This window comes from Stenotrophomonas sp. 3(2025), assembly GCF_052665395.1.
Genome location: NZ_JBQOIF010000024.1, coordinates 1 through 56,768, shown reverse-complemented (window position 1 = coordinate 56,768; position 56,768 = coordinate 1). Strand labels below are relative to the sequence as shown.

General features: G+C 66.1%; 48 protein-coding genes and 9 tRNA genes (1 of these 57 running past the window's edge). 38 read left to right on the top strand and 19 right to left on the bottom strand.

Going from position 1 to position 56,768, the window contains the following annotated elements; all coding sequences use genetic code 11:
- From prpE to ACUXVE_RS16610, 3 genes are all read left to right on the top strand, one after another.
- On the top strand, positions 1-925 hold the 3' end of the coding sequence (gene prpE, locus ACUXVE_RS16620) for a propionate--CoA ligase (protein ID WP_093817445.1). The gene continues 956 nt to the left of window position 1, outside the view; only the last 925 of its 1,881 coding nucleotides appear in the window; its start codon lies beyond the left edge, outside the window; the stop codon is at positions 923-925.
- A 228-nt stretch (positions 926-1,153) separates the two neighbouring features.
- Positions 1,154-1,657 (top strand): hypothetical protein, encoded by a 504-nt coding sequence (locus ACUXVE_RS16615; RefSeq protein ID WP_093817446.1) that lies wholly within the window; start codon positions 1,154-1,156, stop codon positions 1,655-1,657.
- Positions 1,658-1,703: 46 nt separating this feature from the next.
- A complete protein-coding gene (locus ACUXVE_RS16610) occupies positions 1,704-2,747 on the top strand; it encodes a suppressor of fused domain protein (protein ID WP_445514826.1) in 1,044 nt (347 codons plus the stop codon).
- Between the two features lie 65 nt (positions 2,748-2,812).
- Here ACUXVE_RS16610 and ACUXVE_RS16605 read toward each other — a convergent pair whose 3' ends face one another.
- From ACUXVE_RS16605 to ACUXVE_RS16585, 5 genes are all read right to left on the bottom strand, one after another.
- On the bottom strand, positions 2,813-3,424 hold the full coding sequence (locus ACUXVE_RS16605; RefSeq protein ID WP_025878086.1) for a glutathione S-transferase N-terminal domain-containing protein: 612 nt from the start codon (positions 3,422-3,424) through the stop codon (positions 2,813-2,815).
- A gap of 86 nt (positions 3,425-3,510) precedes the next feature.
- Complete coding sequence (locus ACUXVE_RS16600; RefSeq protein WP_025878087.1) at positions 3,511-3,969, bottom strand: cell wall hydrolase; 459 nt, start codon at positions 3,967-3,969, stop codon at positions 3,511-3,513.
- Positions 3,970-4,268: 299 nt separating this feature from the next.
- Complete coding sequence (locus ACUXVE_RS16595) at positions 4,269-6,299, bottom strand: FAD-dependent oxidoreductase (RefSeq protein WP_445514825.1); 2,031 nt, start codon at positions 6,297-6,299, stop codon at positions 4,269-4,271.
- A 101-nt stretch (positions 6,300-6,400) separates the two neighbouring features.
- Entirely contained in the window at positions 6,401-7,042 is a 642-nt protein-coding gene (gene yczE / locus ACUXVE_RS16590) for a membrane protein YczE (RefSeq protein ID WP_445514824.1), read from the bottom strand.
- A 106-nt stretch (positions 7,043-7,148) separates the two neighbouring features.
- Entirely contained in the window at positions 7,149-8,168 is a 1,020-nt protein-coding gene (locus ACUXVE_RS16585; protein ID WP_445514823.1) for a zinc-binding alcohol dehydrogenase family protein, read from the bottom strand.
- Positions 8,169-8,526: 358 nt separating this feature from the next.
- Here ACUXVE_RS16585 and ACUXVE_RS16580 point away from each other — a divergent pair, with 358 nt between their 5' ends.
- From ACUXVE_RS16580 to ACUXVE_RS16565, 4 genes are all read left to right on the top strand, one after another.
- Entirely contained in the window at positions 8,527-9,618 is a 1,092-nt protein-coding gene (locus ACUXVE_RS16580; protein ID WP_093817452.1) for an OmpA family protein, read from the top strand.
- A gap of 217 nt (positions 9,619-9,835) precedes the next feature.
- Positions 9,836-10,342: a hypothetical protein gene (locus tag ACUXVE_RS16575; protein ID WP_049467667.1), complete on the top strand. Its 507-nt coding sequence runs from the start codon at positions 9,836-9,838 to the stop codon at positions 10,340-10,342.
- Between the two features lie 20 nt (positions 10,343-10,362).
- Complete coding sequence (locus ACUXVE_RS16570; RefSeq protein WP_025878094.1) at positions 10,363-11,172, top strand: pseudouridine synthase; 810 nt, start codon at positions 10,363-10,365, stop codon at positions 11,170-11,172.
- Between the two features lie 84 nt (positions 11,173-11,256).
- On the top strand, positions 11,257-11,595 hold the full coding sequence (locus ACUXVE_RS16565; protein WP_025878095.1) for a hypothetical protein: 339 nt from the start codon (positions 11,257-11,259) through the stop codon (positions 11,593-11,595).
- Between the two features lie 122 nt (positions 11,596-11,717).
- On the opposite strand, the gene kbl is transcribed toward ACUXVE_RS16565, so the two are convergent.
- Positions 11,718-12,923 carry a glycine C-acetyltransferase gene (gene kbl, locus ACUXVE_RS16560; protein ID WP_093817454.1) on the bottom strand — a complete coding sequence of 402 codons (1,206 nt, stop codon included), beginning with the start codon at positions 12,921-12,923 and terminating at the stop codon, positions 11,718-11,720.
- A gap of 210 nt (positions 12,924-13,133) precedes the next feature.
- Between kbl and ACUXVE_RS16555 the strand changes: the two genes are divergently transcribed.
- On the top strand, positions 13,134-13,826 hold the full coding sequence (locus ACUXVE_RS16555) for a TorF family putative porin (RefSeq protein ID WP_032977413.1): 693 nt from the start codon (positions 13,134-13,136) through the stop codon (positions 13,824-13,826).
- 185 nt (positions 13,827-14,011) lie between these two features.
- Here ACUXVE_RS16555 and tdh read toward each other — a convergent pair whose 3' ends face one another.
- The gene (gene tdh / locus ACUXVE_RS16550) at positions 14,012-15,034 is read right to left on the bottom strand and encodes an L-threonine 3-dehydrogenase (protein ID WP_117309640.1); all 1,023 of its coding nucleotides are present in this window, start codon (positions 15,032-15,034) and stop codon (positions 14,012-14,014) included.
- Between the two features lie 288 nt (positions 15,035-15,322).
- Here tdh and ACUXVE_RS16545 point away from each other — a divergent pair, with 288 nt between their 5' ends.
- The 7 genes from ACUXVE_RS16545 to ACUXVE_RS16515 all read left to right on the top strand — a co-directional run bounded on the left by ACUXVE_RS16545 (position 15,323) and on the right by ACUXVE_RS16515 (position 23,940).
- Positions 15,323-17,485: a S46 family peptidase gene (locus ACUXVE_RS16545; RefSeq protein ID WP_445514822.1), complete on the top strand. Its 2,163-nt coding sequence runs from the start codon at positions 15,323-15,325 to the stop codon at positions 17,483-17,485.
- Between the two features lie 222 nt (positions 17,486-17,707).
- Positions 17,708-18,352, top strand: a complete 645-nt coding sequence (locus tag ACUXVE_RS16540; RefSeq protein WP_445514821.1) for a histidine phosphatase family protein — start codon at positions 17,708-17,710, stop codon at positions 18,350-18,352.
- Positions 18,353-18,394: 42 nt separating this feature from the next.
- Positions 18,395-19,666, top strand: a complete 1,272-nt coding sequence (gene folC / locus ACUXVE_RS16535; RefSeq protein WP_445514820.1) for a bifunctional tetrahydrofolate synthase/dihydrofolate synthase — start codon at positions 18,395-18,397, stop codon at positions 19,664-19,666.
- An 81-nt stretch (positions 19,667-19,747) separates the two neighbouring features.
- Positions 19,748-20,782, top strand: coding sequence for an SPOR domain-containing protein (locus ACUXVE_RS16530; RefSeq protein WP_093817458.1), 1,035 nt, complete (start codon positions 19,748-19,750; stop codon positions 20,780-20,782).
- A 46-nt stretch (positions 20,783-20,828) separates the two neighbouring features.
- Positions 20,829-21,608, top strand: coding sequence for a CvpA family protein (locus ACUXVE_RS16525; RefSeq protein WP_033830450.1), 780 nt, complete (start codon positions 20,829-20,831; stop codon positions 21,606-21,608).
- A 30-nt stretch (positions 21,609-21,638) separates the two neighbouring features.
- Positions 21,639-23,105: an amidophosphoribosyltransferase gene (purF, locus tag ACUXVE_RS16520; protein WP_025878104.1), complete on the top strand. Its 1,467-nt coding sequence runs from the start codon at positions 21,639-21,641 to the stop codon at positions 23,103-23,105.
- 10 nt (positions 23,106-23,115) lie between these two features.
- Complete coding sequence (locus ACUXVE_RS16515) at positions 23,116-23,940, top strand: ferritin-like domain-containing protein (protein WP_445514819.1); 825 nt, start codon at positions 23,116-23,118, stop codon at positions 23,938-23,940.
- 74 nt (positions 23,941-24,014) lie between these two features.
- Here ACUXVE_RS16515 and ACUXVE_RS16510 read toward each other — a convergent pair whose 3' ends face one another.
- The gene (locus ACUXVE_RS16510) at positions 24,015-25,481 is read right to left on the bottom strand and encodes a DUF2235 domain-containing protein (RefSeq protein WP_445514818.1); all 1,467 of its coding nucleotides are present in this window, start codon (positions 25,479-25,481) and stop codon (positions 24,015-24,017) included.
- A 226-nt stretch (positions 25,482-25,707) separates the two neighbouring features.
- Between ACUXVE_RS16510 and ACUXVE_RS16505 the strand changes: the two genes are divergently transcribed.
- Complete coding sequence (locus tag ACUXVE_RS16505) at positions 25,708-26,961, top strand: zinc-dependent metalloprotease (protein ID WP_222390567.1); 1,254 nt, start codon at positions 25,708-25,710, stop codon at positions 26,959-26,961.
- Positions 26,962-27,048: 87 nt separating this feature from the next.
- On the opposite strand, the gene lpxH is transcribed toward ACUXVE_RS16505, so the two are convergent.
- The 9 genes from lpxH to ACUXVE_RS16460 form a co-directional block, all read right to left on the bottom strand.
- Entirely contained in the window at positions 27,049-27,795 is a 747-nt protein-coding gene (gene lpxH / locus ACUXVE_RS16500) for a UDP-2,3-diacylglucosamine diphosphatase (protein ID WP_445514817.1), read from the bottom strand.
- Positions 27,796-27,812: 17 nt separating this feature from the next.
- Entirely contained in the window at positions 27,813-28,352 is a 540-nt protein-coding gene (locus tag ACUXVE_RS16495; RefSeq protein ID WP_099782979.1) for a phosphatase PAP2 family protein, read from the bottom strand.
- Complete coding sequence (locus ACUXVE_RS16490; protein ID WP_445514816.1) at positions 28,333-29,478, bottom strand: glycosyltransferase family 4 protein; 1,146 nt, start codon at positions 29,476-29,478, stop codon at positions 28,333-28,335. The genes ACUXVE_RS16495 and ACUXVE_RS16490 overlap by 20 nt, the downstream gene beginning before the upstream one ends.
- Before the next feature lie 166 nt (positions 29,479-29,644).
- On the bottom strand, positions 29,645-32,614 hold the full coding sequence (locus ACUXVE_RS16485) for a TonB-dependent receptor domain-containing protein (protein WP_222390564.1): 2,970 nt from the start codon (positions 32,612-32,614) through the stop codon (positions 29,645-29,647).
- Between the two features lie 312 nt (positions 32,615-32,926).
- On the bottom strand, positions 32,927-34,453 hold the full coding sequence (gene ppx, locus ACUXVE_RS16480; protein WP_025878116.1) for an exopolyphosphatase: 1,527 nt from the start codon (positions 34,451-34,453) through the stop codon (positions 32,927-32,929).
- A gap of 634 nt (positions 34,454-35,087) precedes the next feature.
- The gene (gene ppk1 / locus ACUXVE_RS16475; protein ID WP_025878118.1) at positions 35,088-37,175 is read right to left on the bottom strand and encodes a polyphosphate kinase 1; all 2,088 of its coding nucleotides are present in this window, start codon (positions 37,173-37,175) and stop codon (positions 35,088-35,090) included.
- Positions 37,176-37,179: 4 nt separating this feature from the next.
- On the bottom strand, positions 37,180-38,511 hold the full coding sequence (gene phoR / locus ACUXVE_RS16470) for a phosphate regulon sensor histidine kinase PhoR (RefSeq protein WP_025878120.1): 1,332 nt from the start codon (positions 38,509-38,511) through the stop codon (positions 37,180-37,182).
- A 105-nt stretch (positions 38,512-38,616) separates the two neighbouring features.
- Positions 38,617-39,306: a phosphate regulon transcriptional regulator PhoB gene (gene phoB / locus ACUXVE_RS16465; RefSeq protein WP_025878121.1), complete on the bottom strand. Its 690-nt coding sequence runs from the start codon at positions 39,304-39,306 to the stop codon at positions 38,617-38,619.
- A gap of 116 nt (positions 39,307-39,422) precedes the next feature.
- Positions 39,423-41,123, bottom strand: a complete 1,701-nt coding sequence (locus tag ACUXVE_RS16460; protein WP_445514815.1) for a M48 family metalloprotease — start codon at positions 41,121-41,123, stop codon at positions 39,423-39,425.
- Between the two features lie 92 nt (positions 41,124-41,215).
- Between ACUXVE_RS16460 and grxC the strand changes: the two genes are divergently transcribed.
- From grxC to ACUXVE_RS16425, 7 genes are all read left to right on the top strand, one after another.
- The gene (grxC, locus tag ACUXVE_RS16455; RefSeq protein ID WP_117311846.1) at positions 41,216-41,506 is read left to right on the top strand and encodes a glutaredoxin 3; all 291 of its coding nucleotides are present in this window, start codon (positions 41,216-41,218) and stop codon (positions 41,504-41,506) included.
- Positions 41,503-41,895, top strand: coding sequence for a carboxymuconolactone decarboxylase family protein (locus tag ACUXVE_RS16450; RefSeq protein WP_005408260.1), 393 nt, complete (start codon positions 41,503-41,505; stop codon positions 41,893-41,895). The genes grxC and ACUXVE_RS16450 overlap by 4 nt, the downstream gene beginning before the upstream one ends.
- A gap of 357 nt (positions 41,896-42,252) precedes the next feature.
- Positions 42,253-43,257, top strand: a complete 1,005-nt coding sequence (locus ACUXVE_RS16445; RefSeq protein WP_222390561.1) for an isocitrate dehydrogenase — start codon at positions 42,253-42,255, stop codon at positions 43,255-43,257.
- A 128-nt stretch (positions 43,258-43,385) separates the two neighbouring features.
- Positions 43,386-43,826, top strand: a complete 441-nt coding sequence (locus ACUXVE_RS16440) for a hypothetical protein (protein WP_445514814.1) — start codon at positions 43,386-43,388, stop codon at positions 43,824-43,826.
- Positions 43,827-43,929: 103 nt separating this feature from the next.
- A complete protein-coding gene (locus ACUXVE_RS16435; RefSeq protein ID WP_445514813.1) occupies positions 43,930-44,673 on the top strand; it encodes a cysteine hydrolase family protein in 744 nt (247 codons plus the stop codon).
- A gap of 53 nt (positions 44,674-44,726) precedes the next feature.
- Positions 44,727-45,635, top strand: a complete 909-nt coding sequence (locus tag ACUXVE_RS16430) for a LysR family transcriptional regulator (protein WP_445514812.1) — start codon at positions 44,727-44,729, stop codon at positions 45,633-45,635.
- Between the two features lie 27 nt (positions 45,636-45,662).
- Positions 45,663-46,424, top strand: a complete 762-nt coding sequence (locus tag ACUXVE_RS16425) for a sulfite exporter TauE/SafE family protein (protein WP_032977393.1) — start codon at positions 45,663-45,665, stop codon at positions 46,422-46,424.
- 4 nt (positions 46,425-46,428) lie between these two features.
- On the opposite strand, the gene ACUXVE_RS16420 is transcribed toward ACUXVE_RS16425, so the two are convergent.
- Positions 46,429-47,061, bottom strand: a complete 633-nt coding sequence (locus tag ACUXVE_RS16420; protein ID WP_445514811.1) for a flavin reductase family protein — start codon at positions 47,059-47,061, stop codon at positions 46,429-46,431.
- Positions 47,062-47,157: 96 nt separating this feature from the next.
- Positions 47,158-47,916 carry a Bax inhibitor-1/YccA family protein gene (locus ACUXVE_RS16415; protein WP_025878135.1) on the bottom strand — a complete coding sequence of 253 codons (759 nt, stop codon included), beginning with the start codon at positions 47,914-47,916 and terminating at the stop codon, positions 47,158-47,160.
- Positions 47,917-48,097: 181 nt separating this feature from the next.
- Here ACUXVE_RS16415 and ACUXVE_RS16410 point away from each other — a divergent pair.
- The 15 genes from ACUXVE_RS16410 (at position 48,098) to ACUXVE_RS16340 (ending at position 56,766) form a co-directional block, all read left to right on the top strand.
- A tRNA-Pro gene (locus ACUXVE_RS16410) sits at positions 48,098-48,174 on the top strand.
- A gap of 39 nt (positions 48,175-48,213) precedes the next feature.
- Positions 48,214-48,290 (top strand) — tRNA-Arg (locus ACUXVE_RS16405).
- Positions 48,291-48,463: 173 nt separating this feature from the next.
- Positions 48,464-48,540: transfer RNA gene (locus ACUXVE_RS16400), tRNA-His, on the top strand.
- Between the two features lie 79 nt (positions 48,541-48,619).
- Positions 48,620-48,695: transfer RNA gene (locus tag ACUXVE_RS16395), tRNA-Lys, on the top strand.
- Between the two features lie 161 nt (positions 48,696-48,856).
- Positions 48,857-48,932 (top strand) — tRNA-Lys (locus tag ACUXVE_RS16390).
- 255 nt (positions 48,933-49,187) lie between these two features.
- Positions 49,188-49,514 (top strand): hypothetical protein, encoded by a 327-nt coding sequence (locus tag ACUXVE_RS16385; RefSeq protein WP_445514810.1) that lies wholly within the window; start codon positions 49,188-49,190, stop codon positions 49,512-49,514.
- Between the two features lie 123 nt (positions 49,515-49,637).
- Positions 49,638-49,722: transfer RNA gene (locus ACUXVE_RS16380), tRNA-Leu, on the top strand.
- Between the two features lie 191 nt (positions 49,723-49,913).
- Positions 49,914-51,209, top strand: coding sequence for a trigger factor (tig, locus tag ACUXVE_RS16375; protein WP_025878140.1), 1,296 nt, complete (start codon positions 49,914-49,916; stop codon positions 51,207-51,209).
- Between the two features lie 76 nt (positions 51,210-51,285).
- On the top strand, positions 51,286-51,912 hold the full coding sequence (gene clpP, locus ACUXVE_RS16370; protein WP_025878142.1) for an ATP-dependent Clp endopeptidase proteolytic subunit ClpP: 627 nt from the start codon (positions 51,286-51,288) through the stop codon (positions 51,910-51,912).
- Between the two features lie 126 nt (positions 51,913-52,038).
- Complete coding sequence (gene clpX, locus ACUXVE_RS16365) at positions 52,039-53,328, top strand: ATP-dependent Clp protease ATP-binding subunit ClpX (RefSeq protein WP_025878143.1); 1,290 nt, start codon at positions 52,039-52,041, stop codon at positions 53,326-53,328.
- A gap of 142 nt (positions 53,329-53,470) precedes the next feature.
- Entirely contained in the window at positions 53,471-55,924 is a 2,454-nt protein-coding gene (gene lon, locus ACUXVE_RS16360; RefSeq protein WP_445514809.1) for an endopeptidase La, read from the top strand.
- A 218-nt stretch (positions 55,925-56,142) separates the two neighbouring features.
- Positions 56,143-56,415: an HU family DNA-binding protein gene (locus ACUXVE_RS16355; protein WP_004146343.1), complete on the top strand. Its 273-nt coding sequence runs from the start codon at positions 56,143-56,145 to the stop codon at positions 56,413-56,415.
- An 11-nt stretch (positions 56,416-56,426) separates the two neighbouring features.
- Positions 56,427-56,501: transfer RNA gene (locus ACUXVE_RS16350), tRNA-Val, on the top strand.
- A 25-nt stretch (positions 56,502-56,526) separates the two neighbouring features.
- Positions 56,527-56,603 (top strand) — tRNA-Asp (locus ACUXVE_RS16345).
- A gap of 89 nt (positions 56,604-56,692) precedes the next feature.
- A tRNA-Asp gene (locus tag ACUXVE_RS16340) sits at positions 56,693-56,766 on the top strand.
- Positions 56,767-56,768 lie beyond the last annotated feature (2 nt).

Genomic DNA, 56,768 nt, shown 5'->3' with positions numbered 1-56,768 from the left:
GTGGGCGCTGTGCGAGCAGTACAGCGTGCGCACGATGTTCTCTTCGCCGACGGCGATCCGCGTGCTGAAGAAGCACGATGCCGATTTCATCCACCGCCACGACCTGGATGCCTTGAAGTATCTGTTCCTGGCCGGTGAGCCGCTGGACGAGCCGACCGCGCACTGGATCAGCGACGCACTGGGCAAGCCGATCATCGATAATTACTGGCAGACCGAAACCGGTTGGCCGGCATTGACCCTGCTGCCTGGGCTGGACATGAAGCCGGTGCGGTTCGGCTCACCCGGGTTCCCCAATCTCGGCTACCGGATGAAGGTGATCGACGAGAACACCGGCGAAGAGGTGGCTGCCGGGCAGAAGGGCGTGCTGGTGATGACGCCGCCGTTGCCGCCGGGCTGCATGAGCACGGTCTGGAATGACGACAGCCGCTTCCTGCAGAGCTACTTCAGCCACTTCAAGGAACTGCTGTACAGCTCGCTGGACTGGGCCATCCGCGATGACGATGGCTATACCTTCATCCTCGGCCGCACCGACGATGTGATCAACGTGGCCGGGCACCGTCTGGGCACGCGTGAGATCGAAGAGGCCATCTCCAGTCACCCTCGCGTGGCCGAGGCTGCGGTGATCGGGGTGAAGGACGAATTGAAGGGACAGGTGCCGCTGGTGTTCGTCACCCTCAAGCAGGGGCTCGATGGCGAAGACCCGGCTGCAGTGGTGGCCGAGATGATGGCCACGGTGACCGCCTCGCTGGGTGCGGTGGCGCGACCGGCGCACATCCACGTGGTCAACGCGCTTCCCAAGACCCGTTCGGGCAAGCTGCTGCGTCGCTCGCTGCAGGCATTGGCCGAGCAGCGCGACCCCGGCGACCTGTCGACGCTGGACGACCCGGGGGCGCTGGAAGAGATCCGCCGCGCGCTGGGACGCTGATCGGGGTGGTAGCGCCGGGCCATGCCCGGCGAGCGCAAAGCGCGGAAAAGCCGCCAGGCATGGCCTGGCGCTACCCAAGCCTGCCAGGACATGCGCTAAGCTCCGCCTGTCATCGACCTGCAACACGAGGCACGCGCCGGGGAACGCACGTGCCACCCGGGGATGACGAACAGGGGGGGCGTGCCCGCAAGGGCGCGCATGCGTATCGCATCGAAGGGAGGGGGAGCTATGGCACTGCTGCATGCCAAGACGGCCGCTGGCCGCCAGGAAATCGAGGATCGTGCCCGGCGCCTGCCAGCGGCACTGCGTTCGATCCTGTTGATGGTTGACGGACAGCGCGATGAAAGCGAACTGCGCGGTTTGTTCGAAGGACTGCGCGCGCCGCCGGATGCGCTGCAGCAGCTGGCTGCACTTGGCCTGATCGAAGTGGTCGGCGGCAAGGCCGAACCTGTGCCGCAGCGCGGGCTGTGCAGCGGCCGCGAGCAGGATCCGGCGCTGTACCAGCAGTTGTACGACGCGATGAGCGATGCCGTGCGCCGCCATCTCGGCCTGAAAGGCTACTTCATGCAGTTGAAGATCGAGCGCTGTACCGACGCGGTCACCCTGGAAAAGCTGTGCCCGGAAATGATCGCCGCGATCGGCAAGGCACGCAGCCCGGCGCTGGCCCAGCGCTGGTGGCAGGAGATCCAGGTGTCGCTGGCGCCGGTCGCTGCCGAGGTCGTGCCAGGCTGACGCGCGGGGTAAAGTGGTCCGCTCTTTTTCCGCCCAGGAGCCCTGCATGCAGGACGACACCGATACCCCCGGTTGGAATGCGATCAATGCCGCGCTGACACCGCTGTACGCCGGCCAGGAGCCGCGTCACTTCGGTACCGCGCTGCCGTACACGCTGGGTGGCCAGGATCCGCTCGACGGCATCAGCGTGTACTGGGCCGAATCATCGGTTCCGCATTGGCACTACGTCACCTACGGCCTGTCAGAACTGTATGCGAAAGAGAGCAGTGATGCGGCCACCAGTGGCTATGGTTTCGAGCTGACGTTCCGCCTGGCTGCGGACAAGGGGGAGGATGCAGGCAGCACGCCGCCTGCGTGGCCGATGAACCTGCTGCAGAATCTGGCGCGCTATGTGTTCAGCAGCGGCAATGTGTTCGAGGATGGCCACCACCTCAACGCCAATGGCCCGATCGCGCTGGAGACCGACACCCGTCTTTGCCATCTGGCGTTCGTTGCCGATCCGCAGTTGCCGCCGCGCGATACCGCCAATGGACATTTGCAGTTCCTGCAGGTGGTGGGGCTGGCCGACGAGGAAATGGACGCGATCAAGCGCTGGTCCACGCGCGGTGTACTACAGGCGCTTGAGGAAGCGATGCCGCTGTGGATCACCGATCTGCATCGCGGCAATCTGCTGGACGATCCGGCGCTGGCCGCGCGGGTGCAGGCCAGCAGCGAGCGTGAGGGATCCAGTACCGGCATGTTGTTCATCGAGACGCTGGACTGGCGGCAGACGGCGGGTATCACCACGCTGGTGCTGGGGGCCGGGCAGGTCGGCAGTGTGGGTGAGCTGCTGCCACTGCGCCTGCGCCACGGCAAGGCACTGACGCTGGTCAGCCGCGAACGGCAATGGGAGTTCATGCCGGCCACCGATGGCGCGGTCGCGGTCGAGGACGACAACGTGCGCTGGATACTGGATGAGGCGGCGTTGCAGGCCTGGCATGACGTGCGGCCGCAACGCGGAACCTACCCGGTGTCGAATACGTTGCAGGTTGAAGTGGTGCTGACGTTCCTGCGCGATGCGAAGGGCGAAGTGATCCGCGAAATCGGCTGACCGCGCCGATGGCACCAATGGGGTCGGAGCCGCCTGCTGCGCAGACGGATCCGACCCCGGTTCCATCAGGCCAGGCCTTCGGCCTTCAGCACCGCCTGCACGCCCGGATCGGCGTCCATCCGCGCCTTGTAGGCGGCCAGGTTGTCCAGGCCCGACAGGTCGACCTTGGCGCCGGCCGCCCAGCGCAGGGTGATGTAGAAGTAGGGATCGGCGAAGCTGCGGAAGCCGGCCAGCCACGGCTTGTCGGCCAGCTGCCTGTCGGCGGTCTCGAACAGGGCGCGCAGGCGCTTGTGCGCGGCAGCGCGGATCGCGTCGTACTGGCCTTCATCGGCGATGAACTTGCCCGGCGCGAACAGCGGCGAGAACGCCGGGTGCACGTCGGAGTTGACGAAGGCCAGCCAGCGGGTGGCTTCAGCGCGCTGGCGCGGGCTGCCATCGCCGCCGAGACCGGCCTGCGGGTAGCTGTCGGCGATGTAGCCCATGATCGCCGCGTTCTGCACCAGCACGAAGTCGCCATCGACGATCGCCGGTACCGCGCCGGCCGGATTGATCTTGAGGAATTCCGGACCCTTCAGGGTGTCCTTGTTCAGCAGTTCGACCTCGAACGGCTGGCCGGTCCACTGCAGGGCGATGTGGTCGGCGGTGGAACAGGCACCGGGCTTGCTGTACAGCTTCATGGGAACTCCAGGCGGGGTGTGGCGGGAAACCGCCACTATCCCAGAGCCCAGCGGCACGCGGCAACGCTGCCACCGGCAACGGATCGTTACGACTGCCGGGGCTTGAGGTTCTGCACCTTGTAGAAGGTGTGATCGCCGATGGTGGCCACCTGGTAGGCGTTGCGCCAGTTCGGGCTGGCAATGGCCAGCGCAGCGAAGTGGCTGGCGCCAGGCACGATCTCGCGGCGCTCGCCGGCTGGCAGCGCCCAGTTGCGCTCGGCGTCGAAGGCCACGTCCATCGCCTCACTCCACGCCGCATCGTTGCCCAGCTGGGTGCCGGGGGAGACGATGGTGGGGGCGAACTGCTTGCGCGCGGTCACCACCTGGCACATCGAGTCGCCCCACAGGCCACTGTCGAGGCGACGCAGGGCGACCTCGGCCACGGCCTGCTGGCCACGCAGGGTCTGGTCGCGGGCTTCCAGGTAAACGGTGGTGCTCAAACACAATGAATCAGCGGCCGGCTGCGGCAGCAACTGCGACAGCCAGAGAATCCAGGCCAGTTTCATATAACTCCTTGCTCCGTGTGGGACGCACCTGGCGGTTCCGGCAGCGCAGGCTGCTGGAGGCGGGGTACGACTTGGCGTCATGGGGAGGCGGCCATCGGGGCTGCCCCGTGGGCGGCCCCAAGAACACGATCGTGGATCGATCGGCGGGGTCCGCACCGGCTCACCGGAAACTGGCTGGTGAGCAGAAAGTCGGCGCAAGGTAGGGGGGTATTGCCGAACGCATCCTGAATCGTCCGGCTTGACATTCAGCTTGGGGGGCGGTGACGGAAATCACATTCCGGCCCCCATTCAGGTGTTCATCAGAGCGCGGCGGCGAGCCGGCTGCCCTGATCGATCGCACGTTTTGCATCGAGTTCGGCGGCCACGTCTGCACCACCGATCAGGTGTGCGGTGACGCCCGCGGCCTGCAGTTCGGCCTGCAGCGCGCGCTGCGGTTCCTGGCCGGCACAGATCACCACGTGGTCGACCGGCAGCAGCTGTTCGCTGCCGTCCACGCGGATGCGCAGGCCCGCATCGTCCACGCCCAGGTACTCGACACCACCCAGCATGCGCACGCCCTTGGCCTTCAGCGTGGCGCGGTGGATCCAGCCGGTGGTCTTGCCCAGGCGTGCACCGGGCTTGCCGGCACTGCGCTGCAGCAGCCACAGCCTGCGCGGCGACGCCTCCACGGCCGGGCGGGCCAGTGCACCGCGGGCCTCGAAGGTGGCATCCACGCCCCATTCGGCCATCCAGCGTTGCGGGTCCAGCGATGGCGAGGGGCCGTCATGGGCAAGGAACTCGCCGACATCGAAGCCGATGCCACCGGCGCCGATGATGGCGGCGCTGGCACCCACCTCGACCCGGCCCAGCAGCACGTCCAGGTAGTTGACCACCTTGGCGTGGTCGGCACCGGGGAAGTCGACCTTGCGCGGCACGATGCCGGTGGCCAGTACGACCTCGTCGAAGCCGGCCAGGCTGGCCGCGTCGGCACGGGTGCCCAGGCGCAGCTGCACGCCGGTCTCGCCCAGCTTGTGGCGGAAGTAGCGCAGGGTCTCGTGGAACTCTTCCTTGCCGGGAATGCGCTTGGCCACGTTGAACTGGCCACCGATCTCCTCGCTGGCGTCGAACAGGGTGACCTGGTGGCCGCGTTCGGCAGCGACCGTAGCGCAGGCCAGGCCGGCCGGGCCGGCGCCGACCACGGCCACCCGCTTCGGTGCGGTGGTCGGGGTGTAGACCAGCTCGGTCTCGTGGGCGGCACGCGGGTTGACCAGGCAACTTGCCAGCTTGTTTTCGAACACATGGTCCAGGCAGGCCTGGTTGCAGGCGATGCAGGTGTTGATGGCCTCGGCACGGCCGGCGCGGGCCTTGTTCGGCCACTGCGGGTCGGCCAGCAGCGGGCGTGCCAGCGACACCATGTCGGCGCCGCCATTGGCGAGGATGCGCTCGGCGACGTCGGGCATGTTGATGCGGTTGGTCGCCACCAGCGGCACCTTTACATGCGGCTTGAGCTTGGCGGTGACCCCGGCGAAGGCAGCCCGCGGCACCGAGGTGGCGATGGTCGGAATGCGCGCTTCGTGCCAGCCGATACCGGAATTGAGGATCGTCGCACCGGCGGCCTCGATCGCCTGCGCCTGCTGCACGATCTCTTCCCAGTTGCTGCCGTCATCGACCAGATCCACCAGCGACAGGCGGTAGATGATGATGAAATCCGGGCCGCAGGCCTCGCGGATGCGGCGCACGATCTCCACCGCGAAGCGCATGCGCTGTGCGGCATCACCGCCCCAGCGGTCATCGCGCTTGTTGGTGCGCGGGGCGATGAACTCGTTGATGAGGTAGCCCTCCGAGCCCATCACTTCCACGCCGTCGTAGCCGGCTTCGCGGGCCAGCTTCGCGCTGCGTGCATAGTCGGCGATGTGCCGCTCGACGCCGCTGGCCGACAAGGCGCGCGGGGTGAACGGATTGATCGGCGCCTTCAGCTTCGACGGCGCCACCGACAGCGGGTGATAGGCGTAGCGCCCGGCATGCAGCAGCTGCAGGCAGATCTTCGCGCCGTGCTGGTGCGCGGCGGCGGTCAACTGCCGATGCGGGCGCACTTCCCAAGGCCAGGACAGCTTGCCGCCGAACGGCTTGAGCCAGCCGACCACGTTGGGCGCGAAGCCGCCGGTGACGATCAGGCCAACGCCACCTTCGGCGCGCTCGGCGAAGTAGGCGGCCAGGCGGGGGAAGTCGCGCGCGCGGTCCTCCAGGCCGGTGTGCATCGAGCCCATCAGCACGCGGTTGCGCAGCTGGGTGAAGCCCAGGTCCAGCGGGGCGAACAGGTGGGGGAAGGCGCTTTCGTTGGCTGGCGACATGTCGATACGCTTGCGTACGGAAGCGCGAAGGGTGCCGCGAAACGGCGCCCGGGGCAAGGGCTGCCTCGCTCGGTAGCGCCGTGCCATGCCCGGCGACGCGATCACCCCTGGCCGCGCTGCGCGCTCGCCGGGCGTGGCCCGGCACTACCCGCCGGGCTTCGGCCGATCCCGAACCAGCCAAGCGTGACCCCGCACAACGGCCCGATCAGCAACGCGAAGGCGAGCGTGCCGACGCCGACATTGCCGCCCAGCCACCACCCCAGCAGCAGCACGCTGCCTTCAATCAGGCTGCGCACCTTCCAGACCGGCCAGCCGGTGCGCGCGTGCAGTCCGGTCATCAGGCCATCGCGCGGGCCAGGGCCCAGCCTGGCGCCGATGTACAGGCCGGTGGCCAGCGCCACCAGCAGCATGCCGGCGCAGAACATCGCCACCTGCCAGCCCAGGCCGACCGCCGGCGGCAGCAGCCACAACCCGAACTGGGCCGAGGGGCCGATCAGCATCACATTGAGCACAGTGCCGACGCCGGGCTTCTGCCGCAGCGGCCACCACAGCAGCAGCACCAGCGCGCCGATCACGTTGGTGGCCAGGCCGAATGACAACGGCGTCTGCGCAGCGATGCCCTGCGACAGCACGTCCCACGGCGCGACACCGATGGCGGCGCGGATCATCAGCGAGGCGCCGAAGCCGTAGAGGAACAGGCCGATGATCAGTTGCAGCAGGCGCAAGGGCAGGGCGGTGGGCATGACAGGCTCGGGGAGAGGGAAATCTGTTGCCACCCTATCCCCGAAATAGCCCGCTCAATAGATACAGATGTCGGCCAATCCACTGCGACAGGCTGTGGATGGTGAATCAGTCGTCCCAGCCGGCAAGCGCCAGCTTGCCGATGGTGCGGCCGCCGGCCAGACGCTGATGCGCGGCATCCAGGTTGGCCGCATTGATCGGGCCCAGCACTTCGCTCAGCGTGCCGCGCAACTGGCCCGCGTCGATCATGCTGGCGGCGCGGTTGAGGATGCGGTGCTGCTCAATGCGGTCGGCGGTGGCAAAGCGCGCGCGGGCGAACATGAATTCCCAATGGATGCCGATGCACTTGGCCTTGTAGGGATCGCCGATGCGCAGCGGGCCGCGGGGTTCCACGATCAGGCCTACATGTCCCTGTGGCGCCAGCAGCTGGCCCAGTTCGTCCCAGTAGTGATCGGTGTCGGCCAGGTTGAGTGCCACCTGCACTTCGTCGACGCCAAGCGCCTGCAGCTGCGGCAACAGGGGCTGGCGATGGTCGATGACATGCTGGGCGCCCATCCGCCGGCACCAGTCGATCGAGGTTTCCCGCGAGGCGGTGGCAATGACCTCAAACCCCGCATGGTGGGCCAGCCGGATCGCCATCGAGCCGACGCCGCCGGCACCACCGATCACCAGCAGGCGCTGGCCGGCGTGGCGGCGATCATCAAGCTGCAGGGGCATGCGCTGGAACAGCAGTTCCCAGGCAGTGAGGGTGGTCAGCGGCAGCGCGGCCGCTTCGGCGAAATCGAGGGTGGTCGGTTTGCGTGCCACCAGCCGCTCATCCACCAGCTGATACTGCGCATTGCAGCCAGGGCGGGTGACATCTCCTGCGTAGTAGACCTCGTCACCGGAGGCGAACAGGCTGGCTTCCTCGCCCATCGCTTCGACCACCCCTGCCGCGTCCCAGCCGAGAATGCGCGGGGTATCCAGCGACGCGGCCGGCGTGGCTGCACGCAGTTTCCCGTCGACGGGATTGACGGAAAGTGCTTCGACACGGATCAGCAGATCACGACCACGCGGCGGCTGCGGCGGTGGCAACACCAGATCGCGCAGAGCAGGGGCGGAGTCACGGCACAGGGCGACGGCTTTCATTGCAGCTCCAGCTCGGTTCCTGTCTGCATCATAAGGTTCCTCACCTCGATGGGCGCGCGCTGAACCGCTTTGGGATAACCCGCGCCAAATCTGACGCATCTGGCCGTTAAACCCTTCCAAACCCTTGTGGTGCGTGGGTCTTGCGGATTTTCATCATCCTGTATAGGGTTTCAACGTCGGACCGGTGGCCGGTCGTGCGCGGCGCTTCACATGTTACGGGACTGTTAACATGACCTTCACCCGCCTGAGCATAATGTTCGCGGCGGTGGCGTGCTGAATCGGCTGTCTGAACATCGACGCAGTAGTGCTGGCCCATGCCTCTACCGGTTTCATACCCCCGAAATAGGAGCTGTACTCAATGAACAAGAAGATCCTTACTGCCGCGCTGCTGGGCGGTCTGGCATTCGCCCAGGCTGCGTCGGCGCAGGAGTTCGATGACCGCTGGTACCTGACCGGTTCGGCCGGCTTCAACTTCCAGGACAACGACCGCCTGACCAACGACGCTCCGTTCGTGACCCTGGGTCTGGGCAAGTTCATCAGCCCGAACTGGTCGCTGGATGGTGAGCTGAACTACCAGAACCCGAACTTCGACGCCAACCAGGATCAGAACTGGTCGCAGTACGGCGTGTCGTTCGATCTGCGTCGCCACTTCATCAAGGAAGGCCGCGGCTGGAACCCCTACATCGTGGGCGGCCTGGGCTACCAGAAGTCGGAAGAAGAGTACCCGGCTCTGGACACCAACGGTCCGCGTGATCGCAAGGACGGCAACCTGGCTGCCAAGCTCGGCGTCGGCCTGCAGACCACCTTCGACAAGCGCGTTGCTGTCCGCGCCGAAGTGGCCTACCGCGCTGACTTCGACGACCAGAGCATCGCCGCGCGCGACGAAAGCTGGTTCGGCGACGTGCTGGCTTCGGTCGGCGTCGTGATCCCGCTGGGCCCGGCCCCGGTGGCTGCTGCTCCGGCTCCGGCTCCGGTTGCCCCGAGCTGCGCCGACCTGGATGACGACGGTGACGGCGTCAACAACTGCGACGACAAGTGCCCGAACTCGCAGCCGGGTCAGACCATCGGTCCGGACGGTTGCCCGGTGCCGGTCTCGATCGACCTGAAGGGCGTGAACTTCGACTTCGACAAGTCGAACCTGCGTCCGGACGCTGTGGCCATCCTGAGCGAAGCCACCGAGATCCTGAAGCGTTACCCGGATCTGCGCGTTGAAGTTGCCGGTCACACCGACTCGAAGGGTACCGACGCTTACAACCAGAAGCTGTCGGAGCGTCGTGCTACCGCGGTGTACAACTACCTGACCAAGAACGGCGTCGACGCTGGCCGTCTGGCCGGTCCGATCGGCTACGGCGAGAGCCGTCCGATTGCGCCGAACACCAACCCGGATGGTTCGGACAATCCGGAAGGTCGCGCCAAGAACCGTCGTACCGAGCTGAACGTCCAGAACTAAGTTCTGACGCTCTGCCAGTAAGACACAGCAGGACCCGGCTTCGGCCGGGTCTTGTTGTTTGTGCGTGTGGCATGGATGAATCAGCGCTGGAAATGCGACCGTTCGTCGGCAATTTGCTTATGAAACCAATGAGTTGCCGTATTCATTGAAAGTGGCGCTTGAAAGATGACGCGGCATTGCTAAACTCGCCGCGTCACTTCCTTTCGTGGATGCCCTCATGCTGCGCTCTGCATCGGCTGCCGTTCTGGCGCTGGCCCTGGTTCCTGCTGCTCACGCTGCGGTTGATTGCTCGGTCAACACCAGCGCCTCGCCGCTGCCGTTGCCGGCCACGGCCGTCGCCCCGGTGGCCGATGAGCTGTACATCCGCAGCAGCCAGCTGGGCATGGCCAGCGGCGTGCTGGGCAGCAGCTACGATCCGTCGCAGTCGCTGGACCAGGTGCTGCAGCGGTTGCGCATCGACGGCTGCCAGAACATCGCCAAGGCGATTCCGAGCGCGCCGGCGGTGAAGCCCAATGATCCGGCCGCGTACAAGCCGCAGACCGAGTTCGACAACACGCCGTGGCGCTTCGACATGAGCCAGAACGGCAAGCGCATGACCGCCGAAGAGTTCGACGCCTGGATGAAGGCCCGCGGTGTACGCGTGGTCAAGGCACGTCCGGTTCCGGCAGCTACCCCGGCCGCAGCCGAAGTACCGGCTGAGACCAAGCCGGTCGACAAGAAGTAAGCGCGGCGGGGAGCAGAGGCTTGCGTACGCGCCGCCCACCTGCTGCCCCCGCTGCCCGCTCCCACGCTGCGCGTGGGCGTGCGAATCCCCCTGCGGTTTCCGCTGGCGTGCGCCATGGCCTGGCGCGCGTGCTGTCCAAGGCCGGCGTGTGTTCGCGCAGCGAGGCCGCGCGCTGGATCGCCGATGGCCGTGTTCGTGTCGCCGGGCGCATCGTCCGTGATCCTGAATTCCCGATTGCCAGCCCGGCGCCGCCGATCGAGGTCGACGGCCAGCCGATGGGCGCACCGCAACGTCTGTACCTGATGCTCAACAAGCCGCGCGGGGTGGTCACCACCGTGCAGGACGAGCGTGGCCGCGACACCGTATACCGCTGCTTCGATGGCGCCGGCCTGCCGTGGATCGCGCCGGTCGGTCGCCTGGACAAGGCCAGTGAAGGCCTGTTGCTGTTCAGCAATGATCCGCAGTGGGCTGCGCGCCTGACTGATCCGCAGACCGGCCCGCACAAGACCTACCACGTGCAGGTCGATCGCCTGCCCGACGAGGACACCCTGGCCGCGCTGCGCGCCGGTGTCGAAGACGAGGGCGAGTTCCTGCTTGCCCTGGCCGTGCGCGTGCTGCGCAGCGGCGACAAGACCGCCTGGTTGGAGGTGGTCCTTGACGAGGGCCGCAACCGCCATATCCGTCGCCTGCTGGCGGCCTTCGACCTGCAGGTGCTGCGCCTGGTCCGCGTTGCGATCGGCGAGCTCACGCTCGGCGATCTCGGCAAGGGCCAGTGGCGGGCGCTGGAGGTCAGCGACCAGCAGCGGCTGGGGGCCGCTGCACCGGGCTGAGTGATGCCCACGGCCGGCGCTTGCCGGCCACCGTTCCAGGCGTAGGGGGCGCCTGGTTGTCGAATGTCCAGAACGGAGCCTGCCATGTATCACCCGACCCTCAAGCAAACCCTGCGCTGCGCCAGCCTGTTGTTGCCGATCGTGCTGTTGACGGCCTGCGGCGGCCACAAGAAGACGGCCAAGGCCGATCGCCCGGCCGAAACCCCGGTGGTTGAAGTAAAGACCCCGGAGCTGGATGGCCGCGGCAGCTATCGCTTCATGATGAGCAACGGCGACCAGAAGATGACCGCCGACCAGTTCGATGCCTGGATGAAAGCCAATGGCATCCGCGTTGCCAAGGGCAACGGCCAGGACGCTGCCGCCAAGCCGGTGGTGGTCGCCAGCAAGGACGAACCCAAGGACAAGAAGAAAAAGAAGAAATAAGGCCTGGCAGGTGCCGACCTTGGTCGGCACGTCCTGATGGGTAGCGCCGGGCCGTGCCCGGCGGGCGCGTGGCGCGGCTATCGGGAAACCGCCGGGCATGGCCCGGCGCTACCCGTGGGTGATCAACCCTTGATCACGCCCAGCTCGACGCCGATGCGGGTGAACGCATCGATCGCCCGGTCCAGGTGTTCGCGAGTGTGCGCGGCGCTGATCTGGGTGCGGATGCGCGCCTGGCCCTTGGGCACCACCGGGAAGAAGAAACCGATCGCATAGATGCCTTCTTCCAGCAGGCGCTCGGCGAACTTCTGCGCCAGCGGTGCGTCGTACAGCATCACCGGGCTGATCGGGTGCACGCCGGGCTTCACGTCGAAGCCGGCAGCGGTCATCTTCTCGCGGAAGTAGGTGGTGTTGGCGGCCAGGGTGCTGCGCAGGTCATCGGCCGCGGCCAGCATCTCGAACGCCTTGATGCCGGCGGCGACCACGTGCGGCGGCAGCGAATTGGAGAACAGGTACGGGCGCGAGCGCTGGCGCAGCAGCTCGATCACTTCGGCGCTGGCGCAGGTGAAGCCACCCAGTGCACCGCCCATGGCCTTGCCCAGGGTGCCGGTGATGATGTCGATCTTCTCCAGCACGCCCTTGACCTCGGCCGAGCCGCGGCCCGTCGCGCCGAGGAAGCCGGTGGCATGGCATTCGTCGATGTGCACCAGCGCGTTGTACTTCTTTGCCAGCGCGGTGATCTCGTCCAGCGGGGCGATGAAGCCGTCCATCGAGAACACGCCGTCGGTGGTGATCAGCTTGGTCTTGCAGCCGGCCGCATCGGCGGCCTGCAGCTGCGCTTCCAGATCGGCCATGTCGCAGTTGGCGTAGCGGAAGCGCTTGGCCTTGCACAGGCGCACGCCGTCGATGATCGAGGCATGGTTCAGTGCGTCGGAAATGATCGCGTCGTTCTCGCCCAGCAGCGGTTCGAACAGGCCGCCGTTGGCGTCGAAGCAGGCCGCGTACAGGATGGTGTCCTGCTTGCCGAAGAAGTCGGCGATCTGCTTCTCCAGCTGCTTGTGCAGGTCCTGGGTGCCGCAGATGAAGCGCACCGATGCCATGCCGAAGCCGTGGCTGTCCAGCGCGTCCTTCGCGGCCTGGATCAGGTCGGGATGGTCGGCCAGGCCGAGGTAGTTGTTGGCACAGAAGTTCAGCACCTTGCGGCCGTCTTCCAGAGTGATCTCGGCGGACTGGGGGCTGGTGATGATCCGCTCGGACTTGAACAGGCCCTGGGCGCGGATGGCGTCCAGTTCCTCAGCATAGTGGCGGGTCAGGGCGGAGGAGTCGGTCATGGCGTGGGCACGGCTCAGCACGGGAAACCACTGATTCTACCGGGCATCGACCGCAGCGGACCGGCCCGGATGGGGCGCCGCCATGGCCGGCACATGTTGCATCGCAATAGCAAACGGGTTAAAAATTCGTGAACCGGGCCCGTCTGGCTCCGGTTGCTGCGCCCGCTGCAGATCCCGCCTTCCACGCCACCGCCCCCACCGGAGACGCTCATGAAGCACGCCCGTGCCTGCCTCGCCATTGCCGCCGCCCTGACCCTCGCGCCGTTCGCCGCCAGCGCCCAGGACAACGAATCTCCGTACAGCTGGAACGTCACCGCCGTCTCGGACTACCTGTTCCGTGGTGTGTCGCAGACCGATGAGGATCCGACCCTGCAGGCCGGCTTCACCTACACCAGCCCGGTGGGCCTGTATGCCGGCGTCTGGGGCTCGGGCGTGGACTTCGGTCCGGGCGATCCGAAGACCGAGGTCGACTACCTGATCGGCTACGGCGTGGACGTGACCGAGCGCGTCAACTTCGACGTGCTGTTGAATCGCTACACCTACCTCAAGGCCAGCCACCAGAACTACAACGAGCTGATCACCACCACCACGCTGGACGACACCTACAAGCTGACGGTGGCCTACAGCAACGATGTGTGGAACAGCAGCACCGACGGCTGGTACTTCGGCCTGGGTGGCAGCTGGGGCCTGCCGAAGGACTTCACGCTCAACGCCAACGTCGGCCGCAGCACCTTCGAGGACGGTATCGCCAAGGACTACACCGACTGGAACGTCGGCGTCGCCCGCCAGTTCGGCCTGTTCAATGTCGGCCTGGGCTACTACGGCACCGATGGCAATGGCCGCGACAACTCCGGCAAGCTGGCCCACAGCCGGGTGATGCTGAGCGTGGCCGTAGGCAAGTAACGCCGCAGGCGTTACGGTAGGTGCCTGGCTTGCCTGGCACGCTTCACGAAAAAGGCGCCCAATGGGCGCCTTTTTCGATTCCGCAGCGTTCTTGATCCCAACTGGGGGAGAGCCCCCTTGTTGTTCAAGGGGGCGCGCCGACGGCGCGGGGATAAGGAAGCCTGCGGGGGAATTGACCCGAAGGGTCAATTCCAGCTGAGAACCACCTTGCCGGCCTTGCCTTCTTCCATCAGGTCGAAGCCCTTCTGGAAGTCGTCGATCGGCAGCTGGTGGGTCATCACCTTGCCGAGCGGGAAGCCGGACAGCACCAGCTGGGTCATCTTGTACCAGGTCTCGTACATCTTGCGGCCGTAGATGCCCTGCACGGTCAGGCCCTTGAAGATGATCTTGTCCCAGTCGCAGCCGGCGCCCTTGGGCATGATGCCGAGCATGGCGATCTTGCCGCCGTGGTACATGCAGTCGAGCATGTCGTTGAACGCGCGCGGGTTGCCGCTCATTTCCAGGCCCACGTCGAAGCCCTCCATGTGCAGTTCCTTCATCACGTCCTTCAGCGACGTGTTGGCGACGTTGACCACGCGGGTGGCGCCCATGTCGGCGGCCAGCTTCAGGCGGAAGTCGTTGACGTCGGTCACCACCACGTTGCGTGCACCGATGTGTTTGCAGATGCCCGCCGCGATGATGCCGATCGGGCCGGCGCCGGTGATCAGCACGTCTTCGCCGATGACGTTGAATTCCAGCGCGCAGTGCGCGGCATTGCCGTACGGGTCGAAGAAGGCGGCCAGCTCGGAAGGGATCTGGTCGGGGATCGGCCACAGGTTGCTGGCCGGCATCACCATGTATTCGGCGAACGCGCCGTTGACGTTGACGCCGATACCGACGGTGTTCGGGCACAGGTGCGGACGACCGCCGCGGCAGTTGCGGCAGTGGCCGCAGACGATGTGGCCTTCGGCCGACACGCGCTGGCCGATCTCGTAGCCGGTCACGCCCGGGCCGATCTGCGCGATGCGGCCGACGAACTCATGGCCGATGGTCAGGCCCGGCTTGATCGTGCGCTGGCTCCATTCGTCCCACAGGTAGATGTGCAGGTCGGTGCCGCAGATCGCGGTCTTTTCCAGCTTGATCAGGACCTGGTTGGGGCCCGGGGTCGGCACCGGAACCTCTTCCATCCAGATGCCCTTGGCCGCTTCGCGCTTGACCAGGGCCTTCATCGTTTGCTGCGCCATCGGGTGGAACTCATCAGGGGGAAAGCGCGGATTATAGGGCGCCACGCGGATTTCCCATGCTGCGCTGCGGGCGCAGCGGTGGAACGAAAGCTGTGCGCAGGCGGGCGTTTCGAACAGCGCCGCTGCGCTCGCCGGGCATGGCCCGGCGCTACCGGCAGATCGCGCGGGTAGCGCCGGGCCATGCCCGGCGGGCCGGGGCCCATGACTTCCGGGGTTCGGGCCGGGGCAGGGCGGCGGGCTACAATCGAGGGTTCCACTACCAGGGGCCGCTCCATGCGCTCGAACCTGCTTGCATTCTCCGTCGTCGCCAGCCTTGGGCTGGTCCAGGTCGCCCATGCCGCTGAAGGCATGTGGGTGCCGCAGCAGCTGCCGGAAATCGCCGGCCCGCTGCAGAAGGCCGGCCTCAAGCTGTCCCCGGAACAGCTGGCCAACCTGACCGGTGACCCGATGGGCGCGGTGGTCGCGCTGGGCGGCTGCACCGCCAGCTTCGTCTCCCCGCAGGGCCTGGTGGTCACCAACCACCACTGTGCCTACGGTGCGATCCAGCTGAACTCGACCGCACAGAAGAACCTGATCAAGGACGGCTTCAACGCGCCCAAGCTCAGCGATGAACTGAGTGCCGGCCCGAACGCCCGCGTGTTCGTGCTCGACCAGATCACCGACGTCACCGCCCAGGCCAAGGCGGCCATCGCCGGCGCCGGCAAGGACCCGCTGGCCCGCAGCCGTGCGCTGGACGCTTTCGACAAGGCCCAGGTCGCCGCGTGTGAAGCCGATGCCGGCTTCCGCTGCCGCCTGTATTCCTTCTCCGGCGGCAACACCTACCGTCTGTTCCGCAACCTGGAAATCAAGGACGTGCGCCTGGTCTATGCACCTCCGGGCAGCGTCGGCAAGTTCGGCGGTGACGTCGACAACTGGATGTGGCCGCGCCACACCGGTGACTTCTCGTTCTACCGTGCCTACGTCGGCAAGGACGGCAAGCCGGCGGCGTTCTCGGCCGACAACGTGCCCTACCAGCCCAAGCACTTCCTGAAGTTCGCCGATACGCCGCTGGGCGCCGACGACTTCGTGATGGTGGCCGGCTACCCGGGCCGCACCAACCGCTACGCGCTGGCCGGTGAGTTCAACGAGACCGCCAGCTTCACCTACCCGACCATCGCCCGCCACTACAACGCGGTGCTGAAGATGATCGCCGACGCCGGCAAGGCCGACGCCGACGTCAAGGTGAAGTACGCCGCCACCGCGGCCAGCATGAACAACGTGGCCAAGAACTACCTGGGTCAGCTGGAAGGCTTCAAGCGCATCGATGCCGCCGGCCAGAAGCAGGCCGAAGAAGCGGCGGTGCTGGCCTGGCTGAAGAAGCAGGGCGCTGCCGGCAAGCCGGCGCTGGCTGCACACGCGCAGCTGCTGCAGCACCTGGATACCAGCAAATCCACGCGCGAGCGCGACCTGTTCGTCGGCCAGTTCAACAACACCTCCGCGGTGGGCGCGGCCATCACCCTGTACCGCCTGTCGATCGAGCGCAGCAAGCCCGACGCCGAGCGCGAAGCGGGTTACCAGGATCGCGACCTGACCACCATCGAGGGCAGCCTGAAGCAGATGGATCGCCGCTACGTGGCGAAGATGGACCAGCAGCTGCAGACCTATTGGCTGGACCAGTACGTGGCCCTGCCGGCCGCGCAGCGCGACAACGAAGTGCTGAACACGTGGTTGGCCGGCAGCGATGCCACTGCGGTGAAGTCGCTGGTGACCAAGCTGGGCGGCACCGGACTGGGCAGCCTGGACACCCGCCTGAAGTGGTTCAAGGCCGATCGCGCTGCGTTTGAAGCCAGCAATGATCCGGCCATCCAGTACGCGGTGGCCGTCATGCCGGCGCTGCTGAAGCAGGAAGAGCAGAAGAAGATCCGCGAGGGCGAATCGCTGACCGCTCGTCCGCTCTACCTGCAGGCCGTGGCCGACTACAAGAAGAGCCAGGGCGAGTTCGTCTATCCCGATGCCAACCTGTCGCTGCGCATCACCTTCGGCAACGTGATGGGCTATGGCAAGGACGGCGTGAAGTACACCCCGTTCACCACTCTGGAAGGTGTGGCGGCGAAGGAAACCGGTGAAGATCCGTTCGACTCGCCGAAGGCGCTGCTCGATGCGGTCAAGGCCAAGCGTTATGGCGGACTGGAAGACAAGCGGATCGGTTCGGTACCGGTGAACTTCCTGTCCAACCTGGACATCACCGGCGGCAACTCCGGTTCGCCGGTGCTCGATGCCAACGGCAAGCTGGTCGGCCTGGCCTTCGACGGCAACTGGGAATCGGTCAGCTCCAACTGGGTGTTCGATCCGGTGATGACCCGCATGATCGCCGTCGACAGTCGCTACATGCAGTGGATCATGCAGGAAGTGGCGCCGGCGCCGCAGCTGCTGAAGGAACTGAACCTGGCCAAATAAGGTAGTGCCGGCCGCTGGCCGGCAACCCGGCAGGCTCTGCCGGGCGGTGCATCCACGCATGGCGTGGATCTACCGCCATCCTGCAACCCCGCGACGTCTGTCGCGGGGTTTTTTCATGGTCCGACCGGCCGGGTCCGCCGAACAGGTATCATCCCTGTTCCGCGCACTTCACAGGATGTGAACAATGCGCCGGAACTCCTCCCCCAAGGACCCCTTGTTCGCATGCGCATCCTGCTTGCCCGTCACGGCGAAACGCCGTGGAACGCCGAAGGCCGCTACCAGGGCCAGATCGACATCCCGCTTTCGCCCATCGGTGAGGCCCAGGCCCAGGCGCTGGGCGCCCGCCTGGCTTCGGTGGACATCACCCGCGCAGTGGCCTCGCCGCTGTCACGCGCCCAGCGCACCGCGCACCTGGCCCTGGGTGCTGCACGCGCCGACATGCTGCTGACCGAGCCGGAGCTGCAGGAAATCGCCCACGGTGAGTGGGAAGGCCTGCTGGCCAGCGAAATCAACGAAAAAGACCCGTCGCGCCTGCAGGCGTGGCGCAATGAACCGGACACCGTGCTGATGCCCGGTGGCGAATCGCTGCGCCTGGTGCTGGAGCGCAGCTGGCGCGGCCTGGCCCGCGCCGCCGAAGGCCTTCGCGAACACGACACCCTGCTGGTGGTCGCCCACGACGCAGTCAATCGGGTGATCCTGTGCAAGGTGCTGGGCCTGCCGTTGTCGCGGCTGTGGACCTTCCGCCAGGCACCGACCACGCTCAACCTGCTTGAAGGCGCCGACCTGGACAGCCTGGAAGTGGTGCGCCTGAACGACTGCGCCCACCACACGCCGTTCTTCGGTGAAGCCAAGCACCGCGCACTCTGAATCTTCTGCCCTGAACCACCTGCACCTGTTGGAAGCCTTGCCGTGAAGAACACCCCGACCACTCTGGCCGAATGGCTGGACTACATTGAACGCCAGCACCCGGCCAGCATCGACATGGGGCTGGAGCGCGTGCGCACCGTGGCCACCGCGATGGGCCTGGGCACGCCGGCCAGGCACACCATCGTGGTCGGTGGTACCAACGGCAAGGGTTCCACCGTCGCCTTCATCGAGGCCATCGCGCGTGCTGCGGGCTGGAAGGTCGGCGCGTACACCTCGCCGCACCTGCTGCGCTACAACGAGCGCGTGCGCATCGATGGCCAGGATGTCGATGACGCCGCACTGGTGGCCGCGTTCAACACGGTCGAGGCAGCGCGCGGTGATGTGACGCTGACCTACTTCGAGTACGGAACGCTGGCCGCGCTGCAGCTGTTCGCCGATGCCGATCTTGATCTGGCCGTGCTGGAAGTGGGCCTCGGCGGCCGCCTGGATGCGGTCAACATCGTCGACGCCGACGTGGCGGTGATCACCACCGTGGACATCGATCACGCCGAATGGCTGGGCGAGGACCGCGAGGCCATCGGTGCCGAGAAGGCCGGCATCATCCGCGGCTGGAAGCCGGTGATCCTGGGCGAGACCGATCCGCCGTCGAGCGTGCTGGCGCGCGCCTACCTGGTGGGTGCCAATGCGATCCGCGGCGGCAGCGACTATTTCTACGAACCGATCGACGCGCAGCGTTGGCGCTGGCGCGATGTCGGCACCCGCCTGGAACTGCCGACGCCGACGCTGGCCGGGCCGATCCAGCTGGCCAACGCCGGTGCGGCGATCGCGGCGCTGCGCGCGTTGGACCGGCCGGTGCCGCGCGCGGCATGGGCCGCAGGCGTGGCAGCGGCGCGCATCTCCGGGCGCCTGCAGGCGTTCGAGCGCGATGGCGTGCAGGTTCGCGTCGATGTCGGCCACAACCCGCAGGCAGCCGGCCAGCTGGCGCGCGCGCTGAAGGCCGAGGCAGCCCCCGGGCGCACCCTGGCGGTATACGCCGCGCTGCAGGACAAGGACGCCGTGGGCGTGGTGCAGGCCCTGCAGGAGGTGGTGAGCGACTGGACCCTGGCCGGGCTCGATGGCCCGCGTGGGCAGAGTGCGGCGGAACTGCAGGCACGGCTGGCAGATACCGCGGCAGCCACTGCGGCGCTGGCCGGCACGGTCGAACAGGCGCTGGCGCAGGTGCTGGCCCGCGCCGAGCGCGGCGACCGGGTGCTGGTATTTGGTTCCTTCCATACCGCCGCCGCTGCGCTGCAATGGCTGCAGGCCCACGCCTGACCGCCGTTCAGCCATTACCGACGCCGTGCGGTCGCGCACCCGTATAATCGACCGCAACGTCCAGCCTGCCGCCTGCCCTACGTGGATACGCCCCTGAAACAGCGTCTGATTGGTGCCATCGTCCTGGTGGCCTTGGCCGTCATTTTCCTGCCGATGCTCGTCAAGGGCCCGGCCCCGGACAGCGGTGTCGCTTCTGTGCCGATCGCCGCGCCCGATGCGCCGGCCGATGGCCAGTTTGAAACCCGTGAACTGCCGCTGGTCGCACCGGCCGGTGGCGCCACCGGGTTGCAGAGTGGCCAGGCCCGTCCCGTCGAGGAGGCCGCCGCCCCGGCGACACCACCGACCGTGGACACCTCGCCAGCCGTCGCCGCCGGCAACTACGCGGTGACCTTCGGCGCCTACGGCAGCCAGGCCGACGCCGATGCGGTGATCGCCTACCTCAAGCGTTCGCAGCTTCCGGGCTTCATCGAGACCGCATCGATCAATGGTCGCCCGGCCTGGCGCGTGCGCGTTGGGCCGTATGCCGACCGTGCCCAGGCCGAAGCGGCCCGGTTGCAGGCGGTGAAGGTGCGTGCCGACGTGAAGGCAGAAGTCATCACGCTCGACGCGAAGCCCTCGACCAGCTCACCGGTGGCAAGCACGCCGACGCCCGCGCCGAGCGCCAGTACTCCCGTCGCGGCGGCCACGCCGTCGGCGACCGGCAACCCGGTGCGCAGTGAAAGTCTGCCGCCGAGTACGCCGACTGCAGCAGCGCCGCCGGCCGCCAAGCCGGTGGCCAAGCCGGAACCGAAGCCCGAACCCAAGCCCGAGCCCAAGCCCGAAGCGACCGCCAGCAAGCCGGCCACGCCGCCGAGCACGCCGGCCGCACCGGCCGCCAGCGGAGTGGGGTTTGCCGTACAGCTCGGCGCATTCGGCCAGGCCAACGATGCCAACGCCCTGCGCGACAAGGTGCGCGCGGCAGGCTTCAGCGCCTTCGTCGAGCAGGTGCGTACCGAAAAGGGTAGCCTGCACCGCGTCCGTGTCGGGCCGGTCGCCAACCGCGCCGATGCTGAACAGTTGAAGGCGCAGGTCGCCGCCAAGGTCGGCGTGGCCGGCATGGTGCGACCGCACCCATGACCTGTACGCAGCCCCGTTGCCAGCGCCGCCGAAGGAGCGGGGCGCCATGATCGACGTGGTGCTGCTGATCGTGATCGCCGCCTCCACCCTGCTTGGGTTGCTGCGCGGCTTCGTGGGCATCGTCATCGGCACCGTATCGTGGCTGGTGGCCGCCTGGGCGGCCTTCGCCTTCGGCAATGACGCCGCCCGCTGGTGGGCCGCACCGGCTGCGCCCGGCGGCGAGCATTTCATCGGCGGCTACCTCAGCGTCGGCATCGGCGTGATGGTCGTGGTCGCTGTGATCGGCATGGTCATCAAGGCCATCGTCCACCGCAACATGCTGGGCAGCCTGGACCGCCTGCTGGGCGGGGTCCTCGGTGCCGTGCGTGGCGGGCTGATCGCGGCCGTGCTGCTGTTGCTGGCCGGCTTCACCCCGCTTACCGCCGAACCCTCCTGGCGCGGCTCGGCGCTGCGCCCGGTGCTGAACCCGGCCGTGGCCTGGATGAACAGCAAGCTGCCACAGTGGCAGGTGCCGGGCACCGACCTGCTGCCCAAGGCCTTGCCGATGGACGCGCTGTCCCCATCTGCGTTGATGGAGCTGGGCAAGAGCGCCGGCGCCGGAGTGGGCAAGCCGGGAGCGACAGGCGATAATGGCGTACTCGGTCAGATAGTGGCGGGCAGCGGATGGCTGCGGCCTGCGAAGGCGGAACAGGGCGAGGCATACGATCCGGCCGAAGTGCGCCCGGACGCCCCAGCACTACCGGGCAGCATCGAGCCGGACGACCCGGCCAATGTCGACCGCAGACGCGGCGACAACTCTGGCCAGGTACGGCCACCTTCCTTGTAACTGGGCACAGCCCAGCGGAGACCTCGCATCATGTGTGGCATCGTCGGAATCGTCGGCAACCAGAACGTCGCCGGGCAGTTGTATGACGGCTTGACCGTCCTCCAGCATCGCGGCCAGGACGCGGCGGGCATCGCCACCGTCAACGGCAGCCGCCTGCGGGTGCAGAAGGCCACCGGCCTGGTCCGCGATGTGTTCGATGCACGCACCATGTCCACCCTGGAAGGCAGCGTCGGCATCGCCCATGTGCGCTATCCGACCGCCGGTTCGGAAGGCATGGACGAGGCACAGCCGTTCTACGTCAATTCGCCGTACGGCATCGCGCTGGCCCACAACGGCAACCTGATCAACACCGAGGACCTGCGCCAGCAGGTGTTCGAGCAGGACCGCCGCAACGTCAATACCGATTCGGACAGCGAAGTGCTGTTGAACGTGTTCGCCTACGAACTGGAACAGCAGCGCCAGCTCAGCCCGGAAGCCGCCATCCGCGCGGTTGCCGGCGTGCACCGCCGCTGCAAGGGCGGCTATGCGGTGGTCAGCGTGGTGCTGGGCCTGGGCCTGGTCGCGTTCCGCGATCCGCATGGCATCCGCCCGCTGGTGCTGGGCAAGCGCAGCCATGCCGAGGGTGACGAATACATCGTTGCCTCCGAGTCGGCTGCGCTGGACGTGCTGGGCTTCCAGCGCGTGCGTGACGTGCAGCCGGGCGAAGCGCTGGTGATCACCGCGCGCGGCGAGCTGTTCTCGGAAATCTGCGCCGAGCCGGCCGAACACACGCCGTGCATCTTCGAGTACGTGTATTTCGCACGCCCCGATTCGATGATCGACAACGTGTCGGTGCACAAGGCGCGCATGCGCATGGGCATCAAGCTGGGCGAGAAGATCCTGCGCCTGCGCCCGGACCACGACATCGACACCATCATCCCGATCCCGGACACCTCGCGCGACGCCGCGCTGGAGATCTCCAACGTGCTCGGGGTGAAGTACCGCGAAGGCTTCATCAAGAACCGTTACATCGGCCGCACGTTCATCATGCCGGGGCAGGGCGAACGGGTGAAGTCGGTGCGCCGCAAGCTCAACCCGATCCACCTGGAATTCCGCAACCGCGTGGTGCTGCTGGTGGACGACTCCATCGTGCGCGGCACTACCAGCCAGCAGATCGTGCAGATGGCGCGTGACGCCGGCGCACGCAAGGTCTACCTGGCCAGCGCCGCGCCGCCGGTGCGTTACCCGAACATCTACGGCATCGACATGCCGGCCGCTGAAGAGCTGGTCGCGCACAACCGCAGCATCGAGGAAATCGAAGCGCACCTGGGCTGTGACTGGCTGATCTACCAGGACATCGAAGACATGGAAGCGGCGGTGAGCGAAGGCAATCCGGCGCTGCGCAACTTCGATTCGTCGTGCTTCAACGGCCATTATCCGACGGGCATCGAGCCGGGCTACTTCGAGCGCATCCAGCAGCTGCGTTCGGACGACGCCAAGCACAAGCGCCGCGCCTGAGGTCCAGGCGGTGATCGACGTGCCTGACGTCGGCGGCAATCTGCTGCGCGCCGCGCAGCAGTGCCTGGCCGAAGCCGATCCGCTGCGCAAGGTCGCGCTGACCCAGGCCTACGCCGCTGCGTTCCGCGCCGGCCGCTTGAACATATCGGCCGATGCACCGCCGGCCGATCCGATCCGCATGCCGGGCCGGCCGCCGCAGTTGCTGATGGTGCATCCGCGTGAAGTGCCCCGGCGCGGGCTGGGCGGTGTGGAAGGGCGTGCGGCGTTCATCCATGCCATCGCCCATATCGAGCTCAATGCGATCGACCTGGCCTGGGACGCGGTGTACCGCTTCCGCGGTCTGCCGGCGGCGTTCCATGCCGACTGGGTGAGCTGCGCCGACGACGAATCGCGCCACTTCATGCTGCTGCGCGAGCGTCTGCTGGCACATGGCCATGAGTACGCCGATTTCCCTGCGCACAATGGCCTGTGGGAAATGTGCGAGAAGACCGCGCACGACGGCCTGGCGCGCATGGCGCTGGTGCCGCGCGTGCTGGAAGCGCGCGGGCTGGACGTGACGCCGGGCATGATCGACAAGCTGCGCAACGTCGGCGATGGCGAAACCGCCGACGTGCTGGAGGTGATCCTGCGCGAGGAGGTTGCACATGTTGCCGCCGGATCGCGCTGGTTCCGCTGGTACTGCGAGCGCGCCGGCGTCGAGCCACGAGCGCGTTTCAAGGAACTGCTGGTCGAGTATGCCGGTGGCTACCTGCATGGGCCGTTCAATATCGAGGCACGCCTGCTGGCCGGGTTCGATGCAGATGAGCTCGCCAACCTGGTCGAACAGGTGGGTTGAAGGAAAAGGGCACGGAGGGAATCAAGGCGTTTGTGGCACAAACGGCGTGATTCCCTCCGTCCCCATTTTGGTTCTCATGCGTTCGGCAACACCAGGCGTCTGCCATCCACCGTCGGCCGGTTGATGTAGAACAGCCCCGGCCCGGGGCGATACGGCAGCTCGCTGACACCGGCGTCGGCGGTGTAGGTCAGGGCGGTATCGCCCAGCGCATCGAAATTCCAGTGTGCGGACTGCATCAGGTAACGGCGGCGCAGCAACGCTTCCTGCGTCGGGGTCAACGGCTGGCCGGCAATCAGGCGGCGCGCGATCGGCTGCAGCGCGCTGGGCAGTTCCCAACCCGCCACCTTGGCCGCGTCGGTAGTCCAGGTCACGCCGGCAGCGATGGCGTGCTGCTGCATCACCTGCAGCGCAACCAGCTGGTAGCGCCAATCGATGCGCCGGTGCAGCACCACCGCAGCGGTGACGTACAGCACCGGCGACATCAGCACGCTGCGGCTGCCCGCGCGTCGCTGCTGCTGCCACTGGTGCCAGACATCGACCCATACTTCCTTCGGACTCAGCCCCAGCTGCTGCCGCCAGCGTTCGGCGTCGGTCTGCGCTTCAGCGTACGCGGTGGTCGCCTGCAGCAGTGCCAGGGGCGGTGTCTGGTAGTCCTCCACGCCAGGTCGGCGCAACTGCTGCCGCCGCGGCCGGCTGAGCAGCTTGGGCCCTTCTTCCACCTGGTCGTAGCCACCGCCGATGTTGGCGTGCACGCCGGGTAGTGCGATTTCGGGATGAGCTGGTGCCACCGTGGTCAGCGCATAGTGCTGGCGATGCTCGTCGCGCGCACTGAGCTGCAGTACTGTCTCGGCGATGCCTGCGGGCAGGGCGATGCGGGGGTGTTCGTCGGCGCGGCCGCCGTTGACGGCGACCACCGTGTCGAACAGGCCGATGAAGCGCAATATCGGCCGCGGCAGGGCGAAATCGGCGCTGCATGAAAGCCCCGCCTGCTGCAGCAGCTGCCGCCAGCGCGCGCCGTCCCATCCGCGCAGATGGTTGGCCACATCGCGCGCGGAGGCCGCGCCGCGCGAGTAGCCGAACAGATCCAGCTGCACGCTGTGCAGGGGTGCGCGCCACTGCGACGCAAGCGCCGACAGTGCCGCCGGCAGCAGCACCTGCAACGCTCGCTGCACCTTCGCCTGCACGCCACTGGCGCCGATACCGAAGGCCAGGCCGATCAGGTCGTCCTCGGCATCATCGCGGGTGCCGACGCCTTCCACATAGATCGCCAGCGAAGGTGTACTGCCGGGCGTGCGCCGGCTGTCCGGATACAACTGATGCAGGCGCGCGATGTTGGTGGCGCCGTTGTCGTAGCTGCTGGTCAACCGGCTCTGGTAGGTCGAATCATCATCGGCGCGGAGCAGGGCGGGGCGCGGTCGCGGCACCTGCCGGTGACCCTGCGCCAGGTTGTGGGCGTTGTTGCGGGTGCCATCGAAGAACAGTCCGATCCGCAGCAGGCCCGGATCAGCCGTCGTGTCACCGCTGTGCTGCGCTGGCGCCATGTGCATCCCCTGTCATTGCCACGTCACGGTAGCGCGAAAGCCATGTGTTGGCGAAGTGTACTGACGCTTTTGACCTGACTGAACGCAGATGCGGTCGATCACAGATCGCGATTTCCATTCCTCTCGTCTATTGAATTCACACGCCCTGCGCAGGCCTGATGGCCGGACCCGGCACCCCGGGTCGTGCTGCATCAACGCTGTCCACTTCACTTCAAGGAGCGACAAGATGATGTCCAGATCGATAGGTAAAGCGACAGGTGGTCTGTTGTTGGGATTGTCGGTAGCGGCGGCCGCCCATGCGGCGCCGCTGTTCGAGCCGGTCACCGTGCTCAGCCGTGCATCGGCCACCAGCGAGCCGGTACTGGGGCGATTGCTGGCCACCCCGTCCACCGCCGCCGTACAGGAAGTGCGTGTCGATGCTGCCGCCACCGCGCAGCCGCAGCTGGAATTCGAGCTGCTCGGGCAGAAGGTGCAGGCCGTTCGCAGCAAGGTCGAGGCGCTGCCCGATGGCGGCAGCATCTGGTACGGCCAGTTGCGCGCGCCGTCCGATCGCCTGCAGGCGGCCACGTCCAATGGCCAGGACGATCCGGGCAATTCGCTGATCCTGGTGCGCTCGGGCAATACGCTCACCGGCTCGATCCGCAAGGACGGCAAACTCTATCGTCTGCGTCCGCTGGGCAATCGCCACGTGCTGGTCGAGGTGGATGAATCGCGTATGCCGGCCGATCATCCGGCCGATTACAACCAGTTGCCGAAGATCGCCATGCCGGCCAATGAGCGCCTCGGCACTGCGCAGGCCTCGTCGGGCAGTCCGGCGACCATCCGCGTGCTGGTGGTGGCAACCAATGCTGCAGTGACCGCCTACGGTGGCAACATGCAGTCGCTGGTGCAGTTGGCGGTTGCCGAATCCAACCAGGGTTACACCAACAGCAACGTAGGCCTCACCCTGCAGCTGGCCGGTTATGAGACCACCAGCTACACCGAGTCCGGCAATTTCACCACCGATCTGTCGCGCTTCCGTGGCACCAGCGACGGCTACATGGACAGCATCCACACCAGCCGCAACAACACGGCTGCCGACGTCGGCGTACTGCTGATCAACAACACCAGTTACTGCGGACTGGCCTCGGGCATCGGTTCCACCGCATCGACCGCGTTTGCTGCGGTGTACTGGGATTGCGCCACCGGCTACTACTCGTTCGCCCATGAAATCGGCCACCTGCAGAGCGCACGGCACGACATCGCCAGTGATCCGAGCACGTCGCCGTATGCCTATGGCCATGGCTATCGTTATGAGCCGGCCAGCGGATCGCGCTGGCGCACGATCATGGCCTATGACTGCTCGGCCGGCTGCCCGCGGCTGAACTACTGGTCCAATCCGAACATCAGCTACAACGGCGTGCCGATGGGTATCGCCAGCAGTGCCGACAACCAGCGCGTGCTGGTCAATACCAAGGCCACCATCGCGGCCTTCCGCTGAGTCCAGGCGCCGACCAGGGTCGGCGTCTACCAGGGCGCGTGCACCTGCTCTGGTAGATGCCAACCTTGGTTGGCTCCAAGCGATCCATCATGCGCGGCTGAGCGTATCCAGGGTCCAGCCGTTGGCATCCACGCGCAGCACCGAACCCTGTTCGTACCAGTCGCCCAGCACGATGCGGGTGCAGCGGCGTCCGCCGGCCTGCAGGGTGTGGATCGCCGGGCGATGGGTGTGGCCATGGATCATCGTGTCCACACCATGGCGCACGTAAGTGGCTTCCACTTCGGCCGGGGCCACGTCGGTGACTGTTTCGAACTGCGCACGGTCGCCCTGCTTCATTTCCGACTGGCGCGCCTGGCTGGCATCACGCGCCTTCTGCGCGAAGGCGATACGCGCTTCCAGCGGCTGCGACAGGAACTGCGCCTGGAAGACCGGGTCGCGGGTCTGGGCACGGAACTGCTGGTAGGGGATGTCATCGGTGCACAGCAGGTCACCGTGCTGCAGCAGCACCGGGCGGCCGTACAGATCGATCATGCACGGGTCCGGCAGGATGCGCAGGCCGGCGCGGCGGGCATAGTCTTCGCCCAGCAGGAAATCACGGTTGCCACGGATGAAGAAGACCGGCACGCCGCTGTCGGACAGTACCTTCAGCGCATCGGCCACCGCGTCGGCTGCGGCCGAGGGGGTGTCATCGCCGATCCAGGCTTCGAACAGATCGCCGAGGATGTACAGCGCATCGGCGCCAGGCGCTTCCTCGCGCAGGAAGCGCAGGAACAGGTCGGTGATGGCCGGACGGCTGGGGTCCAGATGCAGATCGGAGATGAACAGCGTGGTCATGCGGACATTCTAGGGCATCACACCGGCAACGGCAGCCAGGCCAGGCTGGCCGAGGCCAGCAGTGCAGCGATGCCGGTGGCAGCCAGGACGTCGCTTGGGTAGTGCAGGCCCAGCACTACGCGCGACAGGCCCACGCCGAGGGTGAACGGCACCAGCAGCGGCGCCAGCCAAGGGTAGTAGGCCAGCGCGACGATGGTGAACGACACCGCGTGCAGGGTATGGCCGGACGGGAAACTGAACTCATCCAGCGGCGCCACCCAGGCACGGATACGCAGGTCGGCCGCGTACGGCCGTGGCCGCCTGGTCCAGCGTTTCAGGCCCTTGTACAGCAGCAGCGCGGCCAGGCCGGTGGCGGCCATGTGCACTGATGCGCGCAGGCCGTCGAAGCCATCGATGAGCACCAGCGCGCCCATCAGGACATACCAGAACACGCCATCGCCGAGCCGGCTGATGATCGAAAAGACGCGTCGCACACGCCGACGTCGGCAGTAGTGGTTGGCGCGGCGGCACAGCCGGGCTTCGCGGCCGGCCAGCAGTTCAAGCGGCGTGGTGCGCATGTCCGCTCCTCCGTGCGCTGGCCAGTTCCGCCAGCAGGCTTTCGAACTCCGCCACCACCTGCTGCGGGTGCAGCCGCTTCATCGCGCGTGCCGCGTTGCCACCCAACGCGCGGCGCTGGGCATCATCGGCAGCCAGTTGCACCGCTGCCTGCACGAACTGCTCGTCGTCCTCCACTGCGGCACCGTTCTCGCCGTTGCGCAGGTACTCGCGGGCCGCGCCGTAGTCGAAAGCAACCGTGGCCAGGCCGCTTGCCATGCTTTCCAGGGTCACGTTGCCGAAGGTCTCGCTGCGGCTGGGGAACAGGAACAGGTCACCACTGGCGAAATGCCGGGCAAGGGCATCACCGCGCTGGATGCCGCAGAAGATGAAATCGGGATTCTCATGCGCCAGTTTCTCGCGTGCCGGGCCATCGCCGACCCAGATGAAACGCGCTTTCGGGCGCACCTGCTGCAGCTTGCGGAAGGCCTTCACCGCCAGGCCGAGGTTCTTTTCGGCGGCGATGCGGCCAACGTAGATCGCCGCCAGGCCCGTGCCATCGATGCCCCATTCCTCGCGCAGCGCCGGGTCGCGGCGCGCCGGGTCGAACTGCTGGCTGTCGACCGCACGGGCGAGCAGGCGCACGCGCTCGAAGCCCTGGTCGGTCAGGAATTCCTGCAGTTCACGGGTGGGCACCAGGGTCGCGTCGGCCTGGTTGTGGAAGCGGCGCATCCAGCGCATTGCCGCCGACTGCAGCCACGCCACGCCATAGTCGGGCAGGTACTCGTCAAAGCGGGTGTGGAATCCGGTCGCCACCGGAATGCCGAGGCGGCGCGCGGTGCGCAGTGCCGACCAGCCCAGCGGACCTTCGGTCGCCACGTAGACCGCATCGGGGCGCTGCTGCCGCCAGTGCCGGCCCAGCCGGATCGGTGCCGGCAGGCCGAAGCGCAGGCCGGGGTAGCGCGGCAAGGCCGCGCCCGGTACCAGCAGGGTGCCCGGCGCCGCATCCAGTGCTTCGCTGACCTGTCGCGGACGGATCAGGTCGACCTCGTGGCCGGCCGTGCGCAATCCCTGCTCCAGGCCCTGCACGGTCAATGCGACGCCGTTGATCTCCGGCGGGTAGGTTTCGGTGACGATGGCATAGCGCATGGCGGGCCTCCGGTTTTACGCATGCTCGGGGCTGGCGATGTAGCCGACATGACCGCTTTGCGACAGCGCGATGACGGCCGGGCAGGGCGGTGCCTGCGCAGTTCAGCGGCACAAAAAAACCACGGCCCCGAAGGGCCGTGGTCGTGGTGGTGCGACAGCGCGTGGATCAGAAGCGCTGCTGGTACTTCATGTACATGAAACGACCGATGTCGTAGCCACCGTAGTAGGAGAACGACGAATTCGGCTTGCTGTACATCACCGGGCCTTCCTTGCCGAACACGTTGTTGGCGCCAACCGACACGGTGGCATCCCACGGCAGGTTGTAGCGGAACTGCACGTCGTGGAAGGTGACCGCGCCACGCTGGTTGTAATCGCGGGTACCCTTGATCCACGGTGCCATGAAGCCCGGGTCGGAGCACTCATCGGCGTAGCGGGTGGCGTTGAGGCAACGCTCCTTCACGCCGGAGTAGTAACGTGCGGTCCAGCTGACGCCGAAGTCCCCGATATCCCAACCCAGCACCAGGTTCGAACGCACCCGGAAGGCCAGGCTGGTGCTGGTGCCGATGGTGTTGGCCACGCCATTGATCGGGGTGGGAACCACGCCGGTATCGTTGGTTGAACGGTACACGTTCTTGCTGACGTAGGTGCTGGTCCAGCCAGCGCTCAGCTTGCCGTAGCTGGTATCCACGCGGTAGCTGACGTCCAGGTCGTAACCTTCGGTCTCGGCGAAGCCAGCGTTGCGGTTGCCGAACTTCAGGCCAGTGACGATGCCGGTGGCCGCATCGCGGGTGAAGCGGCTGCAGCGTGCTTGGATACCCTGCTCGTAGCAGTCGGTGAGGATCTGGTTCGGGCTGTCATCGACAATGGTGTTGTCGATGCGGATCTTCCACCAGTCCAGTGCAACGTTGAGGTTGCTGACGAAGGTCGGGCTCCACACCAGGCCCAGCGTCTTGCTGGTCGAGGTTTCCGGGGTCAGCTGGGGGTTGGAACCGGATACGAACGGCGTCGGAGTAGCGTCCTGCGCGGTGGTCACCGGCGTATTGCCCTGCCGCAGCTGGCGGAAGTTGCCGGCGTCGGCGATGTCGCGAGCACAACGTGCGCGGACTTCAGCACTGTTCCTGGAAGCGCCGAACACGGTGTCGCAGGGATCGCTGAACTGCGCGAAGGTTTCCGAACCGCCACCGTACAGGTCACTGATGGTCGGTGCGCGGAAACCTTCGGCCCAGGTGCCGCGGACCAGCAGCTGGTCGATCGGCTTCCACTTGAAGCCGAACTTGCTGTTGAGGGTGTTGCCGAAGGTGTTGTACTCGGAGAAACGCGTCGCGGCGCTGAAGCTCAGTTCCCGTGCACCCGGCAGGTCGGCCAGGATCGGCACGTTGAGCTCCAGGTACGCTTCCTTCACCGTGTAGCTGCCACCGGTCGGGCCAGCGGCCAGGTTGGTGGTGGCACCGGTCTGGGCCAGCGCGTCAGGCGTGTACTGGCCATCTTCCTTGCGGCTTTCGACGCCGAAGGCAAAGCCCAGGTCGCCGGCCGGCAGGGTCATGATGCTGCCCGACAGATTGGCGAACGCGTTCTTGGTGGTGGTGCGGCCGGTGGTTTTTTCGGCCGGGAACAGCCAGGACAGCAGCTCCTCATTGCCGGTCAGGCCGTACGGGTCATTCTTGCCAAACGGCACCAGCGGGTTCCACGGCTTGCAGCCATCGATGACCGCGCCCTGGCGTCCACACATCACCTTGCCCGTGGCCGGGTCGAGGAACGACGGGCCCACGGCATCACGCACGCGCTTCTTGTGCAGGTTGCCGGTGGCGGTGGCGGTCAGCTCGTTGCGGTTGTACTGGTAGCCCACGTCCCAGTCGAAGTAGCGCTGGCCGATCTCGAAGGTGCCATCCAGCGACACCACCGCACGATAGGTCTTCAGCTCGCTGGTGCTCACGCGCGGCACTTCCCAGGTGCGGCGGTTCCAGGACACCGCGGTCGGGTTGGCATAGCCATGCTGGCTGCCGAACGGGTTGAAGTAGCTGTCCCTGGACATCTGGCCAGTGGCGTTCGGGTCGTTGGGAATCGACACCGAGCTGGACTGGGTCGGGTAGCCGGCGATCTGGCGCTCGGAAGAACGCTTGTTGTAGCCGAACTCCGTGCGCAGGTTGATGTCATCGGTCAGCTTGAAGCGTCCGTCGAAGTACACCGAATCACGCTTGATCGGGTACATGACGTGCATCTGGTCGTTGGCATTGCTGACGTCACCGGTGAACGGCGTCGCATCGGTCAGGTGGTAATTGGCCGGGTTGGTCGGGTCGGCACCGCGGTTGAGCGAGTAGCCGCAGCCCAGCCTGGTATCGGTGCAGCCCGGGCGACCCTTCAGGCCGGTGATCTGGCCGTACTGGCTCAGCGTGGTCCAGTTGGAGGGGTCATTGGGGTTGTGGTCGCTGGTACCGTACTTGCTGAACCAGCGGTCACGTGCCCACACGCTCTTTTCTTCGGAGTGTTCCAGCGCCAGCGTCAGCGACACGCGGTCGTTGCTCCAGCCACCCACCACGTCGAAGCGGTCGCGCGCGCCGTCGCCTTCGCTGTACTGGCCGTGGTAGACGTTGGCAGTCACGCCATTGACGTTGGAACGGGTGATGATGTTGATCACGCCGGCCATTGCATCGGAACCGTAGATGGCCGAAGCGCCATCCTTCAGTACTTCGATACGCTCCACCGCCGAGACGGGCAGCGAGGACACGTCCTGCAGGCCCGAGGTGCTGATGCCCAGACGCTTGCCGTTGACCAGCACCAGGGTGCGCTGCGCACCCAGGTTGCGCATGTCGATGTAGGTGCCGCCGGTGTTTTCGCCCGAGCTCAGCGCGTTTGCGCGGCTGATCGCCGGGCTGCCCATCGCGGTCACGTTCTGCAGGATGTCGGCAACGGAGCTGAAGCCCTGGCGTTCGATATCGGTACGGCTCAGGGCCAGCACCGGTTGCGCCGTTTCAACGTCCACCTGGCGGATACGCGAACCGGTGATCTCGATGCGGTCCAGGTTGGTCGGCGAAGCGGCGCTGCCGCTCTGGGCGAACGCGGGCAGGGCAGCCAGCGTCGCGGTGGTTGCCAGGGCGTAGCGGATGGCCTGCCCCAGTGCGGTGGTGCGTGAAGTCATGACGAGCTCTCTCTCTCGGGTCGTGCAAAGGACGCCAAAACGGGCGTCGAAGGAATCGGCAGGTCCAGGACCGAGCCGATGACCCGATAGTAGTCTCGTTGGTTAATGCTATGTAAAGAGGGTGTGTCGGTTTATGTCGTTACACATCACGTGGTTTCACGAAATGTGAACAAAAGCAGGGATTTACGTGAAGGCGCGGCAGGCATGGCCACCGCAGGCTGCTGCGTTGCAGCAGGAATTGGCGGTCGATTGCGCGAACTGTAACGAAATGTAATCGGGCGCCGGCCGGCGATCGGACGGCCGGCGCCCTGCTCAGACCACGAACGGACGGAACTGGATGCCGAGTCCAGCGATGCCCTCGGTCTCCCCGATCAGGTCGGCGCGCAGCAGCGGGCGCGCATCGATGAAGTCCTGCGGCACGATCAGCGACAGGCGGCTGTCGTCGGCAGTCAGCTCCAGCACCGGCAGCGGTGCGTCTTCATGCGCACGGTTTAGAAGGACCGCCAAGCGCAGCAGGGCAGCCAGGCGCCGTGCGGTCAGCAGCAGGCGTTCGGGAATGGCATCGAAGGCGGTCTTGCTGATGCCGCGGCGGTGATTGCGCACCAGCGTCGCCAGCATCTGCTGTTCCTGCCGCGAGAAGCCGGCGATATCCGAGTTTTCCAGCACGTAGCTGCCATGCACGTGGTAACCGCTGTGGGCGATCATCAACCCCAGCTCATGCAGGCGTGCGGCCCAGCCGAGCATGCGTGCGTCATCGGCATCCAGCTTCCAGCGCTCCTGCACCTGCTCCAGCAACGACAGTGCGGTGTCCTGCACACGGCCGGCCTGCACCGTGTCGATGCCATAGCGATGGGTGAGGGCGGCCACCGATTCATCGCGCGGGTCATTGTCGCCGGCACGGCCGAGGATGTCATAGAGGATGCCCTCGCGCATCGCGGCCTTGCTGACCAGCAGCTTCTGCAGGCCCAGCGCCTGGAAGGCGGCTTCCAGCACCAGGATGCCGCCGGCGATGATCGGGCGGCGATCGCTGGACAGGCCAGGCAGCACGATGTCGTCGATCTTCTTGGCCTTCAGCAGCTCATCGCGGAGCTGCGGCAACGCCTCGGCGGTGATCGCACCCTTGCTCAGCTTCATCGTCGCGCAGATTTCGCTGATGGCCTTGTGGGTGCCAGACGACCCCAGTGCCTCCTGCCAGCCCAGCGCGCGGTACTTGCTGGCGAAGGGCTGGAATTCCCGGCCGATTTCGGCCAGTGCATCCTTCCAGCGCTTCTTGCTGAGTTTGCCGCCGGGGAAGAAGCGACGGGTGCTGGCGATGCAGCCGGCCTGCAGGCTCTCGCGCTCCAGGGTCTGCATGCCCTTGCCGATGATGAACTCGGTCGAGCCGCCACCGATGTCGATCACCAGGCGATGCTGGTCGGGCTTGGGCGGTTGTGCATGGGCCACGCCCAGGTAGATCAGGCGCGCCTCTTCGCGGCCACTGACCACTTCGATGGCGTGCCCGAGCGCGGTTTCGGCCGGCATCAGGAACGCCTGCGGCGAGCGCAGCTGGCGCACGGTATTGGTGGCCAGTGCACGCACGCGATGCGGCGGGACGTTGCGGATGCGCTGGCCGAACCGGGCCAGGCACTCCAGCGCGCGCTGTCGCGCTGCGGCGGAGAGTCCGCCCTTGCCGTCCAGGCCGTCGGCCATGCGCACGGTTTCGCGCAGGCGGTCGATCACCCGCAGCTGGCCAAGCGTGTAACGCGCGATGACCATGTGGAAACTATTGGAGCCAAGGTCGATGGCGGCCAGCAGGTCGCCATCCTGCAATGCGGGCGGAGTCGTGGTGGTATGCGGCATGGGCGAATGTTAGCCGAAGGGGCGGTGTGCTCGTCACCGCGCGGCCTTCACATTTTGGAGGGGGGAGTGCGGCAGGGCTGCGCCCTGCACCCGCCGGAGCGGTAGTACCGGCCGCTGGCCGGCAACCTCAACGTAACAGCAACAGCAACAGCAACAGCAACAGCTGGCTTCCTGTGGGATGGCGGGGTGGGTCCGGTTGCGGGGGACGCCGTAAACCCCCAGACCGGCCCAGCCGCTGGCGGCTGTGCGTTCGGGCGCTTGCGAAGCAGTGCTTCGCAAGCAAAGCGCCCTCACCCATGGGGGCTTGACCGCGGCATCCATGCCGCGGACACCCCCGCAACCGGACCCACCCCGCCTTTGACAGTTTTTCGCGATCTGTCGGAATGGCATGGCCTGCGCATGGTGGGTGTCGACCTTGGTTAACACGGTGGATCCACGCCATGCGTGGATGAATCCAAACGTGCCAACCGAGGTTGGCATCTATCGGATCAAAGGGCCTGCATATGTCGACCTTTGACAGGTTCACGCGGCTGTTGGTGGGTGTCGACCTTGGTCGACACGGTAGATCCACGCCATGCGTGGATGAATCCAAACGTGCCAACCAAGGTTGGCACCTACCTGGCCACCTACCGGGTCAGAGGCCCTGCATCAACGCCATCTGCGCCGAATGCGGGGCTTCGTCGTGGGCCGGTGCGCGCTTGTGGTAGATGCCTTCGGCATCCAGCTCCCAGGCGTTGAGGTTGTCGTCCAGGTAGTTCTGCAGCACCTCGCGGTACACCCGCTTGGCCAGCGCCGGGTCGAGGATCGGGAAGCAGGTTTCCACCCGGCGCAGCAGGTTGCGTTCCAGCCAGTCGGCGCTGGCGCAGTACAGCTCCGGTGCGCCGTCGTTGCCGAACCAGTAGACCCGGCTGTGTTCCAGGAAACGGCCGACGATCGAGCGCACGCGGATGTTGTCCGACACACCCGGTACGCCCGGGCGCAGGGTGCAGGCGCCACGGATGATCAGGTCGATCTGCACACCCGCCTGCGAGGCGGCGTACAGCGCACGGATCACCTGCGCTTCGTTGAGGGCGTTCATCTTGGCGATGATCCGCGCCGGTCGCCCGGCGGCGGCGATGCGCGTCTCGCGCTCGATCCTCGCCAGGATCCCGGTGTGCAGGGTGAAGGGCGACTGCAGCAGGCGCTTGAGCTTCATCTTCGACGCCAGCCCGGACAGCTGCTGGAACAGCAGGTGCACGTCGTTGCCGATGTCCGCATCGGCGGTGATCAGGCTCAGGTCGGTGTACGCGCGCGCGGTACCGCTGTGGTAGTTGCCGGTGCCCAGGTGCACGTAGCGGCGCAGCTTGCGGCCTTCGCGGCGCACGATCAGCAGCATCTTGGCGTGGGTCTTGTAGCCGACCACGCCGTACACCACCTGCACGCCGGCTTCCTGCAGCCGATCGGCCAGGCCCAGGTTGGCCTCTTCATCGAAGCGCGCGCGCAGCTCGACCACCACGGTCACGTCCTTGCCGGCGCGTGCTGCCTGGATCAGTGCATCGACGATCAATGAGTCCTTGCCGGTGCGGTACAGGGTCTGCTTGATCGCCAGCACGTTCGGATCGAGCGCGGCCTGGCGGATCAGGTCCAGCACCGCCGCGAACGCGTCGAAGGGATGGTGCAGCAGCAGGTCCTGGCGGGCCACGGTCTCGAAGATGCCGTCGCTGTCGCGCAGGGTGCGCGGGGTCATCGGCGGATACTTCAGGTCCGGCTGGGCGATCAGGTCGTACAGCTGGATGATGCGGTTGAGGTTGACCGGTCCGTCGATGCGGTACACCGCGTTCTCGGTCAGGCCGAAGTTCTGCAGCAGGGTGCGTACGATGTCGCGCGGCATGTCGTGGGCGATCTCCAGCCGCACGGCAGGCCGGTAGCCGCGGTCCACCAGCTCATCGCGCAGGGCCAGCGCCAGGTTTTCCACTTCCTCTTCATCCACCACCAGCTCGGAGTTGCGGGTGACACGGAACTGATAGGCGCCCAGCACTTCCAGGCCCGGGAACAACTCATCCACGAAGGTGGACAGCACCGAGGACAGGAACACGAAGTTCTGCGGGCCGCCGAGTTTTTCCGGCAACTGGATGATCCGCGGCAGCGAACGCGGTGCGCGCACGATGGCCAGGTGGCCGCTGCGGCCGAACGCATCGGTGCCCTTCAGCACCACCACGATGTTCAGCGACTTGTTGAGGATCTTCGGGAACGGATGCACCGGGTCCAGGCCCAGAGGCGACAGCACCGGCATGATCTCGTTGCGGAAGTAGGCGCGCAGCCAGCGCTTCTGGCGGTGGGTCCAGGAGTTGCGGCCCAGCACGCCGATGCCGGCCTCCATCAGCGCCGGGCGCAGCGTCTGGTTCCAGCAGCGGTACTGCTGGTCCACCAGCTCGGCAGCGCGCTCGTGGATGGCATTGAGAATGGCCTGCGGGCTCATGCCGTCCGGTGCCGGCGGCAGGCCGAACTCCTGTGCATGACGGACCGCAGCGGCACGGATCTCGAAGAATTCATCCAGGTTGGTGCAGGAGATGCACATGAAGCGCAGGCGCTCCAGCAGCGGCACCTGCGGATCCATCGCCTGCGCCAGCACGCGGAAGTTGAAATCCAGCTGCGACAGTTCGCGGTTGATGTACAGCGCCGGGTCGCGCAACGGATCGCTGTCCGTGCTCACGGGGAGGGGGAGGGATCCGAGGCTGCTCATGGCGTCATTCTTCGAAGGAGGTCAGGGGGGCGGACTCACGCGGTCGCACGTGGTCGGCATCGAAATGGCAGGCGAACACCGAGCCCTTGCCGACCTCGCTGTCGATTTCCAGGCGCGCGTGGTGCAGGCCCAGGATGTGCTTGACGATCGACAGGCCCAGGCCGGTACCGCCGCTTTCGCGCGAGCGGCTGCTGGAGACGCGGTAGAAGCGTTCGGTCAGGCGTGGCAGGTGGGTGGCCGGAATGCCGTAGCCGGTGTCACGCACCGCCAGCACCACGCCGTCGCCTTCGCGGCGGAACTCCACCGCGATGCGGCCACCGGCCGGGGTGTAGCGCACCGCGTTGGTGACCAGGTTGGAGAACGCGCTGTGCAGTTCCTTGGTCGAGCCCTGCAGGTCCACGCCGGCAAGGTCGTCGATGCTGATCTGGTGGCGGCCCTGGCTGTGCGCTTCGGCTTCACGGCGCAGCGTGGCCAGCATGGGCTGCATGGCCACCGTCTCGGCCTCGCTGTGTTCCTGCGATTCCAGCCGCGACAGAGTCAGCAGGTCCTCCACCAGCTGGGCCATGCGCTGGCTCTGCTTGCGCATTTCCTCCAGCATCGGTCCGGTTCCCGGGAAATCCTCCGGGTCCATCATGTCCAGGTAGCCGTGGACCACGGTGAGCGGCGTGCGCAGCTCATGTGAAACGTTGGCCACGAAGTCGCGGCGTACCTGTTCCAGGCGCAGCAGTTTGCTGACGTCACGGGCGATCAGCAGCCAGTAGTCGGACGAATAGGGAATCAGGCGCAGGTTCAGGCGGATCGCAGGATCGACCGGCGAGGGCACGTCCAGGATCGGTTCGGCGTTGCGGCCACCGGCCAGCCAGTGGGCCAGCGGCATCGGCTGCAGGCGTTCGACCAGGGCCTCACCCAGATCGCCCGGATGATGCAGGCCGAGCAGCGCCGTGGCCGCTTCGTTGAACCACTGCACGCGCTGGCTGTTGCGGTCCAGCACCACCACTGCGTCGGGCAGCGCGGCCGCTGCAGCGCGATAGCTGCGCAGCATGTCCAGCAGGCGCCGCTTGCGCACGCGCATCTCGACCTGGTTGCGGTACAGCAGGCGGTCCAGCTCGTTCCAGACGCCGGTGCCTTCGGCGGCGGTATCCCAGCGCTGGCGCGCGGTCAGCCGGCGCAGCACGCGGCGCAGCCGCCAGTAGTGCCAGACCAGCGTCGCCAGTGCCGCCAGCGCGATGCACAGCCACAGGTGGCCAGTGAACCAACCGACCAGACCGGCCAACAGCAACACGGTGGCCACGGTGGCCAGTGTCTTCAACCAGGCAGAGCGGATGTGGCGGGGCATTGCGGTCTCGTCGTGGGTTGCGGCGGTTCACGCAGGTGAACCGGAAGTTATAGCAGAGTTGCCGACGCCGGCACCGTGGGGTGCACGGCGCCGGCACGACGAGGCTCAGGTTGCGGTGGAGAAGCGGTAACCGGCGCCGCGCACGGTCTGCACCATGTTCTCGGCGTTGAACGGTTCCAGCGTCTTGCGCAGGCGGCGGATATGGACGTCGATGGTGCGTTCTTCCACATACACGCTGCCGCCCCACACGTGGTCCAGCAGCTGCGCGCGGGTATACACGCGCTCGGGGTGGGTCATGAAGAAGTGCAGCAGGCGGTACTCGGTCGGGCCGATCGGCACCGGCTGGTCGTTGGCGAACACGCGATGGGCGGCACCGTCGATGCGGATCGCGCCCACCGCCACGCTGCCGTCCTCGTCATCGTCGCGGGCGCGGCGCATGACCGCGCGGATACGCGCCAGCAGTTCGCGCGCCGAGAACGGCTTGACCACGTAGTCGTCGACCCCGGCTTCGAGGCCGCCGACGCGGTCGTTCTCTTCGCCGCGCGCGGTCAGCATGATGATCGGCACTTCGCGGGTGAGGGTTTCCTTGCGCCAGCGCCGGGCCAGGTCCAGGCCGCTGGTGCCGGGCAGCATCCAGTCCAGCAGGATCAGGTCGGGGACGCGGTCGGCGATGGCGGTCTGGGCCTCGCGGGCATCACCGGCGTGGACAGGTTCGTAATCGCCCTTGCGAAGGGCGAAGGCGACCATTTCGCGGATCGCGGGCTCGTCATCGACGATCAGGATGCGTTTCTGCACGAGGGCACCGTAGGGCTCAGTTACTGGAGTGGTGCCAGTAGACTACGGTTTGATGACATGTTTGTGACTGCCTGGCCGGCATCTGGCATTGCTGCCATCTGCCGGTCATGCCGCACTCAGCGGCGGTCCAGATCCGGGTCCTGCACGCCCTGCCGGCGCAGCTCGAGCACGGTGGGCGTGATCGCCTCGATCCGCGCATCCACCCGGGCCCGACCGACATAGTCCAGCGCGGGGTTGCGCTTGAGTGCCTGCAGCTGCATCAGGGCCTGTTCCGGGCGCCCGCCCAGGAACGCCGCCTCGGCATAGGCCTCGCTGGCGCGCACGCTGTCGCCGGCCAGTTCACTGGCGCGGGCGTAGCGCTGCTGGAAGACCGGATCGTTACCGCTTTGCGACAGCAGCGGACGCAGCATCGCCTGCGCGCGCTGGCCCGCGGCCTGGCCTCCCTGCTCGTTCAGGATCTCGGCGTAGGTCAGGGCCACCGGCCGGCTGTTGGGGTGTTCGTGAAGCAGCTGCTCGAAGCGCGCATTGGCCTGGGTGGATTGGCCGGTGCGCGATTCCGCTTCGGCCAGCGCCAGGGCGACCCACAGGCTGTCCGGGTGGGTCTTCAGCAGGTCGGTGAGGGTCTGCCGGGCCTGGCTGGCACCGCTGCGGCCACCGCGCATCGTGGCCAGCGCCTGGCCATAGCGCTGGGCGTCATCCAGACCGTCCTTCTGCCTGCGCGCAAGATCGGTGTACTCGCGTTGCAGGTCGGCCGGGCTGTCGGCGCTGAGCACGCGCAGGCGCTCACGGGCCCAGTTGAAATCGCCACTGGCGCCGCGGCTGAGCTGGCCGATCGGAACCCGCAGCACGCTGCCGGGCAGCAGTGGGTTGATACCGCGCAGCAGCGGATCGCCCAGGGTCGGGTCGGCGGGATCCACTCGTTCCCTGCGCTCGCCGCTGGGCGTGCGCGTGGTCAGCAGCACCGTGTCCTTCTTCATCTGTTCGGCGCGGGCCTTGGCCTCGCTGATGCGGGTGGTGTTGACCGGGTGGGTGCGCAGGAAGTCGGGAACGCTGTAGCCGCCATCGTTGCCGCGCATCGCCGAGGACATGCGCTCGAAGAAGCCCGCCATCGCATCCACGTCGTAGCCGCTGCGCGACAGCGTGCGGATGCCCAGCCGGTCGGCCTCGGATTCATTGGAGCGGGTGTAGTCGATCTGCCGCTGCTGCATCAGGCCCATGCCCGAGCTGATCGCAGCCATGGTCGCATTGCCCGAGGACGAACTGTTGCTGGCCTGGGCGGCAACCACCGCCGCCAGCATGCCCAGCAGGATCGGGATCTGGTCGCGCTGCGCGCGCTCGACCCCGCGCAGCACGTGCTGCTGGGTGACGTGAGCGATTTCGTGGGACAGCACCGCCGCCACCTCGTCCTCGCGCTCGGCCGTCAGCACCAGGCCGGCATTGACGCCGATGTAGCCGCCGAGGGTGGCAAAGGCGTTGATCTGCCGGTCCTTCATCACGAAGAACGTGTAGGGCTGGCGTGGCTGGTCACTGTTGGATCCGAGGCGGGTGCCCATGGTCTGCAGCCAGTCGTTGACCAGGGGATCGTCCAGCAGGTAGCCATAGTTGCGCAGTTCGCGCAGCATCATCGCGCCGTATTCGGCCTGCCGGGCCGGGGTCAGCAGTTCGCCCGCCGAGGAGCCGATGTCCGGCAGCTTCTCCTGGGCCTGCGCCAGCGGGGCGGCCAGGGCCAGGGTCAGGGCAGCGGTGAGCAGCAGGGGTCGCAAGCGGTCGGTCCTCGGGCAGGGTCGGCCCAGCGTGGCAGGGCAGGGGGCAACCATTCGTTAATCAATCCACAGTGTTGCGGGCGTGGCGTGGAAATTCCAGCGCACCGGTACCATATATGGACCGTCGATCCATCGTGGAGTTTCCCGTGACAGCCCAGTCCGCCGGCGCTACCCCCGCCATCACCATCTATTCCACCGCCGTCTGCCCGTACTGCGTGGCCGCCAAGAACTTCCTCAAGAGCAAGGGCCAGCAATGGACCGAGGTCCGCATCGACCTGGATCCGGTCGAGCGCGAGAAGATGATGGCCAGGACCCGCCGCACCAGCGTCCCGCAGATCTTCGTGGGCGACGTCCATGTGGGCGGCTATGACGACATGATGGCCCTGCATCGTGAAGGCAAGCTCGAGCCGCTGCTGGCCGGGCAGGGCCAGGCATGAGCGCGGCCGATGACGGCAGCAAGGACCGGATCGCCGAGTTCACCGACTTCCGCAAGCGCATGAATGAACGCATCCTGGGCGAGCCGAACCAGGTGGTGCGCCGCTTCTTCGCGCTGGACACGCAGACCTACCAGGCCGGCGCGCTGGACGTGAAGACCAAGGAACTGCTGGGCCTGGTCGCCTCGATGGTGCTGCGCTGCGACGACTGCATCAGCTACCACGTGGCCCAGTGCAAGGACGCCGGCGTCACCCGTGAGGAGTTCTTCGAGACCTTCTCGGTAGGCCTGGTGGTCGGTGGCTCGATCGTGATCCCGCACCTGCGCCGCGCGGTGGACTTCCTCGACCAGCTTGAAGGTGGCGCCGCCGCCCCGGCAGCGCACGAGCACTGAGCACGGTCGCTACCGCGAACCGGGCTCTCTGGTAGTGCCGGCCGCTGGCCGGCATCTGGTGGACCCAAATCGGCAGAGGTTGCCGGCCAGCGGCCGGCACTACCCGGTAAATGCCTGCACCGGGGCCTTCCCCGCGATCCCGCAGCCCAGGAGCCCCCTTGTTGTTCAAGGGGGCGCGCCGAAGGCGCGGGAATAAGGACGAATGCGCGGGCAATTATGCCTTTGCCGGGGTCGGGACCATGGTCTACTTGGGTAGCCGGGCCCGGCTAAGGCATAATTGCGGGTGAAACTTCCTTTGCGCCGGCGTTTCCGGGCACGTCCGGACGGCGTTTTTCCCCCTGTTCGGAACATCGATCAATGACGCAGAAAATTACGGTCATCCGCGGCGACGGCATTGGCCCGGAAATCATGGACGCCACCCTGTTCGTGCTCGACCAGCTCAACACTGGCCTGGAGTACGAAGATGCCGACGCCGGCCTGGTGGCCCTGGAGAAGCACGGCGACCTGATGCCGGCGGTGACCCTGGAATCGATCGCGCGCAACAAGGTCGCGCTGAAGAGCCCGCTGACCACCCCGGTCGGTGGCGGCTTCACCTCGATCAACGTCAGCCTGCGCCGCCACTTCGACCTGTACGCCAACGTGCGTCCGGCCCACACCTTCCCGAACACCAAGTCGCGCTTTGAAAACGTCGACCTGATCACTGTTCGTGAGAACACCGAAGGTGCGTACCTGGCCGAAGGCCAGGAAGTGTCGGCCGACGGCGAGACCGCTTTCTCCGGCACCCGCATCACCCGCAAGGGCTCCGAGCGCATCGTGCGTTACGCCTTCGAGCTGGCCAAGAGCACCGGCCGCAAGAAGGTCACCGCCGTGCACAAGGCCAACATCATCAAGTCGACCTCGGGCCTGTTCCTGGCCGTGGCGCGCGAAGTCGCCGCGCAGTACCCGGACATCGAGTTCCAGGAAATGATCGTCGACAACTGCTGCATGCAGCTGGTGATGCGTCCGGAACAGTTCGATGTGATCGTCACCACCAACCTGTTCGGTGACATCATTTCCGACCTGTGCGCCGGTCTGGTCGGTGGCCTGGGCCTGGCCCCGGGCGCCAACATCGGCAAGGACGCGGCGATCTTCGAAGCCGTGCACGGCACCGCGCCGGACATCGCCGGCCAGGGCAAGGCCAATCCGTGCGCCCTGCTGCTGGCGGCGGCACAGATGCTGGACCACGTCGGCCAGCCGGAAAACGCCGAGCGCCTGCGCAAGGCCATCGTCGCCACGATGGAAGCCAAGGATTCGCTGACCGGCGACCTCGGCGGCACCGGCAACACGATGGGCTTCGCCAAGGCGATCGCCAGCCGCCTGTAAGCGGCGGCTGACCTGCTGGGGAGCGTCGCAGGAGATTCCTGCAGGGCTCGGATACTCGCAGACGGGCCGTCCTTGTACGGCCCGTCTGCGTTTCGAGCTGCGCATTTTTTACCGACAGGGTTTCATGGATGCCTGAGACGGCTGTGTGGGTCCTGGTGGCTGCTGCTGTTTACGTTCTGGGTGTGGCCATCTACTTCGTCTTCTACTGGCCATGGTCCCGTTCGCAGCGCGCGCTGGGCCGCCTGCGCAGGGTGGGGGCACCCGTTCGCAGCATGCGGCGGTCCGAGGCGCGCATCCTGCAGTTGATCGAGTTTCCGGTAGGGGCTCCGGTTCTCCTGCTGGAGGGGCACTGCGCGGAGTTCGTCATCAGGAGTGCCGGTTTTCCTCTCCGGCATGTCCACACCTTGGCTGGCGTGCCGGTGAAGTATCCGGCCGGCCTGCAGCATGCCGTGCGCGCCGGTAACAATACCGCCGAAGTCGTGCTCGGGCGCGAGTACGCGATGATCGTACGGCTCAATGGGGCAACGCTGACCTCGCACCATCGCCCAAGCTCAACGGTATGGGGGTGATCTGTGCGATTTGTGCACAGATCGTGTGCCGACCGATGGCTGGTTCGTGCGCCTTCCGCTCCTCATCCTGTGCCCACACTTTCCACCGCACAGGAGCTTGACCATGAACCTCACTGCTTTCGGCCTGGCCGGCCTGATCGGCATGGCTGCCACCGCCCCGGTTGTCGCCGCCGAGCCGGTCCACCCCACCATCCGCCATATGGCCGGCGCTGCGGCTGCCACCTCGCTCGACGCAGCGAAGACGGCCGTGCTGGTGATCGACTTCCAGAACGAGTACTTCGACGCCAGCGCCGCGTCCGGTTTCGCCGGTGGTCGCATGGTCATTCCCGATGGTGTAGCGGCCCTGCGGCAGACGCGTCGCGTGGTCGACTTCGCTGATGCCAACGGCATCCGCGTGATCCATGTGCAGCACGTACTGCCGGCAGGCGCGCCGCTGTTTGCAGAAGGCAGTGTCAACGCGGCATTCCACCGTGACATGCAACCGCGCAAGGGCGAGACCGTGGTGCAGAAGGACAACGTCAGCGTGTTCGCCGGTGCCTCGGCAGCGGCACTGGACAAGGTGCTGAAGGATGCCGGTATCGACACCCTCATCGTCACCGGGCTGCAGACCCATGCCTGCGTTGCCGGTGCTGCACGCGATGCTGCTGCGGCGCCGCGCGGCTACCGGGTGATCGTGGCTTCCGATGCCTCTGCCAGCCGTGATCTGGATCTGGCCAATGGCGGGACCATCGGCCATCGCGCATTGCATGAGGCGTCGCTGGCGCAGATCGAGGATGCCTTTGGCGAGGTCATGACCACCTCGGCGATTCTGGCCCTGCCGGTGCGCAAGGCAGGCAACGGCACTTGATAAGCTGGCGGGGTCCGCAGCCTGCGGGCCCCGCCGACTGGAGCGCGCTGCCGATGGATCATTTCGCCGCCCTGCGAGCCCTGCGCGCGATCGTCGACGCCGGCAGTTTCACTGCCGCCGCCGAGCGGCTGGGTACCACCCATTCGGCGATGTCGCGGCAGTTGCGTCAACTTGAAGAGCACCTGCAGGTGCGGCTGCTGGATCGCAACAGCCGGCGGCTGTCGTTGACCGAGGCCGGGCGCGACTACTACCGCGAGGCGGTGGCGCTGCTTGACCGGCTGGAGGCCGCCGATGACCGTGCGCGGGCCGGCCAGGCCCAGCCCAGCGGGCGCGTGCGGGTCAGCGTGCCGCAGGTGGTCGCCAGCCAGGAGCTGCCGCATTGGCTGCCTGGCTTCCTGGCGCGCTATCCGCAGGTTGCGCTGGAACTGTCGGCCGACGATCAGCTCGTCGATGTGGTCGGCGGGGGCTTCGACCTCGCCCTGCGCATCGCGCCGTCCTTGCCTGACAGCCAACTGGTCGCCCGTGAACTGGCGCGATGCCCGCGCATCCTGGTTGCGGCACCGGCGTACCTCGCCCGGCAGGGACTGCCTCGACAGGTGGCCGACCTGCAGAACCACACCTTGTTGGGGTTCAACCCTGTTGCGGCGATGACGCCGTGGCAGCTGCACGGACCGCGCGGTGTCATCGCCAGCGTGGAGGCCGGACAACGACTGCGCGTGGACGCCACGCCGGCACTGTATGCGGCGGTGCTGGCCGGCATGGGCATCAGTCTGTTCACCGCGCTTACGGTGCAGGAAGATCTTCGCGCCGGCCGCTTGATCCGCGTGCTTCCCAGCTGGCACGGTGGCACGCGCTGCTATTTCGCGCTGTATCCCCATGCGCGTGCGCTGGCGCCGAAGGTGCGCGCGCTGGTCGATCATCTCGCCACGCATTACGCTGCAGCGTCGGGTGCGGCAAGGTAAGTCGCACGGCAGTGGTGAGGAGTGGGGATGGAGCCGGTGTATCTGCTGGTCGCGCTGGGCGCGATCGTCGCGGGGTTCGTGCAGGGCCTGTCTGGATTCGCGTTCGGCATGGTCGCGATGTCGTTCTGGGCGTGGGGGCTGGATCCCCGGCTTGCGGCGACGCTGTCGGTGTTCGGCGCGCTGGTCGGCCAGTTGCTGGCGGTATTCACCGTGCGCCGTGGCTTCAACCTGCGCCTGCTGCTGCCGTTCGTGCTCGGTGGGCTGGCGGGCATTCCTCTTGGCGTGCTGGTGCTGCCGCAGCTGGACATGGCCTGGTTCAAGGCGCTGCTGGGAGGTTTCCTGGCGCTGTGGTGCCCGGTGATGCTGATGGCGCGTTCGTTGCCACCGGTCACCGTTGGCGGCCGGTTCGGCGACGCGCTGGCCGGCATGGCCGGTGGTGTACTCAGTGGCATCGGTGGCTTCGCCGGGCCGATACCGACCCTGTGGAGCACGCTGCGGGGCTTCGGCAAGGACGAGCAGCGCGCGGTCATCCAGAACTTCAACCTGGCGATGCTGGCGGTGACCATGGCCACCTATGTCGGTACCGGCATGGTCACCCGGCAGATGCTGCCGTACTTCGCCATTGTCGCGCCGGCGATGCTGGTACCCACGCTGCTGGGGGCGAAGCTGTATATCGGTATCAGTGAGGCGCGTTTCCGGCAGATCGTCCTTGGCCTGCTGACCGCTTCCGGCGTGGCCATGCTGGCCTCGTCGCTGCCGATCCTGCTGTCCCGTGGGGCGGCGGGATGAGTGGTCAGGTGGGCCGCAGCATGCGGAAGCGTTGATCGGCGGTGATCCGGAAGTAGTCGGCCGGTCCGCCACCGCGCAGGATGGTGTCGCTCGCTGCGGTGTCGTAGATGCCGTCGACGAGCAACCGCGTATCGATATGCACGGCGACCACTTCTCCCAGTACCAGCCAGCCATTGGTGTCATTGCCGACCGCATCACGCAGACGCACGATCTGCGTGCAGCGGCACTCCATGCTCACCGGGCTCTGCGCAACGCGCGGCGGTGCAACCAACTCCGAGGCCAGTGCCGTCAGCCCGGCCAATACGAACTCGTCCACGCCGGGCGCGACTGCGCGGCAGCTTTCGTTCATTGCCTGGGCCAGATCGAATGTGGCGAGGTTCCAGACGAACTCGCCGGTGGCTTCGATGTTGCGCAGCGAGTCCTTGCGGCCCTGGCTGCTGAAACCAATGATCGGCGGCGTGTAGTTGAACGCGTTGAAGAAGCTGTAGGGCGCCAGGTTCACATTGCTGTCGGCATCACGACTGGAGATCCAGCCGATGGGGCGCGGGCCGATGATGGCGTTGAACGGATCATGTGGCAGGCGATGGCCATCGGCCGGGCGATAGCTGTGGAAGCGGGGAGGGAGGGGGTCTGCCATGGGCGTGTTTCCGCGGGAGTCGAGCGTGCTCGACGCTACAAAAAAAGGCCGCGATCCCGACGGACCGCGGCCTTGTCGTTTACGGCATGGCCAGGATCAGCGCTGCTGGATCTTCGACAGCAGGCGCAGGAACTCCACATACAGCCAGACCAGGGTCACCATCAGGCCGAATGCGCCATACCATTCCATGTACTTCGGCGCGCGCTGGGCCACGCCGGTTTCGATGAAGTCGAAATCCAGCACCAGATTCAGCGCGGCCACGACCACCACGAACAGGCTGAAGGCGATGCCCAGCCAGCTGGCGTCATGGATCACCGGCACGTTGATGTTGAAGAAGCCCAGCACGAACGAGGCCAGGTACAGCAGGGCAATGCCGCCGGTGGCGGCGACCACGCCGAGCTTGAAGTTCTCGGTGGCCTTGATCAGGCCGCTGCGGTAGGCGAACAGCAGTGCGAACAGGGTGCCGAAGGTCAGCAGCACGGCCTGGAACACGATGCCCGGGAACTTCATGTTGAACACGGCCGAGATGGCACCCAGGAACAGGCCTTCCACCAGCGCATAGAGCGGTGCGGTGACCGGCGACCATTCCTTCTTGAACACGGTGATCAGGGCCAGCACCAGGCCACCGATCGCCCCGCCCATGGCGTACAGCTTGGCGCCGGCCATCACCTGGCCGTAGTCGTCCACGGTCTGGTTCCAGGCGAAGGCCGCGGTCAGCACGGTCAGCAGCAGCAGGAAGCCGGTCTTGTTGACGGTGCCATTGAGGGTCATGGCCTGGTCGGGGCTGGTCACCACCGAGCCACTGGCCAGATCGAGGAAGGTCGACTCGGAAAGAGCCGGGTTGCCGCTGCGCATGCGAGGTCTCCGTGCGAAAAGGGGGCGATTGGGCCATCCGGCCGCTGGCTGCGAGCATAGCCGATGACTGCGCAGGCCGTGGTCATGGCGGGGCAGGGCTGGGATTGCGCGTTGACAGTTCGCAGGGCGCTTGGCCACAATGGTCAGCTCCCCGGGTCCATGCCCGAGGGGATTGCAACACCGGGGTATAGCGCAGTCTGGTAGCGCGCCTGCTTTGGGAGCAGGATGTCGGGGGTTCGAATCCCTCTACCCCGACCAATCCCACGTCACGTCGGATTGGACGCCGTTCCGGTTCGGGCGCCCGTAGCTCAACTGGATAGAGCACCGGCCTTCTAAGCCGGCGGTTACAGGTTCGATTCCTGTCGGGCGCGCCATTGGTGCGACACCGGAACGTAGCTGGCGGATGTGAAGAAGTGCTTGCAAAAGCATGCAGACTCCACCAGAATGTCGGACTTGCTTCGGCGGACCTGAACTTCGGTGACAGTCCTCGGGCAACGTATCAAGCGGCAGCGTCGGCAGCATCGGCGGTGAAGCGAAAGTTTCAGTGGTGGCTGTAGCTCAGTTGGTTAGAGTACCGGATTGTGATTCCGGTGGTCGGGGGTTCGAATCCCCTCAGCCACCCCACTGATTCAACCGCATCGGCATCGCCGAAACGGTATTGCAATAAACAGGTCGCCGGCTATAATGTGCGCCTGAGTTTCAAGGGCTGTTAGCTCAGTTGGTAGAGCAGTTGACTCTTAATCAATAGGTCCAAGGTTCGAATCCTTGACAGCCCACCAAGACAGAAGCCATCGGGTTCGCCCGGTGGCTTTTTTCTTCAAGATGTAACCCTTCGCGATGGATCGCCGGTTGCAGTGCTTGTTTCAACGACGTTGAAGGACGTTGAAGAAAGTGCTTGCAACGCCCTCGCGGATCGGGTCATAATTCGCCCCCCGATTTCGGGCTGTTAGCTCAGTTGGTAGAGCAGTTGACTCTTAATCAATAGGTCCAAGGTTCGAATCCTTGACAGCCCACCAGACGAAAGCCACTTGGTCCGCCAAGTGGCTTTTTTCTTGCCTGCAACAGCTTCGGTAGATCCACGCCATGCGTGGATGAAGGCCGCACGAAGCGCGCAGTTCACGCATCGCCTGGCTCTACTGAAGCGTGGCTGAAATCAGCGTCACATGCGTCATCAGCATGTTCAATGCTGTGAGCTGCTTCTCACCGGTTGCTGCCGGCATCGCTCCCAATAGGTGTTCCGCGCCGAAGGCGCATGCATGAGGAGTGCTTCGATGACGTTCAACAAGAGCACGGGCGCAATGCTGTCCGGCCTGGTGGTGATCGCGCTGTCAGGCTGCAGGGCGGACGAGGCGGCCACCGCCGCTGCGCCGGACTACGCGCGGACGGTCGAGCGATCTGCGGATGTCGACCACGTCGCTGCACAGCCGGTGGAGGGTCGCGACGCCACGCAGTCGACCGGGGCGACAGGGGCGGCGCTGCCTGCTGGCGCGGTTGAAGTGGCGCGCTCCGTCGATGGCGCCACGCTGGAAACGCCCAGTGATGATGCGGCCGGCGTCCCTGCGGGCGAAACACCCGAGCCCGCGCCGGCCGCCCGCTGACCCGGATCGGCATGGGGCGGGATGCGCCCAGGCCGACCCCAAAGGGCAATTTCCCTGTTCAGTTTTGTGGAAGCCTTCCGCTTTCCGCCCCCGCCTGCAACAATGAACACCTGAGCCGGCCACGCGAAAGTGGCGGAATTGGTAGACGCCCTGGATTTAGGTTCCAGTGCCGCAAGGCGTGGGGGTTCGAGTCCCCCCTTTCGCACCAGGCCGGCCCGTCCCCCGCCCAGTCGGGCATTCCGCGTCAACCCCTGCGCCCGGCCGTGCTGGCGGCGCCGCCCGAATTGGGCGAAACTAAAGGGCTGCGGCAAGCAGGCGCGTCATCGACGTCGTGTCCTTACAACCGTTTCATCCATCATCGAGCCGGGGGCCAGGGCGCCACCGGTGGCAGGAGTCAACATGCAAGCTTCGATCGAAACCATCGGCAACCTGGAACGCCGCCTGAGCTTCTCGCTGCCGGAAGACCGTCTGCAGAGCCACATCAACGGCCGCCTGGGCGAAATCGCCCGCACCACCCGCATCAAGGGTTTCCGTCCGGGCAAAGTGCCGGCCAAGGTGATCGAGCAGCGCTTCGGCGCGCAGGTCCGTGGCGAGGCGCTGGACGGCCTGCTGCGCGAAACCTTCGACGCCGCCGTGCGTGAGCACGACCTGCGCATCGTCGGCAGCCCGCGCATCGACAAGGGTGACGAGGGTGAGTTCTCCTTCGTGGCCACCGTCGAAGTGGTGCCGGACTTCGGTGACATCGACGTCAGCAAGCTGACCGTGGTGCGCCACACCGCCGAAATCACCGATGCCGACATCGACCAGATGATCGAGAACCTGCAGACGCAGCGTCGCAGCTGGTCGCCGGTCACCCGTGCCGCGCAGGACGGCGACCTGGTCGCACTGGAAACCTGGTCGCAGGCCGGTGACGAGCGCCTGCCGGCCGAAGGCACCGAGAAGGGCAGCATCGTGCTCGGCCAGGGCATGATGTTCGAGACCATCGAGCAGGGCCTGGTCGGCATGGCCAAGGACGAAGAGAAGACCCTGGACGTCGAGTTCCCGGCTGACTGGCGCGTGCCGGCGCTGGCGGGCAAGACCGTGCAGGTCACCGTGAAGGTCAGCGATGTCTCCGAGCCGGTCGTGCCGGCCGTCGATGAAGCCTTCATCAAGAGCTTCGGCGTGAAGGGTGGCGACGTCGAGCAGTTCCGCAGCGACATCCGCGCCAACCTCGAGCGTGAGCTGAAGGGCGCACTGATGAACCGCCTGCGTCGTGAAGTCGGCGAGCAGCTGATCGCGGCCTATTCGTCGGTGGAAATGCCGCCGCGCCTGGTCGAGAACGAAGCCCGCGCCATGCTGGCCCAGCAGGTCGAGCAGATCCGCCGCAGTGGCCGCAACCCGGGTGAAATCCCGGCCGACGCCCACGAAGGCTTCAAGGACGCTGCTGCCAAGCGCGTGCTGGTCGGCCTGGTGGTCGGCGAAGTGGCCCGCAGCAACGACCTGCGCCTGGAGCCGAAGCGCCTGAATGAAACGATGCGTCTGATCGCCTCGACCTACGAAGAGCCGGAACAGGTCATTGAGATGTACCGCAACGACCCCCAGCTGATGTCTGGCCTGCAGAACCGCGTGATGGAAGAGCAGGTGATCGACTGGATCGCCGAGCGCGCCCAGCACACTGAAGAAAAGCTGTCGTTCCAGGACGCGATCCGCCAGTAATCCCGGGCGGATCCCCGGATTCCCCGCGCCAGCCCTGGCGCGGGGGTGTTTCCCCCCAAGATAGGTACCTCACGAAATGGACAACCGAACCAAAGCCCTGAACATGGTTCCCATGGTGGTCGAGCAGACCAGCCGCGGCGAGCGTGCCTACGACATCTATTCGCGCCTGTTGAAGGAGCGCCTGATCTTCCTGGTTGGCCCGATCGACGATCACATGGCCAACGTGGTGGTGGCGCAGCTGCTGTTCCTGGAAGCGGAAAATCCGGAAAAGGACATCAGCATCTACATCAACTCGCCGGGTGGCGTGGTCACCGCCGGCATGGCGATCTACGACACCATGCAGTACATCAAGCCGGACGTGAGCACCATCTGCGTTGGCCAGGCCGCCTCGATGGGCGCGCTGCTGCTGGCGTCCGGTGCGGCGGGCAAGCGCTATGCGCTGCCGAACTCGCGGGTGATGATCCACCAGCCGCTGGGTGGCTTCCAGGGCCAGGCCACCGACATCGACATCCACGCACGCGAGATCCTGACCCTGCGTGCGCGCCTGAACGAAGTGCTGGCCAAGCACACCGGCCAGTCGCTGGAGACCATCGCGCGCGATACCGAGCGCGACAACTTCAAGAGCGCGGTCGATGCGGTCGCCTACGGCCTGGTCGACCAGGTCCTGGAGCGTCGTCCGGAAGAGTCGATCCAGGCCGGCTGACCGGCACTCACGGGGCCATGGCAGGCCCCGTTCCTGCAGGGTCGGGTGGACTGATGTCCTTCCGGCCCTGTGTTATTCTCGAATCGAACCCCCGTTCAGCGGGTGGGGTAACTGGGTAAGCGAAGCATGAGCGAAGACCGCCAAGGTCGTTCCACGGACACCGGCAAGATCCTCTACTGCTCTTTCTGCGGCAAGAGCCAGCATGAAGTGCGCAAGCTGATTGCCGGTCCGAGCGTGTTCATCTGCGATGAGTGCGTGGAGCTGTGCAACGACATCATCCGAGAGGAGCTTGAGGAAAAGGCGCAGTCGGCGCGCAGTTCGCTGCCCAAGCCGCGCGAGATCCTCGAGGTGCTCGACCAGTACGTGATCGGACAGAACCGCGCCAAGCGGACTCTGGCCGTGGCCGTGTACAACCACTACAAGCGCATCGAGAGCCGCCAGAAGAACGACGAAGTCGAACTGGCGAAGTCGAACATCCTGCTGGTCGGTCCGACCGGTTCGGGCAAGACCCTGCTGGCCGAGACCCTGGCCCGCCTGCTCAACGTGCCGTTCACCATGGCCGACGCCACCACGCTGACCGAAGCCGGTTACGTGGGCGAGGACGTGGAGAACATCATCCAGAAGCTGCTGCAGAAGTGCGACTACGACGTCGAGAAGGCACAGCAGGGCATCGTCTACATCGATGAAATCGACAAGATCTCGCGCAAGAGCGAGAACCCGTCGATCACCCGCGATGTGTCCGGCGAAGGCGTGCAGCAGGCCCTGTTGAAGCTGATCGAAGGCACCGTGGCCAGCGTTCCGCCGCAGGGTGGGCGCAAGCATCCGCAGCAGGAATTCCTGCAGGTGGACACCAAGAACATCCTGTTCATCTGCGGCGGCGCGTTTGCCGGCCTGGACAAGGTGATCCAGCAGCGTTCCAACGACGCCGGCGGCATCGGTTTCGGCGCCAAGGTGAAGAGCAGCGAGCGCAAGCAGGAAGTGGGCAAGGTGCTGGCTGAAGTCGAGCCGGAAGACCTGATCAAGTTCGGCCTGATTCCCGAGTTCGTGGGCCGCCTGCCGGTGGTCGCGACCCTGGAGGAGCTGGACGAGCCGGCCCTGATCCGCATCCTGACCGAGCCGAAGAACGCCATCACCAAGCAGTTCAAGAAGCTGTTCGAGATGGAGAACGTCGAGCTGGAGTTCCGGCCGGACGCCTTGTCGGCCATCGCCAAGAAGGCGCTCAAGCGCAAGACCGGTGCCCGTGGCCTGCGCACCATCGTCGAATCGGTCCTGCTGGACACCATGTACGACCTGCCGTCGCAGGAAAACGTCAGCAAGGTTGTCGTGGATGAATCGGTGATCGAGCACAAGTCCGAGCCGTACCTGATCTACCAGACCCCGCCGGTCCCTGAACAGAAGGCCGCTGGCGCCGAATGATTCTTTCAACTTGTTGAATAGAAAGAATTTTCTCGGAACGTCTTGCATCTGAAAGCCGATGGCCCCATAACGGGGCCATCGGCTTTTTTTGTCTCCGGAAGATGCCCTCCCGGAGACGGTTTTCCCCTTCCCTGGAGCCCCCATGGCCCGTTCCCCAAGTGAGACCCTCGACCTGCCGGTCCTGCCGCTGCGCGACGTAGTGGTATTCCCGCACATGGTCATCCCGCTGTTCGTCGGCCGCGACAAGTCCATGCACGCGCTGGAACAGGCGATGGAAGCAGACAAGCGCATCCTGCTGCTGGCGCAGAAGTCGGCCGAGACCGATGACCCGCAGGCCGCCGACCTTTACCAGGTCGGTACGCTGGCGCAGGTGCTGCAGCTGCTGAAGCTGCCTGACGGCACCATCAAGGTGCTGGTCGAAGGCCTGTCCCGCGTGCAGGTGACCAGCGTCAGCGAACGCGATGGATCGCTGCACGGCCAGGCCGTTGAAATCGAGGCCGCCGATGCACGCGAGCCGCGCGAAATCGAGGCCATCGCCCGCTCGCTGATGTCGCTGTTCGAGCAGTACGTCAAGACCAACCGCAAGCTGCCGCCGGAACTGCTGCAGACCCTGGCCGGCATCGATGAGCCGACACGCCTGGCCGATACCATCGCCGCCCATATCAGCGTGCGGTTGTCGGACAAGCAGCGCCTGCTGGAAACGCTGGCGGTGGGCGAACGCCTGGAGATGCTGGTCGGCCTGGTCGACGGCGAGATCGACGTGCAGCAGATGGAAAAGCGCATCCGCGGCCGCGTGAAGTCGCAGATGGAAAAGAGCCAGCGCGAGTATTACCTCAACGAACAGATGAAGGCCATCCAGAAGGAACTGGGTGACCTGGACGATGCGCCGGGCGAACTGGAAGAGCTGGCGCGCAAGATTGCCGAAGCGGGCATGCCCAAGCCGGTGGAAGCCAAGGCGCGCAACGAACTCAACAAGCTCAAGCAGATGTCGCCGATGTCTGCCGAAGCAGCGGTCGTGCGCAACTACCTGGAGTGGCTGCTGGGCGTGCCGTGGAAGAAGCGCAGCAAGGTGCGCAAGGACCTGAAGGCCGCGCAGGACACCCTGGATGCCGATCACTACGGCCTGGAGAAGGTCAAGGAACGCATCCTTGAATACCTGGCGGTGCAGTCGCGGGTGAAGCAGATGAAGGGGCCGATCCTGTGCCTGGTCGGGCCGCCGGGCGTGGGCAAGACCTCGCTGGGCCAGTCCATTGCCAAGGCCACCAACCGCAAGTTCGTGCGCATGTCGCTCGGCGGTGTGCGCGATGAAGCCGAGATCCGTGGCCACCGTCGTACCTATGTCGGTTCGATGCCGGGCCGCATCGTGCAGAACCTCAACAAGGTCGGCAGCAAGAACCCGCTGTTCGTGCTGGACGAGATCGACAAGATGTCGATGGACTTCCGTGGCGATCCGTCCTCGGCGCTGCTGGAAGTGCTCGACCCCGAGCAGAACAACGCGTTCAACGACCACTACCTGGAAGTGGACCTGGACCTGTCCGAAGTGATGTTCGTGGCGACCTCCAATTCGCTCAACATCCCCGGCCCGCTGCTGGATCGCATGGAAGTGATCCGCATCCCCGGTTACACCGAGGATGAGAAGCTCAACATCGCCACCCGTTACCTGTCGCCGAAGCAGATCAAGGCCAACGGCCTGAAGCCGGAAGAACTGGAGATCGGCAGCGACGCGATCCAGGACATCGTGCGCTACTACACGCGCGAATCCGGCGTGCGCAACCTGGAACGCGAGATCGCCAAGATCTGCCGCAAGGTGGTGAAGGAAATCGCGTTGGCCGGGCCGCAGCCGGTGGCGAAGGCGAAGAAGGGCGCGCGCAGGTCCAAGGCGCTGGTGAGCGTGTCGAGCAAGAACCTGGACAAGTACCTGGGCGTGCGTCGCTTCGACTTCGGCCGTGCCGAAGAAGAGAACGAGATCGGCCTGGTCACGGGCCTGGCCTGGACCGAAGTCGGTGGCGATCTGCTGCAGATCGAATCGACGCTGGTACCGGGCAAGGGCCAGCTGATCCTGACCGGCCAGCTCGGCAACGTGATGAAGGAATCGGCGTCGGCGGCGTTGTCGGTGGTACGTTCGCGCGCCGAGCGCTTCGGCATTGATGTGGACTTCCTGCAGAAGCACGACGTGCATCTGCATGTGCCCGATGGTGCCACGCCGAAGGATGGCCCCAGTGCCGGTGCGGCGATGGTGACCTCGCTGGTGTCGATGCTGACCAAGGTCGCCGTGCGCGCCGATGTGGCGATGACCGGCGAAATCACCCTGCGGGGGCGCGTCACCGCGATCGGCGGCCTGAAGGAGAAGCTGCTGGCGGCCCTGCGCGGCGGAATCCGCACGGTGATCATTCCCGATGAGAACCGCAAGGATCTTGCCGACATTCCGGCCAATGTCACCCGCGACCTGGAGATCGTGCCGGTGAAGTACATCGAGGAAGTGCTCGATCTGGCCCTGGAACGTCCGCTGGCACCGAAGAAGACGCGCAAGAGTGCGCAGCGCGTCACGGTGCGCAGCAAGGCCAAACCGAGTGGAAACGCGCGCGTCAAGCATTGATGCGTCCTGTCGAAATGCTTGAAACCCGCGTCGTTGCTGGCTTTCCAGCTTGCGTGGGGGTAGGGCCGCTGGTATAAAAGCAGCACTCGCGAATGAGTGATCGCAGTCAGCGCTCACTGAATTCGGCGAACCGTTTCCACATGGCAACCGCATGCAGACGTCGTGCGGTTGCTTCCCTGTCGAATACGCGGAACCCACCGCCAAAGGAGTTGTACAGAATGAACAAGACCGAATTGATCGATGCCGTTGCTGAAGCCGCCGACCTGACCAAGGCCGAGTCCAGCCGCGCTGTCGATGCCGTCGTTGCTGCCGTCACCAAGGCGCTGAAGGACGGCGATGCGGTCACCCTGGTTGGCTTCGGTACCTTCCAGGTCCGCGACCGTGCTGCCCGCACCGGCCGCAACCCGAAGACCGGCGACACCATCAAGATCGCTGCTTCGAAGAATCCGTCGTTCAAGGCTGGTAAGGCCCTGAAGGATGCTGTAAACTAAGCGGCTCGCTGGGGTGCTTAGCTCAGCGGTAGAGCGTCTCCTTTACACGGAGAGGGTCGGGGGTTCGAAACCCTCAGCACCCACCACAGCACCGCGGTAAGTTTGAAATGTGGAGCGGTAGTTCAGCTGGTTAGAATGCTGGCCTGTCACGCCGGAGGTCGCGGGTTCGAGTCCCGTCCGCTCCGCCATTTTCAACGAGGCCCCCGGCCGAAAAGCTGGGGGCCTTGTTTTCTCTCCAACCAATGGGTTGTAGGGAAAACAAAGAGGTCTGCAATACGGAGCGGTAGTTCAGCTGGTTAGAATGCTGGCCTGTCACGCCGGAGGTCGCGGGTTCGAGTCCCGTCCGCTCCGCC

What these genes read in the sequence shown, in the direction of transcription:
- ACUXVE_RS16615 (WP_093817446.1), top strand. Translation starts at nt 1,154, where the DNA reads ATGGCACTGCTGCATGCCAAGACGGCCGCTGGCCGCCAGGAAATCGAG.
- ACUXVE_RS16610 (WP_445514826.1), top strand. Translation starts at nt 1,704, where the DNA reads ATGCAGGACGACACCGATACCCCCGGTTGGAATGCGATCAATGCCGCG.
- ACUXVE_RS16605 (WP_025878086.1), bottom strand. Translation starts at nt 3,424, where the DNA reads ATGAAGCTGTACAGCAAGCCCGGTGCCTGTTCCACCGCCGACCACATC.
- ACUXVE_RS16600 (WP_025878087.1), bottom strand. Translation starts at nt 3,969, where the DNA reads ATGAAACTGGCCTGGATTCTCTGGCTGTCGCAGTTGCTGCCGCAGCCG.
- ACUXVE_RS16595 (WP_445514825.1), bottom strand. Translation starts at nt 6,299, where the DNA reads ATGTCGCCAGCCAACGAAAGCGCCTTCCCCCACCTGTTCGCCCCGCTG.
- yczE (WP_445514824.1), bottom strand. Translation starts at nt 7,042, where the DNA reads ATGCCCACCGCCCTGCCCTTGCGCCTGCTGCAACTGATCATCGGCCTG.
- ACUXVE_RS16585 (WP_445514823.1), bottom strand. Translation starts at nt 8,168, where the DNA reads ATGAAAGCCGTCGCCCTGTGCCGTGACTCCGCCCCTGCTCTGCGCGAT.
- ACUXVE_RS16580 (WP_093817452.1), top strand. Translation starts at nt 8,527, where the DNA reads ATGAACAAGAAGATCCTTACTGCCGCGCTGCTGGGCGGTCTGGCATTC.
- ACUXVE_RS16575 (WP_049467667.1), top strand. Translation starts at nt 9,836, where the DNA reads ATGCTGCGCTCTGCATCGGCTGCCGTTCTGGCGCTGGCCCTGGTTCCT.
- ACUXVE_RS16565 (WP_025878095.1), top strand. Translation starts at nt 11,257, where the DNA reads ATGTATCACCCGACCCTCAAGCAAACCCTGCGCTGCGCCAGCCTGTTG.
- kbl (WP_093817454.1), bottom strand. Translation starts at nt 12,923, where the DNA reads ATGACCGACTCCTCCGCCCTGACCCGCCACTATGCTGAGGAACTGGAC.
- ACUXVE_RS16555 (WP_032977413.1), top strand. Translation starts at nt 13,134, where the DNA reads ATGAAGCACGCCCGTGCCTGCCTCGCCATTGCCGCCGCCCTGACCCTC.
- tdh (WP_117309640.1), bottom strand. Translation starts at nt 15,034, where the DNA reads ATGAAGGCCCTGGTCAAGCGCGAAGCGGCCAAGGGCATCTGGATGGAA.
- ACUXVE_RS16545 (WP_445514822.1), top strand. Translation starts at nt 15,323, where the DNA reads ATGCGCTCGAACCTGCTTGCATTCTCCGTCGTCGCCAGCCTTGGGCTG.
- ACUXVE_RS16540 (WP_445514821.1), top strand. Translation starts at nt 17,708, where the DNA reads ATGCGCATCCTGCTTGCCCGTCACGGCGAAACGCCGTGGAACGCCGAA.
- ACUXVE_RS16525 (WP_033830450.1), top strand. Translation starts at nt 20,829, where the DNA reads ATGATCGACGTGGTGCTGCTGATCGTGATCGCCGCCTCCACCCTGCTT.
- purF (WP_025878104.1), top strand. Translation starts at nt 21,639, where the DNA reads ATGTGTGGCATCGTCGGAATCGTCGGCAACCAGAACGTCGCCGGGCAG.
- ACUXVE_RS16510 (WP_445514818.1), bottom strand. Translation starts at nt 25,481, where the DNA reads ATGGCGCCAGCGCAGCACAGCGGTGACACGACGGCTGATCCGGGCCTG.
- ACUXVE_RS16505 (WP_222390567.1), top strand. Translation starts at nt 25,708, where the DNA reads ATGATGTCCAGATCGATAGGTAAAGCGACAGGTGGTCTGTTGTTGGGA.
- lpxH (WP_445514817.1), bottom strand. Translation starts at nt 27,795, where the DNA reads ATGACCACGCTGTTCATCTCCGATCTGCATCTGGACCCCAGCCGTCCG.
- ACUXVE_RS16495 (WP_099782979.1), bottom strand. Translation starts at nt 28,352, where the DNA reads ATGCGCACCACGCCGCTTGAACTGCTGGCCGGCCGCGAAGCCCGGCTG.
- ACUXVE_RS16490 (WP_445514816.1), bottom strand. Translation starts at nt 29,478, where the DNA reads ATGCGCTATGCCATCGTCACCGAAACCTACCCGCCGGAGATCAACGGC.
- ACUXVE_RS16485 (WP_222390564.1), bottom strand. Translation starts at nt 32,614, where the DNA reads ATGACTTCACGCACCACCGCACTGGGGCAGGCCATCCGCTACGCCCTG.
- ppx (WP_025878116.1), bottom strand. Translation starts at nt 34,453, where the DNA reads ATGCCGCATACCACCACGACTCCGCCCGCATTGCAGGATGGCGACCTG.
- ppk1 (WP_025878118.1), bottom strand. Translation starts at nt 37,175, where the DNA reads ATGAGCAGCCTCGGATCCCTCCCCCTCCCCGTGAGCACGGACAGCGAT.
- phoR (WP_025878120.1), bottom strand. Translation starts at nt 38,511, where the DNA reads ATGCCCCGCCACATCCGCTCTGCCTGGTTGAAGACACTGGCCACCGTG.
- ACUXVE_RS16460 (WP_445514815.1), bottom strand. Translation starts at nt 41,123, where the DNA reads ATGGTTGCCCCCTGCCCTGCCACGCTGGGCCGACCCTGCCCGAGGACC.
- ACUXVE_RS16450 (WP_005408260.1), top strand. Translation starts at nt 41,503, where the DNA reads ATGAGCGCGGCCGATGACGGCAGCAAGGACCGGATCGCCGAGTTCACC.
- ACUXVE_RS16445 (WP_222390561.1), top strand. Translation starts at nt 42,253, where the DNA reads ATGACGCAGAAAATTACGGTCATCCGCGGCGACGGCATTGGCCCGGAA.
- ACUXVE_RS16440 (WP_445514814.1), top strand. Translation starts at nt 43,386, where the DNA reads ATGCCTGAGACGGCTGTGTGGGTCCTGGTGGCTGCTGCTGTTTACGTT.
- ACUXVE_RS16435 (WP_445514813.1), top strand. Translation starts at nt 43,930, where the DNA reads ATGAACCTCACTGCTTTCGGCCTGGCCGGCCTGATCGGCATGGCTGCC.
- ACUXVE_RS16430 (WP_445514812.1), top strand. Translation starts at nt 44,727, where the DNA reads ATGGATCATTTCGCCGCCCTGCGAGCCCTGCGCGCGATCGTCGACGCC.
- ACUXVE_RS16425 (WP_032977393.1), top strand. Translation starts at nt 45,663, where the DNA reads ATGGAGCCGGTGTATCTGCTGGTCGCGCTGGGCGCGATCGTCGCGGGG.
- ACUXVE_RS16420 (WP_445514811.1), bottom strand. Translation starts at nt 47,061, where the DNA reads ATGGCAGACCCCCTCCCTCCCCGCTTCCACAGCTATCGCCCGGCCGAT.
- ACUXVE_RS16415 (WP_025878135.1), bottom strand. Translation starts at nt 47,916, where the DNA reads ATGCGCAGCGGCAACCCGGCTCTTTCCGAGTCGACCTTCCTCGATCTG.
- ACUXVE_RS16385 (WP_445514810.1), top strand. Translation starts at nt 49,188, where the DNA reads ATGACGTTCAACAAGAGCACGGGCGCAATGCTGTCCGGCCTGGTGGTG.
- tig (WP_025878140.1), top strand. Translation starts at nt 49,914, where the DNA reads ATGCAAGCTTCGATCGAAACCATCGGCAACCTGGAACGCCGCCTGAGC.
- clpP (WP_025878142.1), top strand. Translation starts at nt 51,286, where the DNA reads ATGGACAACCGAACCAAAGCCCTGAACATGGTTCCCATGGTGGTCGAG.
- clpX (WP_025878143.1), top strand. Translation starts at nt 52,039, where the DNA reads ATGAGCGAAGACCGCCAAGGTCGTTCCACGGACACCGGCAAGATCCTC.
- lon (WP_445514809.1), top strand. Translation starts at nt 53,471, where the DNA reads ATGGCCCGTTCCCCAAGTGAGACCCTCGACCTGCCGGTCCTGCCGCTG.
- ACUXVE_RS16355 (WP_004146343.1), top strand. Translation starts at nt 56,143, where the DNA reads ATGAACAAGACCGAATTGATCGATGCCGTTGCTGAAGCCGCCGACCTG.